The organism is Catenuloplanes atrovinosus (assembly GCF_031458235.1).
Classification (GTDB): Bacteria; Actinomycetota; Actinomycetes; order Mycobacteriales; family Micromonosporaceae; genus Catenuloplanes; species Catenuloplanes atrovinosus.
In genome coordinates, this window is sequence record NZ_JAVDYB010000001.1 from 6,198,223 (window position 1) to 6,255,893 (window position 57,671).

The following is a 57,671-nucleotide window of genomic DNA, read 5'->3' on the forward strand; positions in this document are numbered from 1 at the left end:
GGGCACGGCGTGGACGTGCGCCCCGGCTCGGCCGTGGTCGCGATCGACCGCGCGGCCCGCACCGTCACCACCGCCTGCGGCGACATCCACCCGTACGACCACCTGGTCCTGGCCACCGGCGGCGAGGCGGTCATCCCCGCGATCCCCGGACTGCCCGGCAGCCGCCCCGACGACCCGCCCCTGACCGGAGCGAAGGCCGAGCCGCTGCCGGACCGGGTCGCCGTGTTCCGGACGCTGGACGACTGCCGGCGCATCCTGGCCGTGGCCGAGACCGCCCGGACCGCGATCGTGCTCGGCGGCGGGCTGCTCGGGCTGGAGGCCGCGCGGGGGCTCACCGCGCGCGGGCTGTCCGTGCGCGTGGTGCACGCGGTCGACCGGCTGATGAACCGGCAGATCGACACCGGGGCCAGCGGCGTGCTCACCCGTACCCTCGAGGGTCTGGGCATCGGCTGCGTGCTGGACGCGGAGACCGAGGCGGTCGAGAGCACGCCGGACGGCGTCACGCTGCGCCTGGCCGGCGGCCGGACGCTGGACGCGGACCTGCTGGTGCTGGCGTGCGGCGTGCGGCCGGAGACCGGCCTGGCCCGCGCGGCCGGCCTGGACGTGGGCCGCGGCGTGCTGGTCGACGACGCGATGCGCACCTCCGACCCGCACGTCTGGGCGATCGGCGACTGCGCGGAGCACGACGGCGTGGTCGGCGGCCTGGTCGCGCCGGCCTGGGAGCAGGCGCGCGTGGTGGCGTCGCGGCTGACCGGCGAGGAGCCGGACGCGGTCTACCGGCAGCCGGCCGTGGTCACCCGGCTCAAGGCCACCGGCATCGACCTGGCCGCGATGGGCGCCTCCACCGGGCCCGAGGAACTGGTCTTCTCCGACCCGGCGCGCGGTACGTACGCGCGGCTGGTCATCGACGGGGACCGGCTGGCCGGCGCGATCATGCTGGGCGACAACCCGGCGATCGGCACCGTCATCCAGCTGTTCGACCGGGGTACGCCGGTGCCGAGCGACCGCCGCGCGCTGCTGCTCGGCCGCGCGCTCGGCACGGCGCCGGTCGCGGTGGCCGAGTCGCCCGCGCTGATGCCGGACGCCGCCACCGTCTGTCAGTGCAACAACGTCAGCAAGGGCGCGCTGGTGCGCTGCTGGCGTGACGGCGCCCGCTCGGTCGGCGACGTGGTCGCCGCGACGCGCGCCACCACCGGCTGTGGGACCTGCAGGGAAGCGGTCTGCGGCATCGTCGATTGGCTGTCCTCGGTGGACAGTCCAGCCTCGGAGGTTCTGGCATGAAGCGCCTGGTGATCATCGGCAACGGGATGGTCGGGCAGCGGCTCGTCGAGGCGGTCCGCGCGCGCGACACGGCGGGCGCGTGGTCGGTCACGGTGCTGGCGGAGGAGAGCCGCGCCGCGTACGACCGGGTCAAGCTGTCCGCGTTCTTCGACGGCGCCTCGGCCGAGGACCTCAACCTGCACACCCCGGACGACGGCGTGGACCTGCGGCTGGGCGAGCCGGCGCTGGCGGTGGACACCGAGGCCCGGATCGTCACCACCGCGGCCGGCACGTACGCCTACGACGCGCTGGTGTTCGCGACCGGCTCGTACCCGTTCGTACCGCCGGTCGAGGGCAAGGACCTGCCCGGCGTCTTCGTCTATCGCACGCTGGACGACCTGGAGGCGATCCGGGACTACGCGCGGGGCCGCAGCATCGGCGCGGTGATCGGCGGCGGCCTGCTCGGCTTGGAGGCGGCGAACGCGATGCGCCTGCTCGGGCTGGCCACGCACGTCGTCGAGTTCGCGCCGCGCCTGATGCCGGTGCAGGTCGACGAGGCCGGCGGTGCGATGCTCCGGCGCTACGTCGAGGACCTCGGCGTCACCGTGCACACCGGCACCGGCACGACCGCGCTGAACGCGGGCGAGGACGGCGCCGTGGCCAGCCTCAGCCTCTCCAACGGCGCGGTGGTCAAGGCCGACCTGGTGATCGTGGCCGCCGGCATCCGCCCGCGCGACGACGTGGCCCGCGCGGCCGGCCTGGAGGTGGGCGCGCGCGGCGGCATCCTGGTCGACGACGCCTGCCGGGCCAGCGCGCCGGACGTCTACGCGGTCGGCGAGTGCGCGGCCGTCGACGGCGTCTGCTACGGCCTGGTCGCACCCGGGTACGCGCAGGCCGAGGTGGTCGCGGACCGGCTGATGGACGGGGCCGCCACGTTCCCCGGCGCGGACATGTCCACCAAGCTGAAGCTGCTCGGCGTGGACGTGGCCTCGTTCGGCGACGCGCACGGCACCACCGAGGGCTGCCTGGACGTGACGTTCACCGACCCGGCCACCCGCGTCTACGCCAAGCTGGTGCTCTCCGACGACGCGAAGACGCTGCTCGGCGGCGTGCTGGTCGGCGACGCCACCTCCTACCCCACGCTGCGCGCCGGCGTCGGCATGGCGCTGTCCGCTCCCCCGCTGACGCTGCTGGCGCCGGCCGGCGCGGACGCCGACCCGGGCGCCGGGCTGGCCGCGCTGCCCGGGTCCGCGCAGGTCTGCTCCTGCAACGCGGTCACCAAGGACCAGATCGTCGACGCGATCCACACCGAGGGCTGCGCGGACGTGCCGGCGCTCAAGGCCTGCACCCGCGCGGGCACCAGCTGCGGCTCCTGCGTACCGATGCTGAAGCAGTTGCTGACGCTGGAGGGCGTGACGCAGTCGAAGGCGCTGTGCGAGCACTTCGACCACTCGCGGCAGGAGCTGTTCGACATCGTCCGGGTCCGCAACATCCGGTCGTTCTCCGCGCTGATCGGCGAGGTCGGCCGCGGCAAGGGCTGCGACATCTGCAAGCCGGCCGTGGCGTCGATCCTGGCGTCGCTGCACACCGGCTACGTGCTGGAGGGCGAGCAGGCGTCGCTGCAGGACACCAACGACCACTTCCTGGCCAACATCCAGCGCAACGGTACGTACTCCGTGGTGCCGCGCATCCCCGGCGGCGAGATCACGCCGGAGAAGCTGATCGTGATCGGCGAGGTGGCGCGCGACTTCAACCTGTACACGAAGATCACCGGCGGGCAGCGGATCGACCTGTTCGGCGCGCGCGTGGAGCAACTGCCGCAGATCTGGAAGCGGCTGGTCGACGCCGGGTTCGAGAGCGGGCACGCGTACGGCAAGTCGCTGCGCACCGTGAAGTCGTGCGTCGGCTCGACCTGGTGCCGCTACGGCGTGCAGGATTCGGTCGGGCTCGCGGTCGCGCTGGAGCTGCGCTACCGCGGCCTGCGCTCGCCGCACAAGCTCAAGTCCGCGGTGTCCGGCTGCGCCCGGGAGTGTGCGGAGGCGCGCAGCAAGGACTTCGGCATCATCGCCACGGACAACGGCTGGAACCTCTACGTCGGCGGCAACGGCGGCTTCCGGCCCCGGCACGCGGACCTGTTCGCCACGGACCTGACCACGGAGGAGTTGGTCCGTACCATCGACCGGTTCCTGATCTTCTACATCCGCAGCGCGGACCGGCTGCAGCGCACGGCCGCGTGGATCGAGTCGCTGGACGGCGGGCTGGACCACCTGCGGGACGTGATCGTGCACGACTCGCTGGGGCTGTGCGCGGAACTGGACGAGGCCATGGCCCGCCACGTCACGAACTACGCGGACGAGTGGGCGGCGACGCTGGAGGACCCGGAGCGGCTCGCCCGGTTCGTCTCGTTCGTCAACGCGCCGGACGCGCCCGACCCGTCGATCAGCTTCACGGTCGAGCGCGGGCAGCCGGTGCCCGCGTCGTCCGACACCACCCGCCAGCCGGTACTGCTCGGCATGCCGGCCGCCGTCTCCACCGAAGGGAGCCCCGCATGATCCTCGATGTCCAGACCTTCCAGGCCGTCTGCCCGCTGGCCCGCCTGGAACCGAACCGCGGCGTGGCCGCGCTGGTGGACGGCGTGCAGGTGGCGCTGTTCCGCACGTCCGAGGGCGAGATCTTCGCGGTCGGCAACCAGGACCCGATCTCGCATGCGTACGTGATGTCCCGCGGCATCGTCGGCAGCCGCGGCGACGCCCCGACCGTGGCGTCGCCGCTGCACAAGCAGGTGTACGACCTGCGCACCGGCGACTGCCTGGACGTGCCCGGCGTGACGCTGCCGGTCTACCCGGCGCGCGTGACGGACGACGCGGTTGTCGAGGTGGCCGTGCACTGACCAAGATGGGTCCCATGGAGCATGTGTTCGGGAACGTGGACGCGCCCGTGACGGTGTTGGAGTACGGCGACTACCAGTGCCCGTACTGCGCGGGCGCGGCCCCGGTGCTGCGCCGCCTGGTCGAGGAGTCGGACGGCCAGGTCCGCCTGATCTTCCGCAACTTCCCGCTCTACGAGATCCACGAGTACGCGCTGACCGCCGCGCTCGCCGCCGAGTCCACCACCGCCGCCGGCGTCTTCTGGGACATGCACCACGTGCTGTTCAAGAAGCAGGACCGGCTGGAGGACGCGTTCCTGCGCCACTACGCGGAGGCGGTCGGCGCGGACCCCGACCTGGCCACCGGCGACGCCGCCCAGCAGTTCGCCCCCAAGGTCCAGCGGGACTACGCGGCCGGCGTCGAGTCCGGCATCGGCGGCACTCCCAGCCTCCTGATCAACGACACGCCCTACGAGGGCCGGATCGAGCTGGCCGAGCTCCGCCGCGCCACCAGCCTCACGCTCCGCCGCGCCTGATCCGCCTGATCCGCCTGGCCCGCCTCGGCCGTCTCCTCGGCGGCCGGGCGCGGGTGCACGGTGAGCAGCGTGGCGGTGGCCAGGAGCAGCGGCGCCAGCAGGTAGGGGCCGCAGCAGGCCAGCGCGGCCGCGGAGAGCACCGTCGCGGTCAGCGCGGTGCGGCGCTCGCGGCCGGCCGGCAGCAGCCGGACCGCCGAGGCGGTGCCGACGACGGTGACGGCGGCGAGGCAGGCGGCCGTCACCCGCAGCAGAAAGTCCAGATCCAGGCTCAGCAGGATCACCGGTACGCCGCAGGCCGCCGCCATCGCCGCGAGCAGCCCGAGGCTGCGCAGCGGCACCGCGCCCGGCTCGCCGCCCCGGGCGAACCAGCGCGGCAGCACGCCGTCCCGGGCCAGCGCCGCGCCGAGCCGCGCCGCGCCGGCCAGGTAGGTGTTGATCCCGCCGAAGCTCAGCAGCAGCGCCGCCACCGCCACGATCGGGCGCGCGGCCGGCCCGATCCCGGTCTCCAGCAGCGCCACCAGCGCGCCCGGATCGGCGGCGCGCGGGCCGAGCACGCCGATGGTCACCACGGACAGCGCCAGGTAGAGCACGCCGACGATGGCGAGCGCACCCTGGGTGGACCGCATCAGGACGCGGCGGCCGTCCGCGAAGTCCGCGGACAGGTGGCTGGCCGCCTCCCAGCCGACGAACGCGAACAGCAGCACGCCGACTGCCGCAGCCACCCCACCGGCCCCGTGCGGCGCGAACGGGACGAAGTGCGCGGCCCGCGCGTGCGCCCCGGCGGTCACGATCGCGGTGCCGAGCAGCCCCACCAGGAGCAGGAGCAGCCACATCTGTACGCGCCCGGACGTGCGCAGCCCCGCCGCGTTGGCCGCGAACGCCGCCGCCATCAGCAGCACCGCGCCGAGCAGCGCCACGCCACCGCCCAGCCCGAGCGCCGCGGCCGCCGCCTCGGCGCCGACCAGCGCACCGGCGAACGTGCCGAGCGGGATGACACCGTAGAACCAGGCACCCACCACCGCCGCGGTCCGCTCACCGAACGCGCGCCGGGCGAACGCCGCCACGCCGCCACCGTCCGGGTACCGCATGCCGAGCACCGCGAACGTGATCGCGACCGGCGCGCTGAGCAGCAACAGCGCGGCCCAGGCGAGGATCGACGCCGGTCCCGCGACCGCCGCGCCCAGCTGCGGCAGCACGAGCACGCCGGGCCCGAGTACGCCGCCGAGCAGAAGTGCCGTCCCGTACCGAATGTTGAGCCGTTTCATGCGCCAAAAGCTAGGCAGTCGGACCGCCTCAGCGGCGCTCCACCGAACGTTCGGCCGGATTACCCTGGCATAGTCGGGGCATGGACGAATTGGATTCGGCGTTGATCCGGCTTCTCCAGTCGGATGCGCGGTTGTCGAACCGGGAACTGGCTCGTCGGCTCGGCATCGCACCCTCGACCTGCCTGGAGCGGGTGCGCGCCCTCACCCGCCGCGGCGTGATCCGCGGCTACCACGCCGACATCGACCCGATCGCGCTCGGCCGCGGCGTACAGGCCATGGTCTCCGTCCAGGTCCGCCCGCTGAGCCGCGACGTGATCACCACCTTCAAGGCCGCCGCCAGCGACATGCCCGAGGTCCTGAGCGTCTTCGTCCTCGCCGGCGGCGACGACTTCCTCCTCCACGTCGCGGTCCCCGACCTCGACGCCCTGCACGCCTTCCTCCTCGACCACCTCAGCAAACGCCGCGAAATCACCGGCTTCCGCACCTCCATGATCTTCCAGCAGATGCAGAACCAAACCCCCGAACCCCTCCTCCGCCCCGACCGCCTCCCCCCTGGATGATTCCCGGACGACTCACCCCCCTGCCAGCCCCCGGCCCCCCACGGCCTCGGCCACGAGCGACCCCCACCCCGCCGCCCGGCCGCTCACCACGCGACTCGCACACCGACGATCCAAGACCGAGACGGCCGCCTGCCGCCTACTGATCACCGCACCACTCGCGCCGCCAACCGAATACGACGACCTCCGGCCCCCACAACCGCCTGCCGCCCACCCAATCCCCCGCGACTCGCACCCCGACCACTGGCGCCGGTCACATGCCGCTGCCGATCACATGCCGTGCCGCGTGCCGGCCCCGCGCCGATGCCGGTGCCGGCCGGGCGCCGGTGCCGGGTGCCGGTGTCGGTGCCGGCCGGGCGCCGGTGCCGGGTGCCGGTGTCGGTGCCGGCCGGGCGCCGGTGCCGGTGCCGGTGCCGGTGCCGGAGAGCTTGAACTCGATGCCGACGCCAGCGTCCGATATTTACGATATGGGGGACGGGATCGGCCCGGTCGGCAGGCGAACCGCGCGACTCGCCCAGTGGCACCGGAAGCGGAATGACAGCGGACTCCCTACAGCAAAATTGAACACGTCCAGGGCGATGATTGATCTCTGCGGCGACTTTGTGAGCCTCAGGCACGTTATTCCGGCCGAATTACGTGCCTGAGGCTCACAAAGTGGGTCGATCAATTGGGTCTACAGGAAAGATCACCAAATATTGGTGCGACATAGCGGACATCTCGACCTGGAGGCCCTAGCCGAGTTCTAGTTTGGTCGACCGCCCAACCCCGGACACGGCCAGGCCACTCGAGCAAGAACGCGTGCCGGAATACGCGGCCACGGCACGCCGGCAGCGTGGCCACGGCACGCCGGCAGCGTGGCCACGGCACGCCGGCAGCGTGGCCACGGCACGCCGGCAGCGTGGCCACGGCACGCCGGCAGCGTGGCCACGGCGGCGGCAAACGACGGCACTGGTTTCGTGCGCCAGCACATACCGCCGCCGCCTGGCTGTCCCCGTCGCCGTCGACCCGCCCTTGGGGTGCAGATCATCGGCAGGGCCGCCACCAACGACGAAACCACCACCGACGAGACCAAAGCTGGCGGCCCTGCCGATGATCTGCTCGGCTTCGCCCGGGAGACGGTGACGGGGACAGCCAGGCACACCAGACGCAACCCACCCACCCACGAAAAAACAGCCGGGCCAACGAATCCCGCCGCGACCGGCAAGCCACGCCCGTCCCCCCGGAGCCCGAGGCCCCCCGGAGGGTGCCCGAAAAGCAGCCATCGACTAAAGACTCGATACGGCGAAATTTCGGGCGCGGAGCGCCCAGCAATCCCGCCGACCCCCACACAGCAGCCGAGACCTCCTCGAATAGCAGCAGGCCACGGTGAAACAAAGCACCGCCGGACCCTCATCGAAAGGCGATTCGATACCCAACACGGCACGGCGAACCCGGCCAAAAGCCGGGCAGTCGGTCACGAAACAGTTGGTGCGCGCGGCGAAAGATCGACAAGCACCGAACGACCCGGCCACGCCGCCACGGCCGGAGCCGGACCTCACCGGCACATGAGAGACCCCGCGAAGAAAGCAGTCCCGGCCGAAGCCGGGACTGCGCCGAGACGCCCTCGGTCGAAGGGAGGCGCAGCCGGACCGGTGGGCGTGCGGGGTCTCGCCGGCCACGACGGCGCCGGCAGGGAGGAGCGCCAGCGACGACCGGTGCCCGCGGGAGCATGCGGATCGCATGCCGCCGGGAGTGGGCGGATGACGGTCTTAGGGTTCTTTCACCGCCTCCGGCGGTGTCGGCGAGTCGGCGGGTTCGCATCGTTCCGGCGGATCGGTGGGTGCGGTCCGGTCCGGGCTGAACAGGGCGTCCGAGGGCGCATCCGGTGCGCCGGAGGCGGCCGATGCCGGGGGCCGGGCCCCGACCAGCATCGGGGAGGTCGCCGACGGGAGCGTGTCGCGGACGTCCGACGGGATGCCGAAGCCGGATGGCGGGCCCGGCAGGTTGGGCGGCACCGGGGCGAGCCACGGCAGTGGCGGCAGTGGGGGTGGGCCGTCGCTGGAGGGGGAGCAGAGGGGGGAGCGTTCGCCCATCCAGCGGATGACCCAGGCGCCGACCACGGCGGCGATGAAGGAGCCGGCCAGGATGCCGATTTTGGCCTGGTCGCGGAGGCGTTCGTCGTCGAAGGCGAGGTCGGTGATGAACAGGGAGATGGTGAAGCCCATGCCGGCGAGGATGGAGCCGCCGAGCAGGTGGCTGTAGCGGACGCGGCCGGGGAGCACGCCGAGGCCGGTGCGCAGGGCGAGCCAGGAGGCGCCGAAGATGCCGGCGGTGTTGCCGGCGACCAGCGCGACGATCACGCCGATGGTCAGCGGTGACAGGATCGCCTCGCGGAGAACGTCGCCGGTGAGGTGGACGCCCGCGTTGGCGAGGCCGAAGGCGGGGATGACCAGGTACGCCGACCAGGGGTGCAGCCGTCGTTCCATCCGTTCGCTGGCGCTGACGGTCGCGGAGGCCTGGAGGATGGCCAGCTGGACGCGTTCCGCGCTCTGCGACTCCATCAGCGCGCGGCCGTAGAGCGGGATGCGCCGGATCTGTTCCTGGGAGGCGGGCTTCGCGGAGATGGAGAGGCCGATCAGCACGCCGGCCAGGGTGGGGTGGACGCCGGACTCGTAGACCGCTATCCACATCGCGATGGTGAGGATCACGTATGGCGCGAGCCGCCACACGCCGAGCCAGCGCAGCAGCAGGACCACGCCGAGCAGTACGGCGGCGACCAGCAGCGGGCCGAGGCGCACGGTGTCGGTGTAGAAGACGGCCAGCACGCCGATCGCGCCGATGTCGTCGACGACCGCGAGTGTGAGCAGGAAGACGCGGAGCTGGTCGGGGCAGCGGGGGCCGAACAGCGCGAGCACGCCGAGCACGAACGCGGTGTCCGTGGACATGACCACGCCCCACCCGTGCGCGGCCTCGCCGGACGGGTTGATGGCCAGGAAGATGGCGATCGGCAGGATCATGCCGCCGATCGCGCCCAGCGTGGGGACGAGCATGGTGCGGCGGTCGCGCAGTTCGCCGGAGACCGCCTCGCGGCTGATCTCCAGGCCGAGGACCAGGAAGAAGACGGCCATCGCGGCGTCGTTGATGACGTGGTGGAGGTCCATCTCCAGCGCCCAGCCGCCGACGTGCAGCGAGACGTGGGTGTGCCAGAGCGCGAAGTACGACTCCCACCAGGGGGAGTTCGCCCAGATGATGGCCAGCACGGTGCCGATCAGGAGTGCGGCGCCGCTGCCGGCCTCGTTGCTCAGGAACGACCGGAGGGCCGGGTTGAGCGTCGGAGTCGAGAATCGCAGTGCAGGTCCGGGGCGAGGTGGTGCGGTCACGCGCACACCCTAGTCAGAAAACCGCGGGACCGGCCGGGTCGATGCCGGCCGGTCCGCGAAGGTCACTTCTTCTTCTTGTTCTTCTTGTCCTTCTTCTTGTCCTTCTTCGACTTCTTCGCCATGGGGGCCTCCTCTCCGGTTGTCGTCGCAGAGCATCGGTCCCCCGCGCCTGCGCCTTAGGCTTCCCGCACAGGAAACCATCTCGTTACCTGACGGACAGCATAGCGCTACTTGATCTCGGTCGAGAACCGATCTGAACCGGAGGACCGACCCGCGCCGTATCGCCGGATAGCCGTCCCACATGCGATGTGAGACACGGACGACGGACTGCATTCGTGGCAGAGTCGGACCCGAAGACCGGGGCACACACACGAGAAGAAGCGAGATCCGATGAGCGAAGAGAAGACCGGCAAGGCGCAGATCGGGGTCACCGGCCTTGCCGTGATGGGGCGCAACCTGGCGCGCAACCTCGCCCGCAACGGTTTCACGGTCGCCGTGCACAACCGCTCGCCCGAGCGCACCCGCACCCTGGTCGCGGACCACGGCGACGAGGGCACGTTCATCCCCGGCGAGACGCTGGAGGAGTTCGTCGCCTCGCTGGAGCGCCCGCGCGCCGTGATCGTCATGGTCAAGGCCGGCGGCCCGACCGACGCGGTCATCGACGAGTTGGTGCCGCTGCTCGAAGAGGGCGACATCGTGATCGACTGCGGCAACGCGCACTTCGCGGACACCCGTCGCCGCGAGGAGGCGCTGCGCGCCAAGGGCCTGCACTTCGTGGGTACGGGCGTGAGCGGCGGCGAGGAGGGCGCGCTGCTCGGCCCGAGCATCATGCCCGGCGGCTCCCCGGAGTCGTACACCAAGCTCGGCCCGATGTTCGAGGCGATCTCCGCCAAGGTGGACGGCGTGCCCTGCTGCGTGCACGTCGGCCCGGACGGCGCCGGCCACTTCGTGAAGATGGTCCACAACGGCATCGAGTACGCGGACATGCAGCTCATCGCGGAGGCGTACGACCTGCTCCGCGAGGGTCTGAACGCGTCGCCGGCGGAGATCGGCGAGATCTTCGAGACGTGGAACCAGGGCGACCTGGAGTCGTTCCTGATCGAGATCACCGCGCAGGTGCTCAAGCACACCGACGCGGAGACCGGCAAGGGCTTCGTCGACATCGTGCAGGACCAGGCGGAGCAGAAGGGCACCGGCCGCTGGACCGTGCAGTCCGCGCTCGACCTCGGCGTGCCGATCACCGGCATCGCGGAGGCCACGTTCGCCCGCTCGCTCTCCGGCCACGCGGACCAGCGCGCGGCCGCGGTCCGCGCGTTCGGCTCGGACACCGCCTCGCTCGAGGTCAAGGACCGCGACCAGTTCATCGAGGACGTGCGGCGCGCGCTGTACGCGTCGAAGGTGGTCGCCTACGCGCAGGGCTTCGACCAGATCCAGGCCGGCTCGGAGGAGTACTCCTGGGGCATCGACCCGGGCGCGATGGCCACGATCTGGCGCGGCGGCTGCATCATCCGGGCGCGCTTCCTGAACCGTATCCGGGAGGCCTACGACGCCGACCCGAAGCTGCCGTCGCTGCTGGTCGCGCCGTACTTCGCGGAGGCGGTGCAGGGTGGCGTGGAGTCGTGGCGGCGGGTCGTGGCGGACTCGGCGCGCGCGGGCATCCCGACGCCGGCGTTCTCGTCCTCGCTGGCCTACTACGACGGCCTGCGCCGCGACCGGCTGCCGGCCGCGCTGATCCAGGGCCTGCGCGACAACTTCGGCGCGCACACGTACCGGCGGGTGGACAAGGAGGGCTCGTTCCACACGCAGTGGGCGGGCGACCGGTCCGAGTCCCCGGCCTGATCCTTCCCGGGCACGGCCGCCCCGGTCACGGGGCGGCCGACACCCCGATCAACGGCATCACGCGGTACGGGATTTGCGTCTTCAGCGCGATCACGCTCGCCGAGCGCTCGATCGCCGGCACCGCCACGATCCGGTCGATCACCCGCTGGAGGTCCGCGTTGCTGCGCGCGACCACGCGCAGCAACAGGTCCGCGGTGCCGGTGACGGTGTGCGCCTCCAGCACCTGCGGGATGCCGGCCAGGTGCGCCGCGACCGCGTCGTGCCCGGCGTCCTGCCGGATCTCCAGCGTCACGAACGCGGTCACCTCGAAGCCGAGCGCGGCCGGCGACACGGACGGCGCGAACGAGGTGATCACGCCGCGCGCGGTCAGCCGGTCCAGCCGCGCCTGCACGGTGCCGCGCGCCACGCCGAGCCGCCGGGACGCCTCCAGCACGCCGATCCGCGGGTCCTCGTCGAACGTCCTCAGGATGCGCGCGTCCAGCTCGTCGATCATGCAATTTGTATAGCAGTCGACGGCTTCCGCCGGACATCATGGCCAGGTTGCCCAGCCGAAATCGTCACTGTTGCATCGTCTCCGGCCGGGCGCTGCGATGGGGGTCACCACCCCTCTCGCTCGTTGGAGGCCGTCGTGACCAGCGCACCGCTCACCGATCAGGAACGCCAGGCCCAGCTCGACGCCGACACCCTCCGGCAGCTCGTCGGGCTCGTGGAGTACGACGCCAGCCGCGACCCGTTCCCGGTCACCGGGTGGGACGCGGTCGTGTTCGTCGTCGGCAACGCCACCCAGACCGCGCACTGGTACCAGTCCGCGTTCGGCATGGAGCTGGTCGCGTACTCCGGCCCGGAGACCGGCAACCGCGACCACAAGGCGTTCGTGCTGAAGAGCGGCTCCTGCCGTTTCGTGATCAAGGGTGGCGTGGCGCCGGACAGCCCGCTGCTCGACCATCACCGCGCGCACGGCGACGGCGTGGCGGACATCGCGCTGGAGGTGCCGGACGTGGACCGGTGCGTGGCCCAGGCCCGCGCGGCCGGCGCGACCGTGCTGGAGGAGCCGCACGACGTCACCGACTCGTTCGGCACGGTCCGGCTGGCCGCGATCGCCGCCTACGGCGACACCCGTCACTCGCTGGTCGACCGCTCTGCTTACACCGGCCCCTACCTGCCCGGATACGTCGCACGCAGCTCTGCTTACATCAAGCGCGACGGCGCGCCGAAGCGGCTCTTCCAGGCGCTGGACCACGTGGTCGGCAACGTCGAGCTGGGCCGGATGGACGAGTGGGTGAACTTCTACCGCCGCGTGATGGGCTTCGTGAACATGGCGGAGTTCATCGGCGACGACATCGCCACCGACTACTCCGCGCTGATGAGCAAGGTGGTCGCGAACGGCAACCACCGGGTCAAGTTCCCGCTCAACGAGCCGGCCGTGGCCCGGAAGAAGTCGCAGATCGACGAGTTCCTGGAGTTCTACGGCGGGCCGGGCGCGCAGCACCTGGCGCTGGCCACGAACGACATCCTGCGTACGGTCGACCTGATGCGCGCCGAGGGCGTGGAGTTCCTGGCGACGCCGGACTCGTACTACGAGGACCCGTCGCTGCGCGCGCGGATCGGCGAGGTCCGGGTGCCGGTCGAGGAGCTGCAGAAGCGCGGCATCCTGGTCGATCGGGACGAGGACGGATACCTCCTGCAGATCTTCACCGCACCGATCGGCGACCGGCCCACGGTGTTCTTCGAGCTGATCGAGCGGCACGGATCGCTCGGCTTCGGCAAGGGCAACTTCAAGGCGCTGTTCGAGGCGATCGAGCGTGAGCAGGAGCGACGCGGGAACCTGTAGATTCCTCGCGTTTCCGCCCCGGATTCTCACTATCGGTGAGGATCCGGGGCGTCGTTCCTTAGGCTTTGGTTAAGTTCCGCCGGTCGTCCCCAAATCCGCGCGCCGGTTCGATCCGCGGCGGCGTCCGCTGCGTACTGCGGGTTGAGGCCTCGCACGGCCTCGACGCGGGCCGCCCGGCACACCCCTTCATCGCCGGCCGGCCCGGTGACGGACGGAGGGCGGCATGGAACGGGCCACGGCCACCGACTTCGAGGCGGGCCAGGCTTTCGCGGCGGGTCAGGGCTTCCCGGCGGGTCAGGGTTTTCCGGCGGGTCAGGGTTTTCCGGCGGGGGATGGCATGGCGGCGGGGGATTCGGCAGCGATGGACTCGGCGGGGATGGACTCGGCGCCGATGTGGGAGGTGCCGGACCGGCCCGGTGAGGAGCGGGCCGCGATCTTCGGGGGGCCGGCCGCGCCGGCTCCGGCCGCCGCTCCGGGACCGGCTCCGGCTCCGGTGGCGCCGGTGGCCTCGCTGGCGGCCTCGCCGGTGGCGGAGTTCGATCCGGAGGCGGATCTGGAGGACCGCTTCGCCCGGGCGCCGCATCCGAACCATGACGCGTGGCGGGGCATCGAGACGCCCGGCAGCGTGTCGACGCTGGTCAAGCCCGCGGGGTCGGACGCGGCGGCGCCGCATGCCGACGAACCGGCCATCATCGACCTGGGCGCGCGACCCGGCTCGACCGCCGGGCCGCGGGGCCTGCGGGCCATGCTGTCCGGCCTGCTCGGCCGCTCGAAGACGGCGAACGGTCCCGCGTCACCCAGGCCGCCGAAGCAGCCCCGCAGGAAGGGACGCCCGGCGGCGAGCGACAACCCCTGGGAAGCCGGTACGGAACGGTCCTGGTCGGCACCGGTGCCGCAGGACGAGCCCAAGACGGCGTGGCCGGCGCCGACGGCACAGGACGATCAGAGCGCGGCGTGGCCGGCGCCCGACTCGCGGGACGATCCGAAGACGGCCTGGCCGGTACCGGGACCGCAGGAAGGGCTGACGCCGGGGCCGGGCGACGCCGCCGATGCCGCGGCGGTCGACAACCCCGAGAGCAGCGGCGGTACGCGCAGCTGGGGCAGTCCGGCGTCCTGGCCCTCCACACCGACCCCGCACGCCGGGGCGCCCGGCGTGCCGGCGCCCGCGCCGGTCAGCTGGCCGGATGCCCGTGCCCCGGAGCCGGTCGGCTTCTTCGAGGAGACCCCGTCGCCGTTCAAGGAGACGCCGGCGCCGGCTTCCGCGACCGTCGCGGAGGCACCGGGACCGGCCGGAACCGTGCCCGGGGCGACCGGGTCCGCGGCCTTCGCGGAGACGCCGCTGCCGGAGGCGTCCGCACCGGCCACGCCCGCGTGGAACCCGGCCGTACCCGCCGACCCGGCGGCGGGCGGATCCGCGTCCGAGTGGTTCACCCACGTGGAGCCACGGCTGACCGACCCGTCCGCACCGACCGGCCCGGCCTGGGTGGCGACGCCGACGACGCGAACCGAGCCGGACACCGCGCAGAACTGGACCGAACTCACGCTCACCGGGCCGACGACCCCACTGCCCGGCCAGGCGGGTCCCGCCGGCACCGCATTCGACCGGCCTTCTCACGCCGAAACGCCGCATGCCGGATCGCCGCACGCCGAAATGCCGCACGTCGAAACGCCGCACGTCGAAACGCCGCGCATCGAGACGCCCGGCGCGGAGACGCCGAGCGAGGAGACGCCGAGCACGGAGACGCCGCGCGACGAGACGCTCCGGGGGAAGACGCCGAGCCAGAACGGCTGGGCGGAGCGACCGCCGGTGGTCGACCTGTGGGCCGATGCCGACGGCACGTCCTGGACCACCACACCGCAACCGCCGGCGCAGCCGGCGGTCGCACAGCAGCCCACCGCACCACGGTTCGACACCGCGCAGCCCGCGCCGGCACCCTCCGCGACGCCGCAGCCGGCCGAGCCGCACGCCACCACACCGCAGCCGGCCGAGCCCCACGCGATCGCTCCGCATTCGGCCGAGCCGCACGCGACCGCACCGCAGCCGGCCGAGCCGCACGCGGCCACGCCGCAGGACGACCCGCCGCGGTCCGGTTCCGCCGCCGCGCCCGGCTGGGACGAGCCCGCGCCGCGGGACGACCCCTACGCCATGTACCGGCGTCCCGCGTCGCTGACCGACGAGGGCGCGGGCACGGACGCGTCGTGGCAGGAGATCCCGCGCCCGTCCTGGGGCGGCGGCCGGCCCACGGACTCCTCCTGGGACACCACGCCCTCCTGGGCGACCACGCCCACCATCGCCGGCGAGGAGGATCGCGGCACCCGCGAGCAGCCGCCGCTGCGCAGCCCGGGCGATCCGGGACCGACCTGGTCCGGCCGGGCGGAGCGGGTCGCGGAGGAGACCACGGGCGGAGACGACACCCAGACCACCGGTCGTGACCAGGTCCCGGGTCACGACCGGTCCGAACTCGCCGATCAGCCGCCGCCCTGGTCGGCCGTACCGGCGCCGCCGCCGCACCTGGCCACGCCGCCGTCACCCGGCCCGGACCGGCCGGCCCCACCCGGCCGCCGCGCCGGCGACCGGCGGCCCGCCGAGGGCGAGCGGGACCGCGGCCCGGCGCGCGCGGACCGCCGGAGCGACAAGCCTCGGCACGGTATCGAGAGCGACGTGCGCGTGCTCTCCACGTACCCCTCCGACGGGGAGCCCGCCACCGGCCGGCCGCGGCGGCGCGGCCTGCTCCTGGTGGCCGCCGCGGTGGTGGCGGTGGCCGTGGCGGGCGGCGGGCTGGCCGCGGTGCGCGGCGTGCCGGGGCTGAGCCTGGCCGCCGCCGGGAACGGGCCGCACACGATCGCGGCGCCGCTGGACGGCCGGGAGAGGTTCACGTTCGACCTGGTCTCCGGCGTCACCTCGGTCAGCGTGACCAGCGCCGACCTGGGCGGCGACCTCTACCGGATCTCGACGCCGCAGGATTCCGGCCTGCGACCGGAGGCGATCGACCAGGGCGACCGGGTGATGTTGCAGATGGCCGAGACCGGGGACAGCGGGCCCAGCCTGGTGCAGATCCGGCTGAGTTCCGCGGTCACCTGGGACCTGCGGCTGACCGGCGGCGCCACCGAGCACGTGGTCGACTTCGGCGAGGGCCGGCTGGCCGGCTTCGACGTGCTGGGCGGCGCGACCCGGCTGGAGCTGACGCTGCCGGCGCCGGAAGGGACCGTACGGCTGAAGGTCTCCTCCGGGATCAGTCAGCTGGTGGTGCGGGCGCCGGAGGACGCGCCGTCGCGGCTGCGGTTCGAGGCGGGCGCGGACAGCGTCACGCTTCTGGGTGACGCCCGCGGCCGGGTGGCGCCGAACTCGCGCTTCACCCCGAAGGCGTGGGAGGGGGCGGAGAACCGTTACGACATCGCCATCACCGGCGGCGTCGGCACGTTCACGCTCGAGCGGTGAGGACCGGGGGCGCCGGGCGCGCCCCCGTCCGTACCGGCCTAGTAGAAGTTGCTCTTGATCCAGACCCAGACGTCGACGACCCATCCGGTCTGGCTCAGGTACGCGATGCCGACCGCGATCAGGAACGCGCCGACGATCAGGTACGACCCGCGGGCGCTGCGCCGCATGCGGTGCAGCTGACGCTCCAGGACCAGCCGCCCGACCAGCCGGGCCAGCGCGAACAGGCCGACCGCGACGATCAGCGTGACCACGTAGGTGAGGAACGAGCCGAGGAACGAACCGCCGTCGGACAGCGCCCAGATGCCCCAGCACACGAACGAGAACACCAGGCCGAGCACGCCCCACTCGCGGCCGCGGCGCAGCTGCACGGAGAACGGGACCGCGGGCGGCGGGGGCGGCGAGTCGGGCCAGCCGGTGCCGGTCGGCTCGTGCGGCGCGATCTCGTCGTCGCCGTCGTGGTGCCGCTGCGCCCGGGGGGCCACCGTCGCGCGCCCACGCTGGAAGTTCAGCCGGGTGGGGTCGTCGTCGTAGTGATCCGGCGCGTCGGTGAACGGGTCGGACGCCGGCCGGTGCATATCCGGCGGGACCGGCACGGTCCGCTCCGCCCATGACTGCGTCTGATCTGTCATAGCTCCTCCCCCTGTCGGGCCTGGCACCATCGAGCGTAGCGAGCCCGCAAATAGCTGGCCCCCACGGAGGCATGTCCGTTACACACGAGACATGTCGCCCATCCTTCCCGATCTGACCGTGCGCCCCGGCACCGAGGCCGACCTGGACGCGATCCTCCAGTTGATCTTCGCGTCGTTCCACGATCCGCCGGACCCGGCGCTCGAGGCGGCGCAGCGGGCGGTCTGCGAGCCGGAGCGCTCCGTGGTCGCCACCGACGGCGAGTTGCTCGCCGGTCATCTGGGCTCGTTCGGCCGGGAGCTGACCGTGCCCGGCGGGATCGTCCCGGCCGCGCACGTGACGCAGGTGGGCGTGGCGCCGACGCACCGGCGGCGCGGCGTGCTGACCGCGCTGATGCGGCGACACCTGACGGACGCGCCGGAGCCGGTCGCGGCGCTGTGGGCGAGCGAGGGGCGGATCTATCCACGGTACGGGTACGGCCTGGCCGCGCCGCACCTGACGATCACCGCGGCCACCCGTGAGGTCCGGCTGCCGGACGGCGTACCCGGCCGGCTCCGGGTCGGCACGCCGACGGCGCTCCGCGCCGTGCTGACCGAGATCTACGAGGCGGTACGCCCGCACCGCCCCGGCTGGTCGAGCCGCCCGAGCGCGTGGTGGGACTATCGGCACGACGACTCGGCGGCGTCGCGCGGGGGCGGCACCGCGCTGCGGGTCGTGGTGCGCGAGGGCCCGGACGGCCCCGACGGTTACGCGCTCTGGCGCGTCGTCGACGGCGACAACCCGGCCAACCCGCGCATCTCCGCCACGCTGGCCGTGAAGGAGTTCGTCGCCGCGTCCCCCGCCGCGTACCTGGACCTGTGGCGGTTCCTGTTCGGCATCGACCTGACCGCGCGCGTCACGTACCACCACGCCGCGCTCGACGAGCCGCTGCTCTACTTGGCCGACGACCCCGGCTGGCTGGGCACCCGCTGGGAGCACGGCCTGTGGATCCGGCTCCGTGACGTACCGGCCGCGCTCTCCGCCCGCCGCTACGCCACCCCGGTCGACGTGGTGCTGGAGCTGACGGACGCGCTGCTCCCGGCCAATGCGGGCCGCTGGCACCTGCGCGGCGATCTGGACGGCGCCTCCTGCGAACACACCTCGGCCCCGGCCGCGCTCGCACTGGACGTGCGCGACCTCGGCGCCGCCTACCTCGGCGGTACGCCGCTGTCCGCGCTCGCCGGCGCGGGCCTGATCGACGAGCGGGTGCCGGGCGCGGTGGCGGCGACGAGCGCGGCTCTCGGCTGGCACCGCGCCCCCAGCATGATCGAAACCTTCTGACCCGCGGCTTTGCTCTGCTTACCGGTAGCCGCGCGACGCATCCGGCCGCACCGGCGGCGGCCGCGCCCGGCCGCGCCGACGCGGGTAAGCAGAGCAGAGCCACCGGCAGAGCACCGGCCCGCGCCAGGCAGGTAAGCAGAGCAAACGCGCTGGTGAAGCGCCCACCGACGCACAGGTAAGCAGAGCAAACGCGCTGGTGAGCCGCCCACCGACGCGCAGGTAAGCAGAGCAAACGCACCAGCAGCGCACCGGACCGCGCCAGGCAGGTAAGCAGAGCAAACGCGCTGGTGAGGCGCCCACCGACGCGCAGGTAAGCAGAGCAAACGCACCGCTGCACATGCGCCGACGACGGGTTGGTAAGCAGAGCAAAGCTTGCGGGAAAGCCACCCGGCCGTCGGGCGCGATACCGTCGGCGGATGGGACAGCCCGAGCGTCGCCGCCGCCGACTCCGTCGCAACCGCACCGAGCAGTCCGCCGTGCCGGGCGCGGTCGGCCAAACGCAGGACTCGGCGGACGGGCTGCCGGACCCGGTCGGCAAGATCTCGGAGGCCGGCCAGAATCCGGAACTCGCCGATCAGAATTCGGAGCCGAGCGGCAAGCCCTCCGAGCCGGCCGGCAAGACCCAGGAGCCGGGCGGCAGGACCCCACAGCCGGGCGACAAGACCTCGCAGCCGGACGGCAGGACCCCAGAGCGGGCCGGCAAGACCTCGCAGCCGGGCGGCGAGACCTCGGAGTCGGCCACCAGCGCGACGAAGGCGGCCGATCCGGCGCCGCAGGCGGTCGTGGCGGCACCGAAGCCGGTGCCCGCGCCTCCGCCGTCGGCGCGTCGTGCGCCGGCGCCTACGCCGGCTCCTCGTCCGGGTCCCCCGGCCGGTGGCCCGCGGTCGGCCCCGGCCGCCGCGCCCACGCCCGCGGAAACGGCCAAGGCCCCCGCCAAGCCGTCGCCAACGGCTCTCGCGAAACCGGCCGAACCGGCCAAACCCACGCCTGCCAGCCTGGCCAAGCCCGCGGAGCCGCCGAGGGCGTCTCCGACGGCGGCGATCCCCACGCCGGGACCGGCACCGGCCGCCACGCCGGGACCCACGCCCGTCCCCACGCCGGGACCGACACCGGTTCCCACGCCGGGACCGTCGCCGGTGCCGCCGAAGCAGAAGGGGCAACCGCAGCCGCCGGTCGCTGAGACCTCGCCGGTCTACGACCCCGAGGAGTCCGCGCCGGCGGTGAGGAAGCCGGTCGCCGGAGCGGGCGAGGGCGCGCCGCGTACCCGGGAGAGGGCCAGTGCTGAGGAGCGGGAGGCGGAACGGGGGCTGCGCGGCCTGGTGGGCTCCGGGTCGTCGCAGGTGAGTGTGCGGGCCGCGATGCGGGCGCGGGACGCGTCGCGGCCGACGGACGAGGACCTGGCGGAGGCCCAGGAGCGGCTGGTGATCGTGCGCCGCAACTGGGTCCCCCGCGAGGAGCTGCCGGCCCGCGGCCGCTAGGGACTTACTTGGGCAGGTCGGGCAGGGTGCCGGAGGTCTCGTACGCGGCGACCTGCGCGATCCGCCGGGAGTGCCGCTCGCTGTTGGAGAACGGCGTGGTCAGGAACGCCTCGACGATCGCGGTCGCCTCGTCCAGCGTGTGCTGCCGGGCGCCGATGCCGACCAGGTTGGCATCGTTGTGCTCGCGGGACAGGCGGGCGGTCTCGGTGTTCCAGGCCAGGCCGACCCGGGTGCCCTTGACCTTGTTCGCGGCGATCTGCTCGCCGTTGCCGGACCCGCCGATGACGACGCCGAGGCTGCCCGGGTCGGCCACCACGCGGGCGGCCGTGTGCAGGCAGAACGCCGGGTAGTCGTCCTCCGGATCGAAGACGTGCGGACCGACGTCGACCACCTCGTACCCCTGCTTGGACAGGTAGTTGACGAGGTGCACCTTCAGCTCGTAGCCGGCGTGGTCGGCTCCCAGATAAACGCGCATAACGCGCAGTCTGTCAGCCCGGCGGCGGGGCCGTGGCGGCGGCTGCCAAGTTTGAGCCGCTCGCCACGGCGTACCGATGGATCAGATCTCCGCGACGACCAGGCCGCCGCGCGCCTTGGGGGTGAACCAGGTGCTCTTGCGGGGCATCTTCTGCCGCGCCAGGTTGACCGCCACGAACTCGTCCACGGTGACCGGCGCGATCAGCACGGCCAGGTCGGCGCGGCCCGCGTCGACCTCGGCGCGCAGCCACTCGGCCGGGTAGTCGCCGCCGACGTAGACGATGCGCTTGTCGCCGGCGTCCAGGCCCAGCACCTCGTGCACCAGCACCCGCTCGACCAGCGCGTGGTCCATGGTGTCGACCAGCTCGCCGCCGCTCTCCGAGGGCAGCTTGACGCTGTAGGTCTCGCCGCCGACGTACAGCTGAATGGTGCCGCCGGCGACCGGGACCGCCGGGCCGCCCGCGACCGGCTCGGGCTGCATGCCGGCCGCGCGCAGCCGGTCACCGAGCTCGGTGACGCCGATGGACAGCTTGATCAGCCGGTTGTACGGCGCGATCACCAGCGACTCGGGCGTGGTGATCACGGCGAGGAAGCGCGGGTAGCCGCCGAGCTGCGCGGCCAGGCTGCGGTGGTTGCCGTCCGCCACGACCAGTTCGCCGCCGCCGGCGATCGCGCACAGCTCGTCCCGGACCGGGCCGGCCGGCACGGTCCAGATCGCGTGCACGCGCCCGGCCGGGTCGACGTCGGTGGCGGCGGGCTCGCCCGCGTCCGTCACCGCGCGCTCCAGCGCCTCGTGCAGCCGGTCGCCGGTGCCGGTCTGCAGCAGCAGCACCGGGGAGAGCAGGTGGCGCAGCGTGGTGGCGAGCTCGACGCGCTCGCGGACCTTCTCGATGAACACGTCTTCGTTGCGGATCACCAGGCCCGGCTCCTCCGGGCTGGTCGAGATCTGCGCGGTGTCGACCATGCAGTACATCCCGTAGGCGGCGTTGCCACCGTCCGGGTCCGCGATCCGGTAGAGGACGATCACCTGCTCGGCGGGGGCGTAGCCGCCGGACTCCTTCGCCTCGGCCAGCCGTTCGACGGCGGCCGGCAGGGACTCGGCGAACGAACGGCCCAGGGTCTCGGGCGCGAGGTGCGGCATCTCGACGGCGAGAGCGCTGCGCGGGTTGTCGGCGATGATTGCGGTGATCTCGGCGTCGTCCGCGAACTCGTCATAGTTCTGCGCGCCGGTGCCACCGGTCGTGATCCAGGCCCGGTCGATCGGGTGCACGATCGTCATGTGCAATCACGGTACCGACGTTCCGCATCCACCGTTTGCGCACCCCAGACCGGTTCCAGGCGATGGTACGGGTAACCTCCGTTGATCAGCTCGCGCCGACCGGGACCGCGCCGACCACCACGACCGGCGCCAGCAGCGCGGCGTCCTCCTCGGAGAGCCCGGGGCACACGGCCTCCCAGTCCTCCTCGCGCACGGCCCAGTAGGCCCGCTCGTGGGTCTCCTCGTCGATGGTCACGCTCTGCTGATCCATAGTCACTCCTTCGCCTGAGGATCGGACGCCCTCACCAGCCATAACCGAGCGCCGCCCATCTCGCAACGACACTGTCGGTGACCGGTCACGCCGACGTCTCTCATCCTCCCGCATTCCCCGTTTCCGAACGGTTGCCGAAAGAAGAGTTAACCGGTTGCTGACGATCTCAAAACAAGAGATCGCTCACGGTACGGCCGGAGGCGCGAAAATTCGGACCCGCGCCACAACCCGGACGTAATCCCCGCCGCGGGTGGACCGGCACACCCGTGATCAACGTCGACGTGAAACACTTACTGCGGATTTTTCCGCCCCACCGGCGCCCGGCCGTGCGGGCTGGGCACCGGATGGAGAGTGATCGTGGCCGGAGTGCGCAATCTCACCCAGGTCGAGGCGGCCGAGCGTGCCCGCGTGCTCGACGTGACCTCGTACGACATCGGCCTCGACCTGACGGGCGACGTCTCGTTCCGGTCGACGACCCGGGTCGAGTTCACCTGTCGGGAGCCCGGTGCGAGCACGTTCATCGAGATCGCCGCGGAGCGCGTGCACGCGGCCACGCTGAACGGCGCGCCGGTCGACACGTCGGGCTGGTCCGCCGAGCGCGGTCTCACGCTGACCGGGCTGGCCGAGTCGAACACGCTGGTGGTCGAGGCCGAGTTCCCGTTCTCGCACAGCGGTCAGGGCCTGCACCGCAGCGTCGACCCGGTGGACGGCGAGGCGTACCTCTACAGCCAGTTCGAGACCGCGGACGCGCAGCGGGTGTTCGCCTGCTTCGACCAGCCCGACCTCAAGAGCGTCTACACCTGGCACGCCACCGTGCCGGCGCACTGGCGCGTCGTGTCGAACATGCCGGTCGACCGCGAGGAGCCGGCCGGCGACGCCACCAAGACCGTGCACTTCACCCGGTCCGCGCGGATGAGCACGTACATCACGGCGCTCTGCGCGGGCCCGTTCCACGAGGTGCAGCGCGAGCACGACGGCATCGGCATGGGCTACTTCTGCCGGGCCAGCATGGCGCGCTACTTCGACGTGGACGACCTGCACCGGATCACCGTGCAGGGCTTCGACTTCTTCCACGCGCAGTTCGGCATCCGCTACCCGCTGCCCAAGTACGACCAGTTGTGGGTGCCCGAGTTCAACGCGGGCGCGATGGAGAACTTCGGCTGCGTCGTGCACGCCGAGGACCACTACATCTTCCGCTCGCAGGTCACCGACTTCGAGTACGAGCAGCGCGCCAACACGATCCTGCACGAGCTGGCCCACATGTGGTTCGGCGACCTGGTCACCATGCGCTGGTGGAACGACCTCTGGCTGAACGAGTCGTTCGCCGAGTGGGCCAGCCACTGGTGCAACGCGGAGGCCACCCGGTTCAGCGACGCGTGGACCACGTTCCTGTCCGTGCGGAAGAACTGGGGCTACCGCCAGGACCAGCTCTCCTCCACGCACCCGGTCTACTGCGAGATGCCGGACCTGGAGGCCGTCGAGGTCAACTTCGACGGCATCACGTACGCGAAGGGCGCCAGCGTCATCAAGCAGTTGGTGGCGTACGTGGGGCTGGAGCCGTTCCTGGCCGGCCTCCGGTCGTACTTCGCGGCGCACGCCTGGGGCAACGCCACGTTCGACGACCTGCTCTCCGAGCTGGAGGCCTCGTCCGGCCGCGAGCTGCGCAAGTTCGCCGCCCAGTGGCTGGAGACCGCGCAGGTCAACACGCTCCGCCCGGAGGTGCAGCTCGCCGCGGACGGCAGCTACGCCTCGGTCGCGGTGCTTCAGGAGGCCCCGGCCGGCTACCCCACCCTGCGCACCCACCACATCGGCGTCGGGCTGTACGACGTCCGCGACGGCAAGCTGGTCCGCCGCCAGATCATCGAGGTCGACATCGCCGGCGAGCGCACCGAGCTGACCGCGCTGGCCGGCCTGCCCGCCGCCGACGTGCTGCTGCTCAACGACGACGACCACAGCTACGCCAAGCTCCGGCTGGACGAGCGCTCGATGGCCACGGTCGTGCACCACATCGGCGGCCTCGACTCGTCGCTCGCCCGCGCGCTGGTCTGGGCCGCCGCGTGGGACATGGTCCGGGACGCGGAGCTGGCCACCCGGGACTACGTCGCGCTGGTCACCTCCGGCCTGCCGAACGAGCAGGACATCAACCTGATCACCGCCACGCTCCGGCAGGCCGCCACCGCGATCGTCAGCTACGCCGACCCGGCCTGGGCACCGACCGGCTGGGCCCAGCTCGCCGCCACCGCCCGCGACGCGCTCGCGGTCGCCGAGCCCGGCAGCGGCTTCCAGCTCGCCTGGGCCCGCGCGTACGCCTCCGCGTCCCGCTCCGCCGAGGATCTGGCCGTGCTGCGCGGCTGGCTCACCGGGCAGAACGTCCCCGCCGGCCTCACCGTCGACACCGAGCTGCGCTGGACGCTCCTGCAGACGCTGGTCGCCAAGGGCGCCGCCACCGCCGAGGAGATCGATGCGGAACTCGCCGCCGACCGCACCGCCAGCGGCGAGCGCGAGGCCGCGCTGGCCCGCGCGCTGCTGCCCACCCCGGAGAACAAGGCGCGTGTCTGGTCCGAGCTGACCGCCGCCCGGCCCCTGCCGAACTGGCGCAACCGCGCGCTGCTCCAGGGCTTCCAGCACCCCGCCCAGGTCGAGCTGACCGCGCCGTACGCGGAGCGCTTCTTCGCGGAGGCGGCCACCGTGTGGGCCAGCCGGGACAGCGAACCGGCCCAGGACTTCGCCCTGTTCGCCTACCCGTCCTACCAGATCACCGACGCGACGGTCGCCGCCACGGAGACGTGGCTGGCGGGCACCGGCCAGCCGGCCGGCCTCCGCCGCCTCGTCGCGGAGGGCCGCGACGGCGTGGTCCGCGCCCTGGCGGCCCGCGCCAAGGACCGCGGCTGACCCTCACCATCAGGCGCCCCGTCGGCCCGTGGCCGGCGGGGCGCATTTTCGTCTGCGCCTTCGTACCAGCACGAAAACCGCACAATCTCCGCTTGTACGGGCTTTTGTACGGTTTTCGGGTCAGCGCTATAACGGTTTTGCGCTAGAACACAGTTTCCGTGCTAGGACGATGTCCGTTTTGTGCCACCGCGGGACCGAGCGCCGACCACCCACCTGCCCATGAGGGCGCAACAGGCCGCAATCGATGACCCACCGGCAAGAGTCCGCGGAGCGCACCGGCCGACGCCCGGCGCGAGATCCCCACGTCCGGCACGAGAGCGTGACACCCGGCCCGTCCTCCAGCGGAATGCCGCCGCCGGCTCTCGCGACCCACGCGGATGACCCGTGCCGCCTCGCGCCCCAGCCCACGTCCCGCGCAGCGCCGCCGACACACCCGGCACACGCACCGGTGCCGACACACGCGAAAGGGCCGGCCTCCGAAGAGGCCGACCCCTGTGCTGCGCGAACGATCAGGCGCGACCGGCGTGCGTGGCCAGTTGGTCGAGCCCGTGGATGACGCCGCCCGCCAGGTCGCCGCCCGCGAAGGCAGCGGCCATGGACAGGCAGGCCAGCTTGGCATCGCGGTCGGGGATGCGGCGGCGGGCCTCCGCGCCCGTGACGACCTCGAGAATCCGCTGGTTCGGCGACAGCGCGATGAGCACGGACCGGTCCGGGTCCTCGAGCTGGCCGTGCAGCTTCTCGGCGGCGGCGCGCTGCGGATCGGCCAGATCCCCGACGTACACGCTGAACGTCAGGCCGGTCTCGCGGTCCGCGATGCGCAGCGCCTCGTCGATGTGCAGGAGCTGGCGGGTCGAGAACGGCCCGTCCAGCACGTCCGGCTGGGTGTCGGTATCGCTGGGCAGGGTGTCCCCGCCCGGCTCGTCGAGATGGGTCAGAGCCTGCTCACCAGCGGTCACTTGCGCCTCCCGTCGGGCCGTGCGGGTTCGCCGAGGCGGCGTCGTCGTCCGCGGTGGTGGAGGTGATCGCGAGCCGGCCGGCCAACTGGCCGGGCGACGACAGGAACCAGACCGGGGTGAACTCGAACGGCCGGCCGGGCCGGTAGCGCTTCTCCCGGTGCCGGCGGTCTCCCCCGGGCAGCGTCACTGCTGCCAGGATGCCGACGACGGCGAGCGGCACGCCAACGAAGATCAGCGCGACTTCTAACGGTTGCACGGTGAACGCCCCCAACGTGGCAAGACACTCGGTGTCTGGGCGGTCTGATAGGTACTGATGCTCTCTCTCACGGTAGCGGAACCGAGGTTCCCGCAGATCATCGGGGCGTACTCCGTCCGTCTCGCGTAATTTCCGCCGTGGCGTGCGAAAATTGACGTCAGCACTCCCCCACGTCCGATGGGAGGACCATGCGCAGCCCCGTCCGACTCGCCGTGCCGCTCGCGCTGACGGCCGCGGTCCTCGGCGTGCCCGGCCCCGCGAACGCCAAGGCCGACGTTTTCGTCGAGGTGAACCCGAGCACGATCTCCGCCGGCGGCGAGGTCAGCATCCGCGCCAGCTGCGAGGAGAACATCGTCGACGCGCTCGTCCGCTCGGACGCGTTCGGCGAGGCACGGGTGTCCCCGGCGTACGGCTTCCTCACCGGCGACGCGGAGATCCCCGCGGACACCGGCGCGGACGAGTACCAGGTGGAGCTCACCTGCCCCGGCGGCGGCCGCGCGATCGGCACGCTCCGGGTGGTGGCCGACACCCGCCCGTCCCAGGGCCCGGCGACCGGCTTCGGTGGCATGGCCGGCCGTGGCCCGGACGCCGGCGGCCTGGCCCTGCTCGGCGGCGGCGTGACCGCGCTGGCCGCCGGCGCCGTGCTGGCCGCGCTGTGGCTGCGGCGCCGCCGCCCGAGCCGCTGACCCGATGCCCGGCCCTCGCTACTCCCCGCGGGCCGAACACGCCGGCGTGCGCTTTCCGCCACGCCGGCCACCGCCCCCGCCCGGCCGCGGCCCCGGCACGCTCGGCTTCCTCGCCGTAGCGCTGCTGGTCATCGGCCTGTTCGCGGTCAGCGCCGGCCTCGGCCGGCTCACCGACGTGCGACTACCGCCCCTGTTCGACCGCCCGGACGAGCCCCCGCCGCGCGAGTTCCCCGTCCTGGACGCCAGCCGCCCCACCCGCGTGACCATCCCCGCCATCCGGGTGGAGGCCCCGGTCCGCGGCGTCGGCCTCGCCCCCGACGGCTCGATAGCCGTGCCGCCCGCCAGCGAACACGACATCACCGGCTGGTACGAGCACGGCCCCACCCCCGGCGAGTTCGGCTCCGCCGTCATCGTCGGCCACGTCGACAGCGACACCGGCCCCTCGGTCTTCCACCGCCTCCCCGACCTCCACGACGGCGACACCATCGAAATCACCCGCGAGGACCGCACCACCGCCGTCTTCGAGGTCACCTCCGTCGAACTCTTCGACAAGACCCGCCTCCCCGTCGACCGCGTCTACGCCGACTTCACCCGCCCCCACCTCCGCCTCATCACCTGCGGCGGCCAATGGTCCGGCGGCACCGTCGGCTACCGCGACAACGTCATCGTCTTCGCCACCCTCACCGGCACCAAAGACCACTAACCCACCCACACCGCGCGTTCCCACTTCCGGCGCGGTCCAGCCCGCTCGCCCCGAGGGCGCAGCGGCACCTCCGGCGACGACCCGAGACCCCGATATTCCCGCTCCCAGCGGGGTGCGGCCCGCATGCTCCCGCGGGCAAACCTCCGGCTCCCCTCCGACTCCGCTGGCGCTCCGCTCCGGTCCGCCGATCGGAGCCGGTGTCCGTGTGGTCACCGAAAACCGCGGCTCCCGCCGTGCGCCTTCTCCAACGCCCCCACGAGTCCCAGCGCCCCACCACCCGCCACCGAGCCGCCGCTCCCGCGACCCGACCTCCGCCAGCCCCACACCCGCGCATCCCGCCCCGTCCCCGCCGCCCCCGTCCGCGCGGTCGCCCCGTCGGCGGCGGGCGCCTTGTCCGCGTCGATGCCCCGTCCGCCGCGGTCGCCCCGTCTGCGGCGGGCGCCCCGTCCGCGGCGATGCCCCGTCTGCGTCGGACGCCCTGTCCGCGGCGGGCGCCCCGTCCGCGGCGATGCCCCGTCCGCGGCGATGCCCCGTCCGCGTCGATGCCCCGTCCGCGTCGATCTAGGCCGGATTCACGTGATTGGAGATCGAACCGCGGGAATCTTCCCTAGATCGACGCGGACGGGCGGCGGGTCGCGGGCGCGCGCAGGCGCACGCGGCGCGGGCACGAGCGGCACCGGGGCGCGCAGGCGCACGCGGCGCGGGCACGAGCGGCACCGGGGCGCGCAGGCGCACGCGGCGCGGGCACGAGCGGCACCGGGGCGCGCAGGCGCACGCGGCGCGGGCACGGGCGGCGCCGGGCACGAGCGGCACGGGGGCGCGGGCGGCACGCGCACCGGCGGGCGTGGGCGGCACGCGCACGGGCAGGCACGCGCACGGGCGGCGCGGGGTCCCGGGGCGGGAGCGGTTAGGCGGCGGCTTCGGCGTCGGGGAGGGGGATGTCGAGCCAGTCGGCCCAGCGGGGGTCGGGGAGGCGGTGGCCGAGGACGCGCCATGCCTGGCCCTTCGGGGCCGCCGGTGCGCCGCCGTGCAGGCGCCAGCCGAGCTCGGCGGGCGTTTTGTCGCCCTTGGTGTGGTTGCACTTGGCGCAGGCGGCAACCACGTTCTCCCACGCGTGCATGCCGCCGCGGCTGCGGGGGAACACGTGGTCGATGGTCTGGGCCGGGCCGCGGCAGTACGCGCAGCGCCAGCCGTCCCGGGCGAAGATCGCGCGGCGGGACAGGCCGACGTGAGTGCGGTACGGCACACGCACGTAGCGTGTGAGGCGAATCACCGACGGTACGGGGATCTCATCCCGCGCGGAGTGGAGGATGCCGTCCCCGTCCGTGACCAGGGCGGCCTTCCCCGAAAGGACGAGAATCGCGGCTCGACGCACTGAGACGACGCACAGCGGCTCGTAGGTCACGTTGAGCACCAACGCTCCGGAGCCCACCGTGGGTCGTATGTCAGGCATCGCGGTCACCCTTCTGGTCGGTCTTTCAACACTCCTTGTCGTGTTCCACCCGGGTCGGGCCGCGCGTCACCGCCCGGCCCCACGCTGGCGGATCACCAACGTCCGTGCGCCAATAGTCCCTGATAGGTGACGGAATTGCACGCACTAATCGGGGCCGACGCGTGAAGGTTAGGTGTCTCGTGCGAGGATGCGCGGTTTGATTCCACCGTCGGGGACACCCCGCGCACGGCTCTCACAGGCGGATGCGCTACGAAAGCTTCCGACACCGTTCCCGGACCGTGGAGCCCGAGTACCACCGTGATAGCCGCACCAGCACCCACCCCTTCGCCCAGTGTTCTCGTGCCGACCGTCGAGGCCAGCTGCGCCACCGACCGGCTGTGCAAGCAGCTGATGGATCTCGGCGTGAGCGGCTGGATAGCCGAGGGCGGCTACTGGGTGATCATCAAGCCGCTGCGGATCGTGGCGATCATCGCGATCGCCGTGCTGATCCGCTTTCTCATCGTGCGCACGATCACGAAGCTGGTCACCACCACGTCGAACACGGCGGTGCCGTCCATCCTGCGGCCGCTGCACGAGAAGGTGCCGAGCGCGCTGCTGGACGCCACCGCGGTCTTCCCGGAGCGGCGGCGGCAGCGGGCCGAGGCGATCGGCTCGGTGCTGCGCAGCTTCGTCACCGCGGTGGTGCTGGGCATCGCCATGCTGATGGTCCTGGCCGAGCTGGGCTTCGACCTGGCGCCGCTGCTGGCCAGCGCCGGCATCGTCGGCGTCGCGCTCGGCTTCGGCGCACAGAGCCTGGTCAAGGACGTGCTGGCCGGCCTGTTCATGCTCATCGAGGACCAGTACGGCGTGGGCGACACGGTCGACCTGGGTGAGGCGATCGGCGTGGTCGAGTCCGTCGGACTGCGTGTCACGACGGTCCGCGACGGCCGCGGCGTACTGTGGTATATCCGGAACGGCGAGGTCATCCGGGTCGGCAACAAGTCGCAGGGCTGGGCGATGGTCGTGGTGGACATGCCGATCGGCTTCGTGAACAGCGAGGAGGCCACGGCGGTGCTGCGCGAGGCGGCCGCCGCGGTGGCCGCGGACCCGGAGCTGGCGACCGGCCTGCTGGAGCCGCCGGACGTGATCGGCGTCGAGCAGGTCACCGTGGACGGCGCGGTGATCCGGACCGTGGCGAAGACGACCGCGGACGGGCAGCTGCTGGTCTCGCGGGAGCTGCGGCGGCGGCTGACCGAGGCGCTGGAGACCTCCGGCATCGCGGACCGGATCGCGGCGGCGCGGCTGTTCCCGCGCCCGGCGGCACCACCCGGCGGCACGGACGCGGGCCGCGGCGGGGCCACCTGAGGCACCGTTCGCCCATCGAGCGACACCGAAAATACATCGGCCGATCACCCTAGCCACATGTCGGACGATCGGGCAGAATTCACTCAGCCGAATATTCGGGGGAGTGACATCGGCCGATATATTCGGTCGGGTGACGGTGTGGGGAGCAGCGATCCGTGCGGGAGCGGTCAGAGGGGTCGTCCGGTGACCGCGCCTGACCACGATCGCCCGGCGACGTACCGTGAGGTCTTCTCACACTTCGAGTTCCGCGTGGTGTACGGCGCGGTCGCGCTCTCCAATCTCGCCGATCCGATGGCCAAGGCCGCGATCACCCTGCTGGTGTTCCAGCGGACCGGCTCGGTGGCGCTCTCCGCGCTGGCGTTCGCGGTCAGCTACCTGCCCTGGCTGATCGGCGGCCCGCTGCTGAGCACGCTGGCGGATCGGTATCCGTACCGCACGGTCATCGGGGTCACGCTCGTGTTCCGGGCCGCGCTGTTCGGCGTCGTCGCGCTGTTCCACTGGCCGGGCGGGGTGCTGGTGGCGGCGCTGTTCCTGAGCACGCTCTCGGCCGCGCCGGAGCAGGCCGCCCGGTCCGCGCTGCTGCCGCGCGTGCTGCCGCGGGACCGGCTCGTGGTCGGCCTCTCGCTGGTCGGCGGCCTCAACCAGATCACCCAGATCGTGGGGTACGTGGTGGGAGCCGGGCTCACCGCGATCAGCTCCCAGCTGGTGCTGTGCATCACGGCCACGCTGTTCGCCGGCGCCGCCGCCATCGTGCTGATCGGGCTGCGCGGCTGGGCCGGCACCGGCTCGGACCAGCGCGGCGGCACGCTGCTGAGCGGCATGGGCCAGGGTTTCGGGCTGGTCTTCGGCCGGCCGGAGCTGCGGTCGATCGCGATCCTGCTGTTCTGCGCGATGTTCTTCGTGGCCGTGCCGGAGGGGCTGGCCGCGGCCTGGGCCAGCGAGCTGGTCGACGACGACGAGCGCGGCATCGCGCAGGGTTTGATCATGGCGGCGACGCCGCTCGGCTTCGTGGCCGGCAGCCTGATCGTGGGCCGGCTGGTCCGGCCGTCCCGGCGGCGCGCGCTCATCCGGCCGTTCGCGATCGTGGCGCCGCTGACGCTGGTCCCGGCCGTGCTGGAGCCGTCCGTGGCGCTCGTGGTGCTGATGGTGGCCGCCTGCGGGTTCGCGGTCGGCGGCGTGCTGCCGCCGGCGCAGGGCCTGTTCGCGGTGGTGGTGCCGGACGGGTTCCGCGCCCGGGCGTACGGCGTGATGCAGACCGGCGTGACGCTCATGCAGGGCGCGGGCGTGGCCCTGACCGGCCTGCTGGCGGAGCGGTTCCCGCTGCCCGGCGTGGTCAGCTCGTGGAGCCTGGCCGGCGTGCTGGTGATGGTGGCGGTGAGCCTGCGCTGGCCGAGCGCGCAGCGGTTCGACGCGGCGATCGCGGCCGCGGCCGATCGGGAGCCGCAGCCCGGCCGCGTCTGACGCGGTGGCGTCGCACACCGCGGTTCGGTGTCGGCGGCCCTCAGTGGCAGGATTGATGCGTGGCTACCGGTGAAGACGTGAGCTTCTACGAGGCGGTCGGCGGCGAGCCGACGTTCCGGAAGCTGGTGGACAAGTTCTACGAGGGCGTGGCTTCCGACCCGCTGCTGCGGCCGATGTACCCGGAGGGCGACCTCGGGCCCGCCTCCGACCGCATGCGGCTGTTCCTGATGCAGTACTGGGGCGGTCCGACGACGTACTCCGAGGAGCGCGGCCACCCTCGGCTGCGCATGCGGCACGCCCCGTTCGTGGTCGACGCGGCCGCGCGGGACGCCTGGCTGCGGAACATGCGCGCCGCCGTGGACGCGCTCGACCTGCCGGCCGAGCAGCACGAGCAGCTCTGGCAGTACCTGGAGCGGGCCGCGTACTTCATGGTCAACAAGATGGATTAGCGGAGATCGGCCGATCGGCTGGTTTGCCGGCAGATCGCACTTCCGGCCCCATACTGCCTCGTTGATCGGGTGAGTCCACGCCCACCCCTTCGAGAGGTATCCCTCCATGCGACGCCGTCTGTTCGCCGCGCTCGCGCTGGCCGCGTTCACCACGGCCGCCGGCATGATGCCGGCCGGCGCCGACCCGGCCCAGCCGTCCGTGGTCTCGGCCAACCCGGTCGACTACACCCCGCACATCAAGGACGGCACGGTCTGGTCGGCCGTCGTGGTCGGCGACACGGTGGTGGTGGGCGGCAACTTCACCTCGGTGACGGACCGGACCGGCAAGCGCACGTACCCGCGCCGGCACGTCTTCGCGTTCGGCCTGCGCGACGGCGTGGTCCGCGACTTCGCTCCGCAGGTGGACGGCCCGGTGTACGCGGTCACCGCGGGCGCGGACGGCAGCGTCTACCTCGGCGGCGCGTTCAAGGCCGTCAACGGCGTGGCGCAGCGCGGGCTCGGCAAGGTGTCGCTGGCCACCGGGCGCAACGCGGCCGGCTTCAAGGCGATCATCAACTGGGGTGACGTCCGGTCGCTGGGCCTGGCCGGCGGCCGGCTCTACGCGGGCGGCACGTTCACCGCGATCAACGGCGTCCCGCGGACCGCGCTGGCCCGGATGAACCCGGCCACCGGCGCGGTCGACCGGGGCTTCGACGCGAAGCTCTCCGCCCCCGGCAAGGACCGGGCGCGGGTGGAGCACTTCGACATCTCGCCGGACGGGCGCAAGCTGGTCGCGGTGGGCGTGATCCTGCGGGCCGGCGTCAAGGACCGCACGCAGCTGGTGATGCTGGACGTGGCGGGCCCGGGCGCGGTGGTCAGCGACTGGTACACGGACTCGTTCAAGCCGAGCTGCCGGCAGGGCTTCCAGACGTACATGCGCCAGGTCAAGTTCTCCCCGGACGGCAGCTACTTCGTGGTGGTCACCACCGGGCGGGAGAACCACCGGCAGAAGCTCTGCGACACCGCCAGCCGCTGGGAGACCGCCGGTTCCGGCCGCCGCGTGCCGACCTGGCAGAACCACACCGGCGGCGACTCGCTCTACGCCGTCGCGGTCACCGGGAGCGCGGTCTACGTCGGCGGGCACCAGCGCTGGATGAACAATCCGGGCGGCCACGAGTACGCCGGTCCCGGCGCGGTCAGCCGGGAGGGTATCGCCGCGCTCGACCCGCGCACCGGCCGGGCGCTGCCGTGGAATCCCGGCCGGGACCGCGGCGTCGGCGTCCGCTCCTTCGTCTCGACCAGCGCCGGCCTGCTCGTCGGCTCCGACACCACCCGCCTCGCCGGCGAGTACCACGGCCGCATCGGCCTGTTCCCCCGCCCCTGATCGCCGCCCGCGGCACTCGGCTGGGGCACCGCGTCGGTCGCGGCTCGCCCCGGCCCGGCCGGAACCGGCTCCGACGCGGCGGCCGGAGCGGCGGCGCAGGCCGCCGCGGGTTTGCCCGCGGGAGCATGCCCGGCGTGACCACGCCGGGAGCGGGAAAGGGAAAAGGGTTGGGTCAGAGGAGTGCGCCCTCGTCGTGGAGCCAGTCGACGAAGGAGGTGGCGACGGCCGCGCCGCAGTCGAGCATCTCGACGAGGAGGGCGTCGTGGGCGCCGGCGCCCAGCGGGACCTGGAGCTCCGCGTAGATCGGGAGTTGGCCGCGCTCGGTCGGGTCGCCGACGTACGCCTTACAGAAGCGGCGGGTGTGGTTCCACTCGTTGACCACGCGGTATGCCCGGTCGGCCCAGTCCGGGGGGACGGTGGAGTGCGGGCGGGCGCGCATCACGAGGATCTCGTCGTCGGGGCCCTCCAGCGTGAACAGCACCGCGTGCCGCTCCCACATGGCGAGCAGGCTGCCGTCGCCGTCGGCGAGGTAGCGGATGTCGAGCATGTCGAGCGCGTCGCCGACCCGGCGCAGCGTCACGGGCGCGACCGCGGGCGCCAGCTCGACGGTGGGGACTAATCTCTCCGGTTCGCGCTGAGCAGGCGGGGTGACTCCCACCCGCACCTTGCTGTCCGTCGACGTTCCCCCTCGGGACTCCGGCTCGCCGCCACCGGCGTGACCGGGGCGCCATGACCACCACGGCATCGCTTGCGCACCTCACTCCCCAGCGGATCCGGCCGCCTACGTTGCGTTGGACCCGAGGCCCGACGCTACCCGGATCGTCGCCTGAGGTCATCCCCCCAACGCCCGCACAAAACCAAACGGACCATCAAGCATCAGCCGAACGTATGAGGAGTGGCCGGTCGGAGGCCGAGCTGATTCACCGCCGGTAGCCACGCCACGCCGTACGGAGCTGCCAAACCGACCCAACGGCCGGCCACCCGGACGTGCACATCGGACAGATCGGACTCTTCGGATGACGGCCGTCCACCCAGAAAGCCCATGCGCGTAACACCCTGGACAAGACGTTGAGATATTTCGATACGCTCCGTGCTGTCCGTTGTGACCACGATTGCTACATGATCGAGTAGTGCGTCGCGCAGCGCCCGCGCGCCCACCGGCTGCCCGCCGACGCCGTGCTCGGACGCGTCCCGCAGCGTCCCGGCCGCGGCCGCGGCGATCCGGCGCACCTCCGCCGCGGGCAACCGCTCCACCGAGCGGGCCCCCTCCGGCGGCAGGCCCCAGCGCCAGTCCGCGTCGCGGCGCGCCGGCAGCGAACGGCCGCCACGCGCCAGCTGGGAGAGCAGGTCCGCGGCCACGACCGTGGCGTCGCCCGGGCCCTCGCCGTCCACCGAGCGGGAGACCAGCACGTTCCACGGGAGCATCGCCCACAGGTCGGTGCGGCCACGGTACGACCGGAGCCGCACCACCGCGCCCGGGTCCAGCCGGGTCAGCCGCACCAGGAACGCGCCCGCGTCCTGCGCGCCGGTCACGCCGTGGCTCGCCACCACGCCGCTCACGAGGGCACCACGGCCGCCGCCGCGTACCGCCCGAGAAACTCCGTCTCCATCGCGGTGAGCCGGCGCGGGCGCCCCGCGGCCAGGTCGTAGGTCACGCAGACGGTGCGGGCGCGGCTGGCCAGCCGCTCGCCGTCGAACAGCTCGTAGACCACGGTGAACTGGGCGCCGCGCAGGTTCTCTATCCACAGCTCGATGCGCACCACCGGCGGCGGCGGTACGGCCTCCGCGTCCGAGCGGTAGACCACCGGGCGCAGGTAGTCGATCTCGTGACGCGCGATCACCGTGCCCTCGTCGACCAGCGACGGGCCGCCGCGCTCCCTGGCCAGCGCGTGGATGAGCGCGACCCGGGCCTCCTCGTAGAGCGTCAGGAAGCGCGTGTTGTTGACGTGGCCGTAGGCGTCCATGTCCGACCAGCGGAGCGCGCAGTGGTGGACGAAGCGCACGCCGTACCCCCTCGTGGTTCCTCATGACGAGGGCGCCCGGCCGACCGCCGGGCGCCCTCCAGGCCGGGCCTCAGTCGCGGGTCAGCTTGCGGTACGTCACCGCGTGCGGACGGGCGGCATCGGCGCCGAGCCGGTCGACCTTGTTCTTCTCGTACGCCTCGAAGTTGCCCTCGAACCAGAACCACTTCGCCGGGTTCTCGTCGTCGCCCTCCCAGGCCAGGATGTGGGTGGCGACACGGTCCAGGAACATCCGGTCGTGGGAGATGACCACGGCGCAGCCGGGGAACTCCAGCAGCGCGTTCTCCAGGCTGGAGAGCGTCTCGACGTCGAGGTCGTTGGTCGGCTCGTCGAGCAGGATCACGTTGCCGCCGATCTTCAGCGTCAGCGCGAGGTTCAGCCGGTTCCGCTCACCGCCGGAGAGGATCTTCGTCGGCTTCTGCTGGTCCGGGCCCTTGAAGCCGAACGCGGCCACGTAGGCGCGGGACGGCATCTCGACCTTGCCGACCATCATGTGGTCCAGGCCGTCCGAGACGACCTCCCACAGCGTCTTGTCGCCGTCCAGGCCCGAGCGGTTCTGATCGACGTAGGACAGCTGGACCGTCTCGCCGATCTTCACCGAGCCGGAGTCCGGCTGCTCGATGCCGACGATCGTCTTGAACAGCGTGGTCTTGCCGACGCCGTTCGGCCCGATGATGCCGACGATGCCGTTACGCGGCAGCGAGAACGACAGGTTGTCGATCAGCGTGCGGCCGTCGAAGCCCTTGACCAGGCCGTTGACCTCGATCACCGTGCTGCCCAGGCGCGGGCCCGGCGGGATCTGGATCTCCTCGAAGTCGAGCTTGCGGGTCTTCTCCGCCTCGGCGGCCATCTCCTCGTACCGGTCGAGGCGGGAGCGGGACTTGGTCTGGCGCGCCTTCGCGTTCGACCGGACCCACTCCAGCTCCTCGGAGAGGCGCTTCTTCATCTTGGCGTCCTTGCGGCCCTCGACCGCCAGACGCGCCGCCTTCTTCTCCAGGTAGGTCGAGTAGTTGCCCTCGTAGCCGATCGCCCGGCCGCGGTCCAGCTCCAGAATCCAGCCGGCCACGTTGTCCAGGAAGTACCGGTCGTGGGTGATGGCCAGGACGGTGCCGGCGTACTTGGCGAGGTGCTGCTCCAGCCACTGCACGCTCTCCGCGTCCAAGTGGTTGGTGGGCTCGTCCAGCAGCAGCAGGTCGGGCGCCTCGAGCAGCAGCTTGCACAGCGCGACGCGGCGGCGCTCACCACCGGAGAGCTGGGTGACGTCCGCGTCCGGCGGCGGGCAGCGCAGCGCGTCCATCGCGAGCTGGAGCTGGGCGTCGATGTCCCACGCGTCCGCGTGGTCCAGCTCCTCCTGGAGCTTGCCCATCTCCTCCATCAGCTCGTCGGAGTAGTCCGTCGCCATCTGCTCGGCGATCTTGTTGAACCGCTCCAGCTTGGCCTTGGTCTCCGCGACCGCCTCCTCGATGTTGCCGAGGACGGTCTTCGCGTCGTTCAGCGGCGGCTCCTGCGCCAGCATGCCCACGGTGTAGCCGGGCATCAGGCGGGCCTCGCCGTTGCTGGGCCGGTCGAGCCCGGCCATGATCTTGAGCAGGCTGGACTTACCGGCGCCGTTGGGGCCGACCACACCGATCTTGGCACCGGGCAGGAAGCTCAGCGTCACGTTGTCGAGCACGACCTTGTCGCCGTGCGCCTTACGCGCCTTTTCCAGGACGTAGATGTACTGGGCCACGGTGCGCCCTACCTCCGAGTCTGTGTGAATGTCCGGCGACTGGCGGGCCGGCTTCTGCCGAGGGCAGCAGACAACAGTGTCAATCCTGACAGGTCGGGTGGGCAGCGCGCACACCCCCCTTGCGCACGACGGTATGACCGGATAGCGTCGCCGGTATGACCAAGAAGCTGACCGTGAGTCTGCCCGACGACGTGGCCGCCCGCCTCAGCCGGGAGGCCAACGTGTCGGCCTACGTCGCCACGGCGATCCGGCGCCAGATGGATCGCGAGCGCACCGTCGAGCTGCTCGGCCAGGCCGGCTACGAGCTGACGGTCGGCCATGCCGAGGCCGGCTTCGAGCGGCTGCACGAGGCGCAGCGCCAGATGAGCACGGACCTTCGCCGGCAGGCCGACGAGCTGATCGCCGGCGCGCGCCGCGGCGAGCTGCCGTGACCCACGCCTCACCCGCGGTCGCCGCCGTGCTGGACACCGGCGCGATCACGGCGTACATGGGGGGTGAGTCGATCGACGTGGGCGGCCTGCTCGCCGGCGCCGCGCTGCGCCACCAGTGGGCCGTGGTGCCCGCGCTCTGCCTGGCCGCGGCATACCGGGAGGCCACTCCCGAGCAGGCGTTGCGGCTCGACATCCTGATGAACCTGCCGACCGCGCTGATCCCGCCCGTCGTCCCGGGCGACGCGCCGGTGCTGGGCGGCTGGAGCCGGATCACCGAGCAGCCCGACCTCGCGCACGCGCTGCTGGAGGCGGTCTCCCGGCACGCACCCCTGGTCACCACCCGCCGCGAGGTCGCGACCCGCGTCCTGCCGAAGGAGTGGCCGATCATCGAGGTCTGAGCCGCACCCGGCCCGACGTGTGATGTCGGTCGGGTCACCCGCGCGTTTGGGTCGCCGCGCCGTGTGGCACTCCATGGTTTGACCGGCGACGCCGAATGTCAACCACCGGACAGTAGGCTCAGCCGGAACCCCGCATTACACCGGAGGTGTACGGAACGTGGCCGAGCGTAGTTCCTTCGTCGTCGTCGCCAACCGCCTGCCCGTGGATGAGGTGACCACCCCGGAGGGACGCCAGTGGCGGCCGAGCCCCGGCGGACTGGTCACCGCGCTGCACCCGGTGCTCGTGCGGCACCGCGGCACCTGGATCGGCTGGGCCGGTGGCACCGGCGACGCCCCGGAGCCCTTCGAGCTGGAGGGCATCAACATCCACCCCGTGCCGCTGAGCGCGGTCGAGCTGGAGCGCTACTACGAGGGCCAGTCGAACGCGACGATCTGGCCGCTTTACCACGACGCGGTGGAGACGCCTGCCTACAAGCGGTCCTGGCGGGAGACGTACCGGGCGGTCAACCAGCGCTTCGCGCAGGCGGCGGCGGACGTCGCGGCCGAGGGCGCCACCGTCTGGGTGCAGGACTACCAGTTGCAGCTGGTCCCGGCCATGCTCCGCGAGCTGCGCCCGGACCTGAAGATCGGCTTCTTCCTGCACATCCCGTTCCCGCCGATCGAGCTGTTCATGCAGATGCCGTTCCGCACGGAGATCCTGCGCGGCCTGCTCGGCGCGGACCTGGTCGGCTTCCAGCAGCGGCTCGCCGCGCAGAACTTCATCCGGCTCGCCCGGCACCTGCTCGGCCTCCGCTACGAGGGCCAGATGATCCAGGTCGACGGCCGCCAGGTGAAGGCCGGTGCGTTCCCGATCTCGATCGACACGGCGCAGATGGAGCAGATGGCCGCGGACCCGGCGATCCAGGCCCGGGCCAAGGAGATCCGCGGCGAGCTGGGCAATCCGAAGACGGTGATCCTGGGCGTGGACCGGCTGGACTACACCAAGGGCATCGAGCTGCGGCTCAAGGCCTTCCGCGAACTGCTCTCTGACGGAAAGCTGACAGTTCCGGACGCGGTCATGGTGCAGGTCGCCACCCCGAGCCGTGAGCGAGTCGAGCATTACCAGGCGCTACGAGTCAAGGTTGAGCGCGAGGTCGGGCGGATCAACGGCGAGTTCGGACGGGTGGGCGTACCCGCGGTCCACTATCTCCACCAGTCGTACAGTCGCAGTGAACTGGCCGCGCTCTACAGCGCGGCCGACGTCATGATGGTTACCCCTCTGCGAGACGGAATGAATCTGGTGGCCAAGGAGTACGTCGCCTCGCGCGCCGACACCGGCGGCGCGTTGGTGCTCAGCGAGTTCGCGGGTGCCGCGACCGAGCTGCGTCAAGCGTTTCTGTGCAACCCACACGACCCCGAGGGCGTCAAGGAGGTGCTGCTGCGCGCCGTGAGCATCGAGCCCGCCGAGGCTCGTCGCCGGATGCGCATCATGCAGCGCCACCTGCGTGCTCACGACGTCGAACACTGGGCTCGCTCGTTCCTGAACGAGCTCGGCGTTCCGGAGGCGGCGTGACGTCTCCGCTCGACCTCGACCTCCGGGGTCCTCAGCTCGACCCGGACCTGCGCGCCGCCATCGGGCGGATCGCCCGCGTCCCGCAGCTCCTCGTCGCCTGCGACTACGACGGCACGCTCGCCCCGATCGTGGAGGACCACGCCCGGGCCGTACCGCTGCCGGAGTCGGTCGCCGCGATCCGTGCGCTCGCCGCGCTGCCGCAGACCACCGTGGCGGTCGTGTCCGGCCGCGCGCTGCGCGACCTGGCGACGCTCTCCCGGCTGCCCAGCGAGGTGCACCTCGTCGGCAGCCACGGCTCCGAGTTCGACATCGGCTTCATCGAGCGGCTCGCGCCCGAGCTGATCGAGGTGCGTACCCGGCTGCAGATGGAGATCCGGGCGATCGCCGGCGGCCGGGCCGGCATCCGGCTGGAGGCGAAGCCGGCCAGCATCGCGGTGCACTACCGCGGCGCCGAGCCGATCGTCGCCCGCCAGGTGGTGGACGCGATCGAGGCCGGCCCCGCCACCTGGCCCGGCGTCTACGTCAAGCGCGGCAAGGAGGTGCTGGAGCTCTCCGTGGTCACCACCCACAAGGGCACCGCCATCGACCAGCTGCGCAGCCAGCTCAGCGCCAGCGCGGTGCTCTACATCGGCGACGACGTCACCGACGAGGACGCGTTCGGCACGCTGCACGGCCCGGACGTCGGCATCAAGATCGGCAGCGGCGACACCCGGGCCGGCTTCCGGGTCGGCGAGCCGATCGAGGCCGCCCGGCTGCTCGCGCTGGTGCTCCAGACGCGGCGCAACTGGCTGTTCGGCGAGCACGCGGTGCCGATCGAGCGCCACTCGATGCTCTCCAACCGGCGTACCGTCGCGCTGATCACGCCGGAGGCCAAGGTCACCTGGTTGTGCCACCCCCGCCCGGACGCCTCGGCGATCTTCGCGGACCTGCTCGGCGGCAACCCGGCCGGCTACTTCTCGGTCGCGCCGGAGCGCGGCGGCATCCCGCTCGGCCAGCGCTACCGGCCCGGCACCATGACCGTGGAGACCCGCTGGTCCGGCCTGACGGTCACGGACTGGCTCGACACCAGCGTGCACGAGGACGAAACCGGCGAACTGACCGTCGCCACCGCCGACTCCACGCTGATCCGCCGCGTCTCCGGCCACGGCCGGGTCCGGCTCGAGTTCGCGCCGCGCCCCGAGTTCGGCCAGGTCGCGGTGCAGCTTCAGCCGGCCGGCGACGGCCTGCTGGTGCTCGGCTCCAACGAGCCGGTCGCGCTCTACTCCCCCGGCGTCACCTGGACCGTCGAGTCGGACGGCGACCGGGACACCGCCCGCGCCGTCGTCGACCTCAGCCAGGCCGGCGGCGAGGTCGTGCTGGAGCTGCGGTTCGGGTCGCACGACCTCGCGCACACCGGCATCCCGGCGCTGACCCGCCAGGAGGACGCGGAACGCCCGTGGCGCGACTGGGCGAACACGCTCACGCTGCCGTCCGTCGCCCGTGACCTGGTGCTGCGCAGCGCGCTCACCATGCGCGGCCTCACCCACGAGGCCACCGGCTCGATCCTGGCCGCGGCCACCACGTCGCTGCCCGAGGAGGTCGGCGGCGTCCGCAACTGGGACTACCGGTACTGCTGGCTCCGCGACGCCGCGATGACCGCCCGCGCGCTGGTCGACCTGGGCTCGCTCAGCGAGGCCGAGGCGTTCCTGCGCTGGGTCGACGGCTGCGTCGAACGCAGCGGCGGCCACCCGGAGCGGCTGCACCCGCTCTACACGGTCGAGGGCTACGAGCTCGGTGCCGAGGCGGTCATCGACACGCTGCCCGGCTACGCCGGCTCCCGCCCGGTCCGCGTCGGCAACCTCGCCAACCACCAGCTCCAGCTGGACATCTTCGGCCCGGTCGCGGACCTGATCGCGGCCGTCGCCGACGCGCGCGGCTCGGTCCGCGACGAGGAGTGGGGCCTGCTGGAGTCGATGGTCCAGGCCGTCGAGCGCCGCTGGCACGAGCCCGACCACGGCATCTGGGAGGCCCGCCTTGCGCCGCGGCACCACGTGTTCTCCAAGGTCATGTGCTGGATGACCGTGGACCGCGCGGTCCGCATGGTCGACCGCCACGGCGGCGCCCCGCGGCCCGAGTGGGCCGAACTGCGCGACAAGATCGGCGCGGACGTGCTGGAGCACGGCTGGCACGAGGGCGTCGGCGCCTACTCCGTCGCCTACGGTGACGAGGACATGGACGCGTCGTCGCTGTGGATCGGCCTCTCCGGGCTGCTCCCCGACGACGACCCGCGCTTCCTGGCCACGGTCCTCAAGATCGAGGCGGACCTGCGGTCCGGGCCGGTCGTCTACCGCTACCGGTGGGACGACGGTCTCCCCGGCCGCGAGGGCGGCTTCCACATCTGCACGGCGTGGCTGATCGAGGCCTACCTACGCACCGGCCGCCGGGCCGACGCGGAGGAACTGTTCACGCAGATGCTGGACACGGCCGGCCCGACCGGCCTGCTGCCCGAACAGTACGACCCGATGGCCGAGCGCGGGCTGGGCAACCACCCGCAGGCCTACAGCCACCTCGGCCTGGTCCGCTGCGCCCTGCTCCTCAACAACGTCCTCACCCCGGCCTGACCACCATTTGACCGATTCACCGGCCGCCGCGATCCCCATCGCGGCGGCCGGTCCCGCCTTCCGGCCGGTCCCGCCTTCCGGCCGGTCCCGCCTTCCGGCCGGTCCCGCCTTCCGGCCGGTCCCGCCTTCCTGGCCGGTCCCGCCTTCCTGGCCGGTCCCGCCTTCCTGGCCGGTCCCGCCTTCCTGGCCGGTCCCGCCTTCCTGGCCGGTCCCGCCTTCCGGTCGGCTGCCGCCGCGCGACCGGATTCAGCGGCTACCGCGATCTTCGTTGTGTGCCGCGGTTCTTCCTCTTCCCGCTTCCGGTGTGGCCACTTTGGCATGCTCCGCGGGCACCGGTCCCGCGCGGCTCGGTGACGGCCGACCATGACCGTTCGCCCTGCACGCTGCGTAACCGGAAGCGCCCCACCACCCCGCACTTCCGCTTCCAGTACCGGCGAGCGCGTCCGTTATGCCGCAAAGCCGGTATGCCGCTCAGGGGTCGCCGGCATGCCGGTCGGCGAACCGCCGCATGATCGACTGGTTACTGATACGTGGAGCACGTTATAAGTCGCCGATTAGGTGCTTTACGTATCTTTAGTCGCCGACCACCCACCGCGACTCGTAGAACGCGCGGCCGGGAACCACCCGGCAGGCGAGCACCCACCGTGACTCGCAGAACGCGCGGCCGGGAACCACCCGGCAGGTGAGCACCGAGACCGTCGGCGGCATGGCAGGGGGAACCCGGCCGCCGATCCGGCTACGGCAAGGCGAAGGCGGGTCGGCACTGTCCGACGCAGCCGATCACCTCAGGCCGGGTCCGGGACGGTCACCCGCGCCGAACCGATCGCGTCCCGGCGGTTCCGCGGTGGCCACCCCGGCCGGGTCCGCGGCAGGACGCCCGGAATCGGGTGGTGGTCAGGTTTCGTGGGTGCAGTCGAACCACACCCAGATCTCGTAGAGGGGCCACTCGTACATGTCGACCTCGACGCATTCCACCCGGGCGTATCCGGCCCGCTCCGCCTGTTCCATCGCGTCCTCGACCGCGTAGTAGTAGGCGAGTCCGAACTTGCTCATCCCCTTGCCGAGGAACCGCTCGGGTTCCTCGGCGACTCCGGACAGGCCGGTCACGACCGCGAGCGCGGCGCCGGCCACGAGGTTGGCAATCATGCCGGCACGGTAACCGACATCGACGTTGATCGCTGACTATGCGACCGGCACCGTCGCGAGCGCGTTGACCACGTCGCCCACCACGACGATCGCAGGGGGCCGGATGCCGGCCGCGGCCGTCTTCTCCACCACGTCGCCGAGCGCGGCCTTGACCACGCGCTGCTCGCTGGTCGTACCCTCCTGGACCACCGCCGCCGGCGTCGATGCCGAGCGGCCGTGCGCCATCAGCGTCGCCGCGATCTTCGGCAGGTTCTTCAGGCCCATCAGGATCACCACCGTGCCGCGCATGCCGCCCAGCGACGGCCAGTCGACCAGCGACGTCGGGTCGTCCGGCGCGACGTGCCCGGACACCACGGTGAACTCGTGCGCCACCCCGCGGTGCGTGACCGGGATGCCGGCCACCGCCGGCGCCGCGATCGAGCTGGTCACCCCCGGTACGACGATGACCGGCACGCCCGCCTCGGCGCACGCCACGGCCTCCTCGCCGCCCCGGCCGAACACGTACGGATCGCCGCCTTTGAGCCGCACCACGAACGAGCCGGCCCGCGCGCGGTCCACGATAATCCGGTTGATCTCCTCCTGCGCCTTGGCCGGCCCGTAGGGGATCTTCGACGCGTCGACCAGTTCCACCTCCGGCCGCAACTCGTCGAGCAGCAGGCCGGGCACCAGGCGGTCGGCGACCACCACGTCCGCGGTGGCGAGCAGCCGCCGTCCCTTGACCGTGATCAGCTCCGGGTCGCCCGGCCCGGCGCCGACCAGCGCCACCCGCCCGGGTGCGGCCGCGGTCTCCGGGGCCGGGCCGCGGAACGAGGCGGGCGTGTCCGGCACGTGGCAGCCGGGCAGCGTGCCGTCGGCCAGGCCGTCCCGCACGGCGTCCCGGACGACCTGCGCGCGGTGCGGATCGCCGCCGGCGGTGACCGCCACCGTCACCTGCCCGTGCCGGGCGACAGCGGGCGTCCAGGCGGTGGCGGCGTCACGGTCGTCCGCGCGGACGCAGAACACGCGCCGTTCCAGCGCGGCGGCGCTGACCGCGGCGGCGGCGAGGTTGTCGTCCACCGCCACCTGGACCAGCCAGGCGCCGTCGACGTCCTCGGCCTGGAACCGCCGCTCGGCCCAGGTGATCCGGCCCGCGTCGACCAGCGACCGGAGCGCGGGCGTGAGGTGCGGGGAGACGAGCAGCACGCGGGCGCCCGCGGACAGCAGCGCGGGGACGCGGCGGGTGGCGACCGCGCCGCCGCCGACCACGAGGACCTTCCGGCCGGTCAGGCGCAGCGCGAGGGGGTAGAGCTCGGTCACTTCTCGGTCACTCCGGCGGAGTCGAAGGTGGCGACCTCGTGCAGCACGCGGACGGCGGCGGCCACGATGGGCAGCGCGAGCACCGCGCCGGTGCCCTCGCCGAGCCGCATGTGCAGGTCGATGAGCGGGTCGAGGCCGAGGTGGGCGAGCGCCGCGGTGGCGCCCGGCTCGACCGAGCGGTGGCCGGCCACGAGCGCGGCCGTCACGCCGGGATGCAGCGCGGCCGCGACGAGCGCGCCGGCCAGCGTGTTCACCCCGTCGACGATCAGCGGCACCCGGTGCGCCGCCGCCGCCAGCATGAACCCGGCGATCGCCGCGTGCTCCAGCCCGCCGACCTCGGCGAGCACGCGCAGCGGGTCCGGGTCCGCCGGCAGCCGGCGCAGCGCGGTCCGTACCACCGAGGTCTTGAGTTGAAGGGTGTAGTCGTCGATGCCGGTGCCGCGCCCGGTGACCTCGGCCGCGTCCCGCCCGGTGAACGCCGCGATCAGCGCGGCGGCGGGGGTGGTGTTCGCGATGCCCATGTCGCCCGCGATCAGGATTCTCGCGCCGTCCGCGACCAGCCGGTCCGCGACCCGGATGCCGGCCTCGATCGCGGCCCGCGCGTCCGCCTCGCTCATCGCGGGCCCGACCGCGAGGTCGTCGGTGCCGGGGCGCACCTTGGCGACGATCAGGCCGGGCGCGGGATCGAGGTCGGCGGCCACGCCCACGTCGACCACGTGCACGCCGGCGCCGACCTCCCGGGCGAACGCGTTGACCACGGCGCCGCCGGCCAGGTAGTTCGCCACCATCTGCACGGTCACCTCCTGCGGCCACGGCGACACGCGCTGGGCGTGGACGCCGTGGTCACCGGCGAAGACCGCGACCGCGGCCGGCGCGGGCAGCGGCGGCGGGCAGGTCCCGGCCAGGCCGGCCAGGCGGATGGAGAGCTCCTCCAGCGCGCCGAGTGAGCCGGCGGGCTTGGTGAGGCGGTCGTGCCGCGCCCGGGCGGCCGCCATCGCCTCCTCGTCCGGCGGACGGATGGCGTCAAGCGTCTCCCGCATGATCAGCCCTTTCCTCGAAGCCGTCGACCTCCAGCAGGGTACGGAGCACCGCCAGGAAACGGTCCGTGGTGGCAGTGTCCCGCACCGCGACGCGCACGTAGTCCGGTCCCAGCCCGGGGAACGTGTCGCCGCGCCGTACCGCGACGCCGTTCTCCCGCAGCGCGAGCCGCAGTTTGTCCGCCCCGGCGACCCTGACGAGGACGAACGCGCTGGCCGGTGCGCCGATCACGGTCACGCCCGGCAGCGCGCGAAGCCGGTGCACAAGGTATCGCCGATCGTCGGCCAGCCGCGCGGCGATCTCGCGTTCGGTGGCGACCGCCACCGGGGACGCGCACGCCTCCGCCGCCGCCAGCGCGGGCGTGGAGACCGGCCAGAGCGGCTGTACGGCCCGGCAGCGCGCGATCAGGTCGGCCGGCCCGAGCAGGTAGCCGACCCGCAGCCCGGCCAGCCCCCAGGTCTTGGTCAGGCTGCGCACCACGACCAGCCCGGGCAGGTCGCGCCGTTCGGCCAGCGACTCCGGCTCGCGGTCGAGGCCGGGCCGGTACGCGCTGTCCGCGAACGCCTCGTCCACCACCAGCACCCGGCCGGGCGCGGCCAGCGCCGCGATCCGGTCCGCCGGGTGCAGCACCGAGGTCGGGTTCGTCGGGTTGCCGATGAAGACCAGGTCCGCGCCGTCCGGCAGCGGGAGGTCGGGCGGGAGCGTGAAGTCGCCGGGGAGCACCACCCGCCGGACGTCGTGCCCGGCGCCGCGCAGCGCCGCCTCCGGCTCGGTGAACTGCGGGTGCACCACGACCGGGCAGCGCGCGTCGCGCAACGCCTGGGCCAGCAGCACGAAGCCCTGGGCGGCACCGGCGGTGAGCAGCACCTCCTCCGGCGGGCGGCGGTGCCGGGCGGCGATCGCCGCGGTGGCCGGGCCGGGGTCGGGGTACGCCGCGAGCGCGGACAGCGACGCCAGGATCGGCGCGGACAGCCACTCGGGCATCGGGTCGCGGCGCACGTTCACGGCCAGGTCGACCAGCCCGGGCGCCACCTCCGCGTCACCGTGGTGGCCCAGCTCCTCGTGCAATCCGTACTCCCTCCGTCGCAGAAGTACACAACAGCATGCGGCAGGGGTACGGCGCCCTCACAGCCCGCCAGGCGAGATGTGAGGAGCGGTTCACTCCTTTCCGCCCTCACATAAACGAATATGTCCTACTTTTGGCGTATGGAGCGCACTACCTCCGCGGCCGGCAAGCTCGCCGCCCTCCTCCGTACCGGGATCATCGTCGGAGTGATCGTCGCGGGGATGGCGTACCCGCTGGCCGCCCTGGCCGGGCTCGGCGCCAAGGCCGGCATCGAGAAGGTGCGCGAGCTCCCCCGCGAGCTGACCGTCCCGCCCAACGCGCAGACCAGCTACGTCTACGCCGCCGACGGCAAGACGCTGATCACGATGTTCTACGAGGAGCACCGCAAGCCGCTCGCGCTCAGCGACATCTCCCGGCACGTCCAGCACGCGATCATCGCGGCCGAGGACGCGCGCTTCTACGAACACAACGGCGTCGACATGAAGGGCGCGGCCCGCGCGTTCGTCGCGAATCAGCGGGCCGGCGGCGTCTCCCAGGGCGCCTCCACGCTGACCATGCAGTACGTCCGGATGGCGCTGCGCGACGGCGCCGAGTCGCCGGTCCAGGCGCTCGCCGCCACCGAGCAGACCACCGGCCGCAAGCTGCGCGAGATGCGGCTGGCCATGGAGGTCGAGAAGCGGATGTCCAAGGAGCAGATCCTGGAGGGCTACCTCAACTCCGCCTACTTCGGGCACCGCGCGTACGGCATCGGCGCCGCCGCCGAGGTCTTCTTCTCCAAGGACGCCGGCTCGCTGACCGTGGCCGAGGCCGCGCTGCTGGCCGGCCTGGTCAAGGCGCCCTCCGCGTACGACCCGGCGGGCCGGGACCAGGAGGCCGCGATCGCGCGCCGCGACTACGTGATCGACCGGATGACGCAGGCCGGCCACCTCAGCGCGCGGCAGGCGCGGAAGGAGAAGGCCGCGCCGATCGAGCTGAAGCTGACGAACCCGCCGAACGACTGCCTCGCGGTGCCCGAGCGCGTCAACGACTGGGGCTTCTTCTGCGACTACTTCAAGAACTGGTGGATGCAGCAGGCCGCGTTCGGCAAGGACCCGGCCGAGCGGCTGGACCGGCTCCGGCGCGGCGGCTACCACATCGTGACCACGCTCGACCCGGCCGTGCAGGCCGACGCGCAGCGGCACGTGCTCGACAAGGAGGGGACCCGCAGCCGGTACGCGCACGGCACGGTCGCGGTCGAGCCGGGCAGCGGGCACGTGCGCGCGATGGCGGTCAACCGGGTCTACTCGCTGGACAAGAGGGACAACGGCCGGCACAGCGACGCGCGACTGCGCCGGGCCGGCCTGCTCGGCACCTACCCGAACACGGTCAACCCGCTGCTCGGCGGCGGCGACATGCCCGGCTACCAGGCCGGCTCCACGTTCAAGCTGTTCACCATGCTCGCGGCGCTGGACGAGGGACTGCCGCTGAGCACCAGCTACTACGCGCCGGAGCGGCTGAAGACCAAGTACCCGGCGGACTGGAACGACCCGACCCGGTGCGGCGACCGCTGGTGCGTGCGCAACGCCAGCACGTCGATGACCGGGCGGAAGAACATGTGGTCCGGCTTCGGCCAGTCGGTGAACACCTACTTCGTACAGCTGGAGCAGAAGGTCGGGGCGCAGCGCGCGGTGCGCATGGCGGAACGGCTCGGCCTGCGCTGGCGCACCGAGATCGACCGCGTTCAGGCCTCACCGGAGCGGGCGCGCGGCTGGGGCGCGTTCACGCTCGGCGTCGCGGACACCACGCCGCTGGAGATGGCCAACGCGTACGCCACCGTGGCGGCGGAGGGCCGCTACTGCGAGCCGCTGCCGGTGCTCTCCGTGACCGGCCCGGACGGCAGGCCCGCCACCCGTACCGTGAACGGCGCCCCGGTCGAGGTCGCGCGATCGCGCTGCCACCAGGCGATCCCGGTCGAGGTGGCGCGCGCGGCGACGGACGCGGCCCGGTGCACCACCGGCTCCTCGGACGGCGGCCGGTGCGGCGGCTGGTCGACCGCGGGCGGCGTGCGCGGCACGGTGGACCGCCCGGTCGCCGGCAAATCCGGCACCACCGACAACTACCAGGCGTCCTGGTTCGTCGGGTACGTCCCGCAGCTGGCCGTGGCCGCGTTCCTGGCCGACCCGGACAATCCGCAGCACCGGGTCGGCACTGAGCACAGCTACAAGTCGCGGACCACGGTCGCGGAGACGCTGCGCGACGCGATGCGCGACCAGCCGGTCAAGCGCTTCACCGCGCCGTCCGAGCAGCTGATGTACGGCGCGGACCGGGACTCCGGCCGCGACTCCGACTCCGACTCCGGCTCCGGCCGCGAGTGATCACCGCAGGTCGGCCGCGACCAGCGACCACACCTCCAGGTCGGCGCGCGCGCCGAGCACGTGCCCGGCGCTGCGCAGCACCCCCTCGTAGCTGAACCCGGCCTTCTCCGCGACCCGGCGGGCCGCCACGTTGCCGGGCGGCACCCGGATCTCCAGCCGCGCGAAGCCGTGCTCCATGATCAGCGCGAACGACACCGCGATGACCGCCTCGGCGGCCAGCCCGTAGCCCCGGGCGGCCGGCTCCAGCGCGACGCACACCTCGGTGACCCGGCCGGCCCAGTCGGTGCGCTTCGTCCAGAGGCTGCCGATCAGCCGGTCGTCCTCCCGGCGGACGATGCCGAGGTGGTCACCGGCGCCGCTGTCCCGCCGCTCCTGCGCCTCCTCCGTGCACCACTCCAGCCCGTCTATCGGCCCGGCGTCCTCGTCGAACGGCAGCCACCGCCGCGTCATCCGGTCGCTGAAGACGACGCCGATCTGCTTGGCGTCCGCGCCGGTCAGCGCGCGCACGAGCAGGCGCGGGGTGGAGACGGTCAACGCCGGGAACGGGCGCACCGCCACGAGGCCACTCACGCGCCAGACCATACCGGCCGGGTACGACACGTACCCGCCGTTCGGCAAGGCTTTTCACCGTAAATAGTCGGCTTTGAACACGCGAAGAGGCCGAAAACCGACAGATCACCACCGCCGGAAGTGGCCTTATCATCCGCGAGTAACCTGCCAAGGGTGTACCGGTTCCTGTTCACCCCCCGCTGGCTGGGCTATCTCGCACTGGCCCTGGCCGCGGCCGGGGTCATGGTGCTGCTCGGCAACTGGCAGCTCAGCCGTTACCAGGAACGCAGCGCGATCAACGACCGCATCGACCGCGCGGACAGCGTCGCACCGGTCCCGCTCACCTCGACCATGGACGCGCCCGACCGGGCCGGCACGCCCGGCACCGCCCCCGGCAAGGACGTCGAGTGGACCCGCGTCACCGTCACCGGCGTCTACGACCCGGCGAACGAGATCCTCGCCCGCAGCCGTACCGTCGCGGGCCAGGTCGGCTTCGAGGTGATCACCCCGCTCCGGCTGCCCGACGGCACCGCCGTCCTGATCGACCGCGGCTGGATCCCACCCGCCGAGGGCGACGCGCTGGCCCGCCCCGCGATCCCGCCCGCCCCCACCGGCACCGTCACCGTGATCGGCAAAATCCACCTCTCCGAGAGCAAGGCCGGCACCCTCGACCGCCGCGACGGCCGCCTCGAGACCCGCCGCATCGGCCTCCCCACGCTCGCGCCCGAGCTGCCGTACCCCATCTACGGCGCGTATCTCCTGCTCACCGAGCAACAGCCGGCCGCCGACCCGGCATTCGTCCAGATCGAGGCCCGCCACGAGAACGCCTGGCAGAACGGCGGCTACGCCGTCCAGTGGTGGCTCTTCGCCGCCCTCACCCTCGCCGGCTTCATCTGGCTCGCCCACCGCGAGGCCCGCGGCCCCACCACCCCCACCAGCCGCCTCACCGAAGACACCACCCCCTACGCCCAAACCCCCTGACCCGCGTCTCCACCGACTTCGGATCTCCCCGCTCCCGGCGTGGTGCGGCCCGCACGCCCCCGCGGACGCAGCGCTAGCTCCGGGGACGACCCCAGACCCCGATCCTCCCGCTCCCAGCCGGATGCGGCCCGCATGCTCCCGCGGGCAAACCTCGCGGCGGCTCCGCCGCCGCTCCACCGCCGCATCGGAGCCGGTCCCGCCCCTGGTCACTCAACCCCACGCACTACCCGCACCACCACGACTCCCGGCCGCGCCATCGCACCCCAGACAGCCAGAGCCGACGCGCGCCTGGAGCGCGCGGCGGGTGTCCTCGCCGCGCTTGGCCGGCGGGTAACCGCCCCCGTCGCCGTCACCGTCGCCCGATATTTCCGCATATAGACGGTCTCGGCTAGGTGTCCGCTGCGACTTTGTGAGCCTCAGGCACGTTATTCGGTGGGAATTACGTGCCTGAGGCTCACATAGATGAAAACTGGTCGATCAACGGGCCCGCGCCACGACCACGGACGCGGCGTCGGCGCGGCCGGGAGGTGAGCAAAGGCGCGGACGGCGTGGTAGCGGTGACCACACGGACACCGGCTCCGACCGGCGGACCGGAGCGGAGCGCCAGCGGAGTCGGAGGGAAGCCGGAGGTTTGCCCGCGGGAGCATGCGGGCCGCACCGGGCTGGGAGCGGGAATATCGGGGTCCGGGGTCGTCCACGGAGTCGGCACAGCGCCCGCGGGAGCATGCGGGCCGCACCACGCCGGACGCGGGAAGATCCGGGGGGCGGGGTCGTCCACGGAGCTAGCGCTGCGCCCGCGGGCCGCACCACGCCGGAAGCGGGAAAGGGGTCGCCCTCGCAGCTCGCACGGCGAGGAGCAGGTCCGATACAGGGGGCGGCAGGGTCCGGCGTCGCTCCCACAGCTCGCACGGCGAAGGGGGTCCGGTTCAGGCGGGCGGCAGGCCGGCGTGGATGGTGCGGACGGTGGTGATGGTGTCGGCCTCGGCGGCGGTCTTGTCGTCGCGGTAGCGCAGGACGCGGGCGAAGCGGAGCGCGACGCCGCCCGGATAGCGAGGGCTGGTCTGGACGCCGTCGAAGGCGATCTCCACCACCTGCTCCGGGCGCACCGTGACCACCCAGTCCCCGCGGTCGACGGCCAAGGACAGGAACCGTTCGGTCTGCCAGCGCAGCAACTCGTCGGTGAGGCCCTTGAAGGTCTTGCCGAGCATGACGAAGCCGCCGGTCTCCTCGTCGCGTGCGCCGAGGTGCAGGTTGGACAGCCAGCCCTTGCGGCGGCCGCTGCCCCACTCGACGGCGAGGACGACCAGGTCGAGTGTGTGCCGGGGCTTGACCTTGACCCAGGCGCCGCCGCGGCGGCCGGAGTCGTACGGCGCGTCCGGCGACTTGATCACCACGCCCTCCTGGCCGGCGCGGACGGCGGTGGCGAACAGTTCCGCGCCGCGCTCGGGCGTGTCGGCCAGCGCTCGGCCGACGATCAGCTCGGCGGGCAGCGTGTCCGCGAGCGCGGCCCAGCGTGTGGTGCCCGGCGCGTCCAGCAGGTCGGTGCCGTCGAGGTGCAGGAGATCGAAGAAGTACGGCGTGAGCACCGTGCCGGTCGCGGAGACCGTGCCGCTCGCGCGCGTGGCGGCGCGGGCCGAGGTCTCCTGGAACGGGCGCGGGCGGCCGGTGGCGTCCAGCGCGATCGCCTCGCCGTCCAGCACCAGGTCGCCCGGGGGCAGCGCGCGGACGGCGGAGACCACCTCGGGGATGCGGCCGGTGATGTCGTCGAGGCTGCGGGTGAAGACCGCCACGTCGGAGCCGGCGCGGTGCACCTGGATGCGGATGCCGTCGAGCTTCACGTCGACCATCGCGGGCGCGCCGGTGCTCTCCAGCGCGTCCGCCACCGTGGGCGCGCTCTGCGCCAGCATCGGCGCGAGCGGCCGGCCGACCCGCAGCGTGAACTCGGCGAGGGCGGCGGCGCCGCCGTGCAGCGCGGCCGCGGCCACGGTCTTGAGGTCGCCGCTGAGCAGCAGCGCGCGGCGGACGGCCGCGGCGGGGATGTCGGCGGCCTTGGCGATCGCGTCCGCGAGTATGCCGGCCTGCGCGCCCTGGCGCAGTTCGCCGCTGAACAGGCCGGTGAGCAGCCGCTGCTCCTCCGCGGTGGCGGCGGCGAAGAGCGCGCCGACCAGCGCGCGGCGGGTGGCCTGGGAGCCGGCACCGGACACGGCGGACAGTTCTGCGATGGCCGCGTCGACGGCACCGACGGTGAGGGTCGGCTCGGCCGCGGGCGCTGGCAGGTCACGCAGGCTCGCGTAGCCGACGCCGGTCTGCCGCTGCCGCAGCTCACCCGCGAGGTACGCCGCGCCGGCCGTCACCTCGCCCGGATCGAGCCCGCGCAGCGCGCCGGCCAGCAGCTCGATCTTCGCCTTCCGCGCGGACGTGGCCGCCACGGCGGACGAGGTGGCTGCCAGATCAATGAACCTCACGGGTCCATCCTGGCAGCCACCCCTGACATTTATGCGGCAACGGGCGGCTCGACGATGCGGAGGCCGCGAGCGCGGACCGCGTCGGCGAGGCGGGCGAGCTGGCCGTCCACCTTGACCAGCGCGGCGGAGAGCTCGTCGAGGTGCTCGGTGAGGGCGGCGTCGTCCCACCCGGAGACGTCCACGTCCCCCAGCGCGCTCACGGCGGCGTCCAGCCGCGCGATCACATCATTCGTACTCATGTACGAATGCTAGCGCATTCAGCCCTTGTGGAGTGCTTTCGCCACAGTCGACAGCAGGAGCGCCTCCGCGAGGCACGCGCGCTGGAACTCGCCCAGGTGCAGGCTCTCGTTCGGCCCGTGCGCCTTGGAGTGCGGGTCCTCCACGCCGGTGACCAGGATCGCCGCCCCCGGGAAGAGGTCCTGGAACGTGGCGATGAACGGGATCGATCCGCCGATGCCCACGTCCACCGGCTCGACGCCGTCCCAGGCGGTACGGAACGCGTCGCGCGCGGCGTCGAACGCGGGGCCGGTCGCGTCGATGACCGACGGCGAGCCGTCCTGCTCCAGCGTGATCGTGACCCGCGCGCCCCACGGCGCGTGCTTCTCCAGGTGCGAGGTGAGCGCCGCGAACGCGGACTTCGGGTCGTCGCCGGGCGCGAGCCGCAGGTTGAGCTTCGCCTTCGCGGACGGGACCAGCGCGTTCGGCGCCTCCGCGGTGGGCGGTGCGTCGATGCCGAGGATGGCCAGCGCCGGCTTGGTCCACATCCGGTCGGTGAGCCGGTCGGTGCCGATGAACCGGACGCCGTCGAGCATCCCGGCCTCGGCGCGCAGCCGCTCCTCCGGGTAGTCGAGCGCGGAGACCGCGCGGCCGACCAGCCCGTCCACCGCCACGTCGCCGGCCTCGGTGTGCAGCGTGCCGAGCAGCTTGACCAGCGCGGTGAGCGCGTCCGGCGCGACGCCGCCGAACATGCCGCTGTGCACCGCGCTGTCCAGCACCCGCACCTCGACGAACGCGTTGACGATGCCGCGCAGCGAGGTGGTCAGCGCGGGCACGCCGACCTCCCAGTTCGACGAGTCGGCGATCACGATGACGTCCGCGGAGAGCTCGTCGCGGTGCGCCTCGAGCAGCGCGTCCAGCGACTCGGAGCCGTACTCCTCCTCGCCCTCGATGAACAGCACCACGCCGACCGGCAGCGCGTCACCGTACGCCCGGAGCGCCGCGACGTGCGCCATCACGCCCGCCTTGTCGTCGGCGGCGCCGCGGCCGTAGAGCCGGCCGTCGCGCTCGACCGGCTCGAACGGGTCGCTCTCCCACATGCTCCGGTCGCCGATCGGCTGCACGTCGTGGTGCGCGTAGAGCAGCACCGTGGGCGCGCCGGGCGGGGCGGCCTTGGTCCCGATCACGGCGGGCTGGCCGCCGGCCCGGACGATCCGGGTCTCCAGGCCCTCGGCGCGCAGCAGCTCGGCGACCGCCTCCGCGGAGCGCTCCACGTGCGAGAAGTCGAAGCCCTCGAAGGCGATTCCGGGAATCCGGACGAGCCGCTCCAGGTCGGCGCGCACGCCCGGCATCTCCCGCAGGATCGCCGCGCGGATCGCCGCCTCATCCATGATCGAATCCGTCATGGCGACAATCCTATTGCCGGTCGCCTTACTGCTGGTCGGCGCCGCCGTCCGCGCCCGGCGGGCGTCGCCGTGCGGCGCGGGCCGCGGAGTCGGCCGCGGTGCTCGCCCAGTCGCGCGCCTTGCCCGCCTGGCTGCCGGCCCACTCGCCGATGTCGGCCGCGCCGCCGCCGAGCCGCCGCACCAGGCCGACCAGCGGGTCGGGCGAGTTGGCGAACGACTCGCGGTACGCCTCCGCGGCCTCCTTGGCGGCGTCGCTGACGCTGGCGTCACGGTCCGTGTCGCGGTGCGGGTAGTCGCCGCCGAGAATCCGCGCGTACGCCCCCGAGTCGATCCACTGGCGCAGGTCGGCCGCGCGCGCGACCGGCACCGGGTGGCTGCTCCACGCGGTCATCCGCAGCTTGTGCAGGCTGTCGCGCACGTCGCCGCCGCCCGCGTACTCCGCGGCCTGCTCCAGGAACGCGGTGGTGTCGATCTGGCTGAGGTCGCCGCCGCCCGCCAGCTTCATCAGCAGGCGCAGCGCGGCGGCCGGGTCCTGCCCGGCGAGCAGGCCGGCGCGGTCGGCGGAGAGCTCGGCCTTGCGCCACCACTCGTACATCGCCGCGATGATCGCCCGGAGCGCGATCGCGCCGATCGGCAGCCAGGCCAGGTTCGTCGCCCAGCGGGTCAGCACCATCAGGATGGTCTTGTAGACCGCGTGGCCGCTGCGCACGTGCCCCAGCTCGTGCCCCAGCAGGGTGCGCAGCTCCTCGTCGTCGAGCTGCTGGATCGCGCCCGTGGTGATCACGATGAACGGCCGGTCCAGCCCGATCGCCCGGCCGCCGATCATCGGGTTCTGCTCGACGAAGAGCTCGGGCAGCTCGGCGATGTCGAGCGTGGCGCCGGCCTCCGCGTACCGCGCGTAGACCGAGGGGTATTGGCGGTGGTCCACGCGAATGCCGCCGGCCAGGTAGGAGAGGCGGAAGCCGCGCTCGTTCCACATGCCGAAGAACGCCTTGACCACGTCGTCGAAGCCGCGCAGCTCGCGGAGCGCGGTGAGCGCGCCCCGGTCGGCCGGGTGTTCCCAGGCGCGGGAGCTGATGCCGGTGAGCGTCACCCGCCGCCGGGCCGGTGTGCCGCCAGTCGTGTCGGTGCTCATCTCTCGCTCCCCGGAGTGGCTTGGCTCGGACTCCTGCGATCGTGCCCCAGTCCGTCAAACGGCGTCCATGCCCGCCGCGCGATCGGTCACCCTGAGTTTCCCCCTAGGGTTCGATCTTCTACTGCCGCCTGATCGCCTCGCCCGCGATCTCGATCCGGACGCGCTTGCCGACCAGCACGCCGCCGCTCTCCAGCACCACGTTCCAGCGGAGGCCGAACTCCTCGCGGTTGATGTCGGTGTGCGCGCTGAAACCCACGATGTCCCGGCCGTACGGGTCGCGCCGCGCGCCGCCGAACTCCACCTTCAGCTCGACCGGCTGGATGACGTCGCGGATGCGCAGGTCGCCGGCGAGCACGAACCGGCCGGAGCGCCGGGCCGTCGGCTGCGGCATGTCCACCGCGCGGCGGGTGATCCGGTTGGCGGCACGCAGTGAGGCCCAGGAGAAGATGGCGTCGTCCGGCTCCTCCCATTTCACTCCGGTGCTGCGGAATTCCAGAGTGGGGAATCTCTCGACGTCGAGGAAATCGGCGCCGGAGAGATGCGCGTCACGTTCCGGATTCGCGGTGTCGATGCTGTTCGTCTGAATGACGGCCGTCACCGTGGATTGCAATGGATCGTCCGCCACGGCTATCCTCGCCCACCCCTTGGTGAACTCTCCGCGCACCGGGCTGACCATCATGTGCTGCGCCGTGAAGCCCACTCGCTTGTGCGCCTCGTCCAGCTCGTAGATGCCGGGAGAGGGGATGACCAAGCCATTCCACTCCCGCGTCGGGCTGTCGGCCATCGCTTTACGTACCCCCCGATTTGCCTTTTGTTCGCCGGCCCTTCAATGAGGGCCGCGTTGAGCCGTGAACGATTAGACCACAGCATTTCATGCATGTTACAGGCGGTTCACCGTGACATTTGGCGGGCGACCCGGCAGAGCGGGCGCGGATGATAGCGACCGCCGGCCGTCACGTCCGCAGAAGCCAGGAAGCTACTGCCACATAACGGGCGAATGACATATTTGTGTCCTAGGACCCGGCCGGATGGGGAGAGCGATGACAGGACCGGTGGCCGCGTTCCGCAACCTGCGGGTCGCGGGGAAGCTGGCACTGAGCTTCACCGTGGTGCTGCTGCTGGCGCTGGTGATCGGGCTGGTCGGCATGGTGCAACTGCGCCAGGCGCAGGACCGGTTGCAGGGCATGTACCGGGACAGCCTCCAGGCGATCTACTGGCTTGGCCTGGTCGACACCGCCAACCAGGAGGCCGCGCGGGAACTCTTCAACTACGCGATCGCGCCCACCGAGGCGGAGATCGCGCAGGTCCAGGAGGAGATCGCCACCACGGACGAGACGCTGGACAC

General features: G+C 72.7%; 49 protein-coding genes (2 of these 49 only partly in view). 24 read left to right on the forward strand and 25 right to left on the reverse strand.

Annotated features, from left to right (window positions below):
• The 4 genes in view from J2S41_RS27435 to J2S41_RS27450 are tightly spaced (at most 14 nt apart) and all read left to right on the forward strand, a layout consistent with a single transcriptional unit that may run on beyond the window.
• Positions 1–1,281, forward strand: the 3' portion of a protein-coding gene (locus J2S41_RS27435) for an FAD-dependent oxidoreductase (RefSeq protein WP_310371829.1). The gene continues 189 nt to the left of window position 1, outside the view; the window shows 1,281 of its 1,470 coding nt (coding positions 190–1,470); its start codon lies off the left edge, out of view; its stop codon occupies positions 1,279–1,281.
• Positions 1,278–3,812, forward strand: coding sequence for a nitrite reductase large subunit NirB (nirB, locus tag J2S41_RS27440; protein WP_310371831.1), 2,535 nt, complete (start codon positions 1,278–1,280; stop codon positions 3,810–3,812). The genes J2S41_RS27435 and nirB overlap by 4 nt, the downstream gene beginning before the upstream one ends.
• Positions 3,809–4,150, forward strand: coding sequence for a nitrite reductase small subunit NirD (gene nirD, locus J2S41_RS27445; RefSeq protein WP_310371832.1), 342 nt, complete (start codon positions 3,809–3,811; stop codon positions 4,148–4,150). Before nirB ends, nirD begins: the two co-directional genes overlap by 4 nt.
• Positions 4,151–4,164: 14 nt before the next feature.
• The gene (locus J2S41_RS27450) at positions 4,165–4,662 is read left to right on the forward strand and encodes a DsbA family protein (RefSeq protein ID WP_310371834.1); all 498 of its coding nucleotides are present in this window, start codon (positions 4,165–4,167) and stop codon (positions 4,660–4,662) included.
• Here J2S41_RS27450 and J2S41_RS27455 read toward each other — a convergent pair.
• Positions 4,596–5,927, reverse strand: a complete 1,332-nt coding sequence (locus J2S41_RS27455; RefSeq protein ID WP_310371836.1) for an APC family permease — start codon at positions 5,925–5,927, stop codon at positions 4,596–4,598. The two genes, J2S41_RS27450 and J2S41_RS27455, sit on opposite strands and share 67 nt — an antisense overlap.
• Before the next feature lie 80 nt (positions 5,928–6,007).
• On the opposite strand from J2S41_RS27455, the gene J2S41_RS27460 reads away from it, so the two are divergent.
• Positions 6,008–6,487, forward strand: a complete 480-nt coding sequence (locus J2S41_RS27460; protein ID WP_310371837.1) for an Lrp/AsnC family transcriptional regulator — start codon at positions 6,008–6,010, stop codon at positions 6,485–6,487.
• Between the two features lie 1,745 nt (positions 6,488–8,232).
• On the opposite strand, the gene nhaA is transcribed toward J2S41_RS27460, so the two are convergent.
• A complete protein-coding gene (nhaA, locus tag J2S41_RS27465; protein ID WP_310371839.1) occupies positions 8,233–9,843 on the reverse strand; it encodes a Na+/H+ antiporter NhaA in 1,611 nt (536 codons plus the stop codon).
• Between the two features lie 390 nt (positions 9,844–10,233).
• On the opposite strand from nhaA, the gene gnd reads away from it, so the two are divergent.
• Positions 10,234–11,682: an NADP-dependent phosphogluconate dehydrogenase gene (gnd, locus tag J2S41_RS27470; protein WP_310371841.1), complete on the forward strand. Its 1,449-nt coding sequence runs from the start codon at positions 10,234–10,236 to the stop codon at positions 11,680–11,682.
• A 25-nt stretch (positions 11,683–11,707) separates the two neighbouring features.
• On the opposite strand, the gene J2S41_RS27475 is transcribed toward gnd, so the two are convergent.
• The gene (locus J2S41_RS27475) at positions 11,708–12,175 is read right to left on the reverse strand and encodes an Lrp/AsnC family transcriptional regulator (protein ID WP_310371843.1); all 468 of its coding nucleotides are present in this window, start codon (positions 12,173–12,175) and stop codon (positions 11,708–11,710) included.
• Positions 12,176–12,310: 135 nt separating this feature from the next.
• Here J2S41_RS27475 and hppD point away from each other — a divergent pair, with 135 nt between their 5' ends.
• Together hppD and J2S41_RS27485 are read left to right on the forward strand one after the other, a co-directional pair.
• Positions 12,311–13,513, forward strand: coding sequence for a 4-hydroxyphenylpyruvate dioxygenase (gene hppD / locus J2S41_RS27480; RefSeq protein WP_310371845.1), 1,203 nt, complete (start codon positions 12,311–12,313; stop codon positions 13,511–13,513).
• Between the two features lie 361 nt (positions 13,514–13,874).
• The gene (locus J2S41_RS27485; protein ID WP_310371847.1) at positions 13,875–16,952 is read left to right on the forward strand and encodes a hypothetical protein; all 3,078 of its coding nucleotides are present in this window, start codon (positions 13,875–13,877) and stop codon (positions 16,950–16,952) included.
• A 38-nt stretch (positions 16,953–16,990) separates the two neighbouring features.
• On the opposite strand, the gene J2S41_RS27490 is transcribed toward J2S41_RS27485, so the two are convergent.
• Positions 16,991–17,581: a hypothetical protein gene (locus J2S41_RS27490; RefSeq protein ID WP_310371849.1), complete on the reverse strand. Its 591-nt coding sequence runs from the start codon at positions 17,579–17,581 to the stop codon at positions 16,991–16,993.
• A gap of 91 nt (positions 17,582–17,672) precedes the next feature.
• Here J2S41_RS27490 and J2S41_RS27495 point away from each other — a divergent pair, with 91 nt between their 5' ends.
• The gene (locus J2S41_RS27495) at positions 17,673–18,899 is read left to right on the forward strand and encodes a GNAT family N-acetyltransferase (protein WP_310371851.1); all 1,227 of its coding nucleotides are present in this window, start codon (positions 17,673–17,675) and stop codon (positions 18,897–18,899) included.
• A 1,220-nt stretch (positions 18,900–20,119) separates the two neighbouring features.
• Positions 20,120–20,377: a hypothetical protein gene (locus tag J2S41_RS27500; protein ID WP_374728274.1), complete on the forward strand. Its 258-nt coding sequence runs from the start codon at positions 20,120–20,122 to the stop codon at positions 20,375–20,377.
• A gap of 4 nt (positions 20,378–20,381) precedes the next feature.
• Here J2S41_RS27500 and J2S41_RS27505 read toward each other — a convergent pair whose 3' ends face one another.
• The 3 genes from J2S41_RS27505 to J2S41_RS27515 form a co-directional block, all read right to left on the reverse strand.
• Entirely contained in the window at positions 20,382–20,852 is a 471-nt protein-coding gene (locus J2S41_RS27505) for a ribose-5-phosphate isomerase (RefSeq protein ID WP_310371853.1), read from the reverse strand.
• 81 nt (positions 20,853–20,933) lie between these two features.
• Positions 20,934–22,130, reverse strand: coding sequence for a DUF1015 family protein (locus J2S41_RS27510; RefSeq protein WP_310371855.1), 1,197 nt, complete (start codon positions 22,128–22,130; stop codon positions 20,934–20,936).
• An 85-nt stretch (positions 22,131–22,215) separates the two neighbouring features.
• Complete coding sequence (locus J2S41_RS27515; protein WP_310371857.1) at positions 22,216–22,380, reverse strand: hypothetical protein; 165 nt, start codon at positions 22,378–22,380, stop codon at positions 22,216–22,218.
• A 366-nt stretch (positions 22,381–22,746) separates the two neighbouring features.
• On the opposite strand from J2S41_RS27515, the gene pepN reads away from it, so the two are divergent.
• Positions 22,747–25,272, forward strand: coding sequence for an aminopeptidase N (gene pepN, locus J2S41_RS27520; protein WP_310371859.1), 2,526 nt, complete (start codon positions 22,747–22,749; stop codon positions 25,270–25,272).
• A gap of 509 nt (positions 25,273–25,781) precedes the next feature.
• Here pepN and J2S41_RS27525 read toward each other — a convergent pair.
• Both J2S41_RS27525 and ctaJ read right to left on the reverse strand, forming a co-directional pair.
• Positions 25,782–26,207 (reverse strand): DUF5130 family protein, encoded by a 426-nt coding sequence (locus J2S41_RS27525; protein ID WP_374728275.1) that lies wholly within the window; start codon positions 26,205–26,207, stop codon positions 25,782–25,784.
• Positions 26,208–26,214: 7 nt separating this feature from the next.
• A complete protein-coding gene (gene ctaJ, locus J2S41_RS27530; protein ID WP_374728170.1) occupies positions 26,215–26,448 on the reverse strand; it encodes an aa3-type cytochrome oxidase subunit CtaJ in 234 nt (77 codons plus the stop codon).
• Positions 26,449–26,672: 224 nt separating this feature from the next.
• On the opposite strand from ctaJ, the gene J2S41_RS27535 reads away from it, so the two are divergent.
• Positions 26,673–27,170: a hypothetical protein gene (locus J2S41_RS27535; protein ID WP_310371861.1), complete on the forward strand. Its 498-nt coding sequence runs from the start codon at positions 26,673–26,675 to the stop codon at positions 27,168–27,170.
• A 4-nt stretch (positions 27,171–27,174) separates the two neighbouring features.
• Complete coding sequence (locus J2S41_RS27540) at positions 27,175–27,873, forward strand: class F sortase (protein ID WP_310371862.1); 699 nt, start codon at positions 27,175–27,177, stop codon at positions 27,871–27,873.
• A 907-nt stretch (positions 27,874–28,780) separates the two neighbouring features.
• On the opposite strand, the gene J2S41_RS27545 is transcribed toward J2S41_RS27540, so the two are convergent.
• Positions 28,781–29,326: an HNH endonuclease gene (locus J2S41_RS27545; RefSeq protein WP_310371863.1), complete on the reverse strand. Its 546-nt coding sequence runs from the start codon at positions 29,324–29,326 to the stop codon at positions 28,781–28,783.
• Positions 29,327–29,665: 339 nt separating this feature from the next.
• On the opposite strand from J2S41_RS27545, the gene J2S41_RS27550 reads away from it, so the two are divergent.
• The 4 genes from J2S41_RS27550 (at position 29,666) to J2S41_RS27565 (ending at position 33,943) form a co-directional block, all read left to right on the forward strand.
• Positions 29,666–30,670: a mechanosensitive ion channel family protein gene (locus tag J2S41_RS27550; protein WP_510183739.1), complete on the forward strand. Its 1,005-nt coding sequence runs from the start codon at positions 29,666–29,668 to the stop codon at positions 30,668–30,670.
• Between the two features lie 183 nt (positions 30,671–30,853).
• Complete coding sequence (locus tag J2S41_RS27555; protein ID WP_310371865.1) at positions 30,854–32,131, forward strand: MFS transporter; 1,278 nt, start codon at positions 30,854–30,856, stop codon at positions 32,129–32,131.
• A 59-nt stretch (positions 32,132–32,190) separates the two neighbouring features.
• On the forward strand, positions 32,191–32,580 hold the full coding sequence (locus tag J2S41_RS27560; RefSeq protein WP_310371866.1) for a globin: 390 nt from the start codon (positions 32,191–32,193) through the stop codon (positions 32,578–32,580).
• Positions 32,581–32,686: 106 nt separating this feature from the next.
• Positions 32,687–33,943 (forward strand): delta-60 repeat domain-containing protein, encoded by a 1,257-nt coding sequence (locus J2S41_RS27565; RefSeq protein ID WP_310371869.1) that lies wholly within the window; start codon positions 32,687–32,689, stop codon positions 33,941–33,943.
• Positions 33,944–34,115: 172 nt separating this feature from the next.
• Here the strand turns inward: J2S41_RS27565 and J2S41_RS27570 are convergent, their stop codons facing one another.
• From J2S41_RS27570 to ettA, 4 genes are all read right to left on the reverse strand, one after another.
• Positions 34,116–34,688, reverse strand: a complete 573-nt coding sequence (locus J2S41_RS27570) for a type III secretion system chaperone family protein (RefSeq protein ID WP_310371871.1) — start codon at positions 34,686–34,688, stop codon at positions 34,116–34,118.
• Between the two features lie 131 nt (positions 34,689–34,819).
• The gene (locus J2S41_RS27575) at positions 34,820–35,503 is read right to left on the reverse strand and encodes a DUF8185 domain-containing protein (RefSeq protein WP_310371873.1); all 684 of its coding nucleotides are present in this window, start codon (positions 35,501–35,503) and stop codon (positions 34,820–34,822) included.
• Entirely contained in the window at positions 35,500–35,946 is a 447-nt protein-coding gene (locus J2S41_RS27580; protein ID WP_374728171.1) for an acyl-CoA thioesterase, read from the reverse strand. Before J2S41_RS27580 ends, J2S41_RS27575 begins: the two co-directional genes overlap by 4 nt.
• A gap of 70 nt (positions 35,947–36,016) precedes the next feature.
• A complete protein-coding gene (ettA, locus tag J2S41_RS27585; RefSeq protein ID WP_310371875.1) occupies positions 36,017–37,693 on the reverse strand; it encodes an energy-dependent translational throttle protein EttA in 1,677 nt (558 codons plus the stop codon).
• A 155-nt stretch (positions 37,694–37,848) separates the two neighbouring features.
• Here ettA and J2S41_RS27590 point away from each other — a divergent pair, with 155 nt between their 5' ends.
• The 4 genes from J2S41_RS27590 (at position 37,849) to otsB (ending at position 42,674) form a co-directional block, all read left to right on the forward strand.
• Complete coding sequence (locus tag J2S41_RS27590; RefSeq protein ID WP_310371876.1) at positions 37,849–38,124, forward strand: hypothetical protein; 276 nt, start codon at positions 37,849–37,851, stop codon at positions 38,122–38,124.
• Positions 38,121–38,522, forward strand: coding sequence for a hypothetical protein (locus J2S41_RS27595; RefSeq protein WP_310371878.1), 402 nt, complete (start codon positions 38,121–38,123; stop codon positions 38,520–38,522). The genes J2S41_RS27590 and J2S41_RS27595 overlap by 4 nt, the downstream gene beginning before the upstream one ends.
• A 157-nt stretch (positions 38,523–38,679) precedes the next feature.
• Positions 38,680–40,074, forward strand: a complete 1,395-nt coding sequence (locus tag J2S41_RS27600; protein ID WP_310371879.1) for an alpha,alpha-trehalose-phosphate synthase (UDP-forming) — start codon at positions 38,680–38,682, stop codon at positions 40,072–40,074.
• On the forward strand, positions 40,071–42,674 hold the full coding sequence (gene otsB / locus J2S41_RS27605) for a trehalose-phosphatase (protein ID WP_310371881.1): 2,604 nt from the start codon (positions 40,071–40,073) through the stop codon (positions 42,672–42,674). The genes J2S41_RS27600 and otsB overlap by 4 nt, the downstream gene beginning before the upstream one ends.
• A 573-nt stretch (positions 42,675–43,247) precedes the next feature.
• Here otsB and J2S41_RS27610 read toward each other — a convergent pair.
• From J2S41_RS27610 to cobC, 5 genes are all read right to left on the reverse strand, one after another.
• Complete coding sequence (locus J2S41_RS27610; RefSeq protein WP_310371883.1) at positions 43,248–43,382, reverse strand: hypothetical protein; 135 nt, start codon at positions 43,380–43,382, stop codon at positions 43,248–43,250.
• Between the two features lie 186 nt (positions 43,383–43,568).
• Positions 43,569–43,820 (reverse strand): hypothetical protein, encoded by a 252-nt coding sequence (locus J2S41_RS27615; RefSeq protein WP_310371885.1) that lies wholly within the window; start codon positions 43,818–43,820, stop codon positions 43,569–43,571.
• Positions 43,821–43,856: 36 nt separating this feature from the next.
• Positions 43,857–45,116 carry a uroporphyrinogen-III C-methyltransferase gene (cobA, locus tag J2S41_RS27620; RefSeq protein ID WP_310371887.1) on the reverse strand — a complete coding sequence of 420 codons (1,260 nt, stop codon included), beginning with the start codon at positions 45,114–45,116 and terminating at the stop codon, positions 43,857–43,859.
• Positions 45,113–46,156 carry a nicotinate-nucleotide--dimethylbenzimidazole phosphoribosyltransferase gene (gene cobT / locus J2S41_RS27625; RefSeq protein WP_374728172.1) on the reverse strand — a complete coding sequence of 348 codons (1,044 nt, stop codon included), beginning with the start codon at positions 46,154–46,156 and terminating at the stop codon, positions 45,113–45,115. Before cobT ends, cobA begins: the two co-directional genes overlap by 4 nt.
• The gene (cobC, locus tag J2S41_RS27630) at positions 46,140–47,222 is read right to left on the reverse strand and encodes an Rv2231c family histidinol phosphate aminotransferase CobC (RefSeq protein WP_310371889.1); all 1,083 of its coding nucleotides are present in this window, start codon (positions 47,220–47,222) and stop codon (positions 46,140–46,142) included. Before cobC ends, cobT begins: the two co-directional genes overlap by 17 nt.
• 138 nt (positions 47,223–47,360) lie before the next feature.
• Between cobC and J2S41_RS27635 the strand changes: the two genes are divergently transcribed.
• The gene (locus J2S41_RS27635) at positions 47,361–49,574 is read left to right on the forward strand and encodes a transglycosylase domain-containing protein (RefSeq protein ID WP_310371890.1); all 2,214 of its coding nucleotides are present in this window, start codon (positions 47,361–47,363) and stop codon (positions 49,572–49,574) included.
• Here the strand turns inward: J2S41_RS27635 and J2S41_RS27640 are convergent, their stop codons facing one another.
• Complete coding sequence (locus J2S41_RS27640) at positions 49,575–50,144, reverse strand: GNAT family N-acetyltransferase (protein WP_310371892.1); 570 nt, start codon at positions 50,142–50,144, stop codon at positions 49,575–49,577. It lies immediately after the preceding gene.
• A gap of 153 nt (positions 50,145–50,297) precedes the next feature.
• On the opposite strand from J2S41_RS27640, the gene J2S41_RS27645 reads away from it, so the two are divergent.
• Positions 50,298–51,104, forward strand: coding sequence for an SURF1 family cytochrome oxidase biogenesis protein (locus J2S41_RS27645; protein ID WP_310371894.1), 807 nt, complete (start codon positions 50,298–50,300; stop codon positions 51,102–51,104).
• Between the two features lie 926 nt (positions 51,105–52,030).
• On the opposite strand, the gene J2S41_RS27650 is transcribed toward J2S41_RS27645, so the two are convergent.
• The 5 genes from J2S41_RS27650 to J2S41_RS27670 form a co-directional block, all read right to left on the reverse strand.
• Positions 52,031–53,569, reverse strand: coding sequence for an ATP-dependent DNA ligase (locus J2S41_RS27650; protein ID WP_310371896.1), 1,539 nt, complete (start codon positions 53,567–53,569; stop codon positions 52,031–52,033).
• Between the two features lie 29 nt (positions 53,570–53,598).
• Complete coding sequence (locus J2S41_RS27655; protein ID WP_310371898.1) at positions 53,599–53,808, reverse strand: hypothetical protein; 210 nt, start codon at positions 53,806–53,808, stop codon at positions 53,599–53,601.
• An 18-nt stretch (positions 53,809–53,826) separates the two neighbouring features.
• A complete protein-coding gene (locus tag J2S41_RS27660) occupies positions 53,827–55,191 on the reverse strand; it encodes a dipeptidase (protein ID WP_310371900.1) in 1,365 nt (454 codons plus the stop codon).
• A gap of 25 nt (positions 55,192–55,216) precedes the next feature.
• On the reverse strand, positions 55,217–56,326 hold the full coding sequence (locus tag J2S41_RS27665; protein WP_310371902.1) for a M48 family metallopeptidase: 1,110 nt from the start codon (positions 56,324–56,326) through the stop codon (positions 55,217–55,219).
• 118 nt (positions 56,327–56,444) lie between these two features.
• Positions 56,445–57,110 (reverse strand): YceI family protein, encoded by a 666-nt coding sequence (locus J2S41_RS27670; RefSeq protein WP_310371903.1) that lies wholly within the window; start codon positions 57,108–57,110, stop codon positions 56,445–56,447.
• Between the two features lie 256 nt (positions 57,111–57,366).
• Between J2S41_RS27670 and J2S41_RS27675 the strand changes: the two genes are divergently transcribed.
• On the forward strand, positions 57,367–57,671 hold the beginning of the coding sequence (locus tag J2S41_RS27675) for a methyl-accepting chemotaxis protein (RefSeq protein ID WP_310371905.1). Its footprint extends 1,294 nt past the window's final position; the window shows 305 of its 1,599 coding nt (coding positions 1–305); its start codon is at positions 57,367–57,369; its stop codon lies off the right edge, out of view.

Coding starts and splice junctions, on each gene's coding strand:
- nirB (WP_310371831.1), top strand. CDS start 1,278: ATGAAGCGCCTGGTGATCATCGGCAACGGGATGGTCGGGCAGCGGCTC.
- nirD (WP_310371832.1), top strand. CDS start 3,809: ATGATCCTCGATGTCCAGACCTTCCAGGCCGTCTGCCCGCTGGCCCGC.
- J2S41_RS27450 (WP_310371834.1), top strand. CDS start 4,165: ATGGAGCATGTGTTCGGGAACGTGGACGCGCCCGTGACGGTGTTGGAG.
- J2S41_RS27455 (WP_310371836.1), bottom strand. CDS start 5,927: ATGAAACGGCTCAACATTCGGTACGGGACGGCACTTCTGCTCGGCGGC.
- J2S41_RS27460 (WP_310371837.1), top strand. CDS start 6,008: ATGGACGAATTGGATTCGGCGTTGATCCGGCTTCTCCAGTCGGATGCG.
- gnd (WP_310371841.1), top strand. CDS start 10,234: ATGAGCGAAGAGAAGACCGGCAAGGCGCAGATCGGGGTCACCGGCCTT.
- J2S41_RS27475 (WP_310371843.1), bottom strand. CDS start 12,175: ATGATCGACGAGCTGGACGCGCGCATCCTGAGGACGTTCGACGAGGAC.
- J2S41_RS27485 (WP_310371847.1), top strand. CDS start 13,875: ATGGACTCGGCGGGGATGGACTCGGCGCCGATGTGGGAGGTGCCGGAC.
- J2S41_RS27490 (WP_310371849.1), bottom strand. CDS start 17,581: ATGACAGATCAGACGCAGTCATGGGCGGAGCGGACCGTGCCGGTCCCG.
- J2S41_RS27495 (WP_310371851.1), top strand. CDS start 17,673: ATGTCGCCCATCCTTCCCGATCTGACCGTGCGCCCCGGCACCGAGGCC.
- J2S41_RS27505 (WP_310371853.1), bottom strand. CDS start 20,852: ATGCGCGTTTATCTGGGAGCCGACCACGCCGGCTACGAGCTGAAGGTG.
- J2S41_RS27510 (WP_310371855.1), bottom strand. CDS start 22,130: ATGACGATCGTGCACCCGATCGACCGGGCCTGGATCACGACCGGTGGC.
- J2S41_RS27515 (WP_310371857.1), bottom strand. CDS start 22,380: ATGGATCAGCAGAGCGTGACCATCGACGAGGAGACCCACGAGCGGGCC.
- J2S41_RS27535 (WP_310371861.1), top strand. CDS start 26,673: ATGCGCAGCCCCGTCCGACTCGCCGTGCCGCTCGCGCTGACGGCCGCG.
- J2S41_RS27540 (WP_310371862.1), top strand. CDS start 27,175: ATGCCCGGCCCTCGCTACTCCCCGCGGGCCGAACACGCCGGCGTGCGC.
- J2S41_RS27545 (WP_310371863.1), bottom strand. CDS start 29,326: ATGCCTGACATACGACCCACGGTGGGCTCCGGAGCGTTGGTGCTCAAC.
- J2S41_RS27565 (WP_310371869.1), top strand. CDS start 32,687: ATGCGACGCCGTCTGTTCGCCGCGCTCGCGCTGGCCGCGTTCACCACG.
- J2S41_RS27570 (WP_310371871.1), bottom strand. CDS start 34,688: ATGCCGTGGTGGTCATGGCGCCCCGGTCACGCCGGTGGCGGCGAGCCG.
- J2S41_RS27590 (WP_310371876.1), top strand. CDS start 37,849: ATGACCAAGAAGCTGACCGTGAGTCTGCCCGACGACGTGGCCGCCCGC.
- J2S41_RS27610 (WP_310371883.1), bottom strand. CDS start 43,382: ATGCCGCCGACGGTCTCGGTGCTCACCTGCCGGGTGGTTCCCGGCCGC.
- J2S41_RS27615 (WP_310371885.1), bottom strand. CDS start 43,820: ATGATTGCCAACCTCGTGGCCGGCGCCGCGCTCGCGGTCGTGACCGGC.
- cobT (WP_374728172.1), bottom strand. CDS start 46,156: ATGCGGGAGACGCTTGACGCCATCCGTCCGCCGGACGAGGAGGCGATG.
- J2S41_RS27635 (WP_310371890.1), top strand. CDS start 47,361: ATGGAGCGCACTACCTCCGCGGCCGGCAAGCTCGCCGCCCTCCTCCGT.
- J2S41_RS27655 (WP_310371898.1), bottom strand. CDS start 53,808: ATGAGTACGAATGATGTGATCGCGCGGCTGGACGCCGCCGTGAGCGCG.
- J2S41_RS27660 (WP_310371900.1), bottom strand. CDS start 55,191: ATGACGGATTCGATCATGGATGAGGCGGCGATCCGCGCGGCGATCCTG.
- J2S41_RS27665 (WP_310371902.1), bottom strand. CDS start 56,326: ATGAGCACCGACACGACTGGCGGCACACCGGCCCGGCGGCGGGTGACG.
- J2S41_RS27670 (WP_310371903.1), bottom strand. CDS start 57,110: ATGGCCGACAGCCCGACGCGGGAGTGGAATGGCTTGGTCATCCCCTCT.